This window comes from Muricomes intestini, from assembly GCF_004346165.1.
Lineage (GTDB): Bacteria > Bacillota > Clostridia > Lachnospirales > Lachnospiraceae > Muricomes > Muricomes intestini.
In genome coordinates this window covers 1-57,671 of record NZ_SLZZ01000017.1, presented here as the reverse complement: position 1 = coordinate 57,671, position 57,671 = coordinate 1, and the positions used below count along the sequence as shown (strand labels likewise).

Sequence of the window (57,671 nt, the reverse complement as noted above, 5' to 3'; positions counted from 1 at the left end):
GGATAAAAAGTACGCAAAGAGGAGGTCTTAATTTGAAATTTACAATGGTACCGTTTAATGCGGAAAAAATAAAAATCAGTCAGATTTTTAAGAACAGGGCATGTGAAAGCTTTGCAGATACTCCGGTATTTTCCGAAAAGATAAAAAAAGTATATGGATATGATATTTCATTTCCGAAAGCTCCGGCAGACCGGCCTTATATTTTTTCCTCTTTTGTAACTTCAATCGATGGAAAGCTGGCATATGCAGATAAGCCAAGTGCTTTTTATGTGGCAGGGAAAAATCAGATGGCCGGGGAAGGGAAAAACACAGACTTCTGGATTCTCAACGCACTGCGCGGCATTTGTGACGCTGCGATTATTGGCGGGAATTCCATGGAGACAGATGCAGATTACGCAATGTACTGTATGGATGAAGATATTCAAAGAGACAGAAGAAAAGCAGGACTTTCCCCAATTCCGCTGAATATTATTATGACTTTAGATGCTTCTGATGTTCCGCTGGATCATAAGCTGCTTAAAAGCAGAGAAGTTCCCTCGATTCTATGTACATCCCCGGAAGGCTGTTCATTCTTAAGGGAGCACTATGAAGGAGAAATGATTGAGGTGTCCGGAAAGGAAGAACCCGGGCAGATCCATGAAGTGCTTTCAAAAGCAGGAAAGGGAGTTCTTCCGGTGCTTGTGACAGGAGAGGGGAAATTCCCGGATTCAAAGTTGATTATGAAAATTCTAAGAGGATTTGGAATTCGGCATCTGTTGATTGAATCACCGGGGTACGGGCATTATCTTGTCAAACAGGAGATGATGGATGAGTTTTTCCTCAATATGTCTGCTGTGTATATTGGAGGCGGAGATACGATGACACTGGGAAAGGCGGACAAGGGATTTTCGGCAGAGGCACACCCACATACGGAGATACTGTCGATTCATATGTTTAATGAATATTTTGTATATTTTAGGTATCGGTTTCACTATGAATTTATGTAAGGGATGAAAGAAATTCACTATTTGAAAACCAGGAGGGATAAAAAATATGAATGAAATAAAGATGCCTTGGTTTAAAAGGGGCGATGTAGATGCTACTATTGGCGTATTTTTTGATGGGTTTACAAAGATCATAGTAGGTGTCGGTGTTCTGACAGGAATCATGAAAATGTCAAATGAAATGGTCTTTGGAAAATTAGTCTCAGCTATCGGCATGACAGCTTTTCTGCTTCTGTTGTTTAACACTCTTTATGCAAGAAGGCTTGGAAAGAAGACAGGCAATGCGGAATTGACTGCCCTTCCCGGTGGAATCAGCGGGGGTACCTTTTTTGTATGGCTTTATGCGCTGCTGGTTCCTGTCTACAGCCAGACAGGAGATGCCATCTATGCGTGGAAGGTGGCAATCAATGTAAATATTATTTATTCGGTATTGATTATTATATGTGCCTTTATCATCAAATTTATCATTCAAAAGATACCCAGTGAAGCAATGCTCGGATCAGTTGTGGGAGGTTCAATGGCATATCTTCTGATGACATCGCTGGCGGATGGATTCAGTACCCCGATTGTTCAGATTCCTGCATTGTTTATGCTTATCTTCCTGCAATTTGGAAGGATTAAGTTAAAGAAATTTTCTCCGGCATTTATCGCGGTTGGATTGGGTACCATACTGGCTTGGGTAACAGGTGCCATGCATGTCAGTGACTTTACTGCATCATTTCAGAATATTGGGTTTTATCTGCCCCTTCCACAGCTGGGGTTGGTGGGGGGAAAGGCTTTCCAGGCTGCACTTTCCTATCTCCCGATTGCTTTTGCCTATGCGTTTGCAGATGTAACGGCACTTCTGCAGGGAGTAGAGCAGGCAGAGCAGAGCGGAGAAAAATATGATCCGAAAATTTGTCTTTTGGAAACCGGCTGTGTGAATTTGATAGGATCATTTATCGGAAATCCATTTCCGATGAACATCTATTGGGGACATCCGGCGTGGAAGAAAGCAAAAGCAGGAACCTCTTATCCGCTCTTTGTAGGAGCCCTATATCTGGTTCTGTGTATGACAGGATTGGTGGCGATTGCCACATCGGCAATTCCGTCCGCTGCAACGTTGATTATGCTGATATTTGTTGCAATTACAACGGGTACACAGTCTTACTCTGTGGTTAATAAAAAGTACTATCCGGCCATGATTATGGCGACAGCAATCCCGATTTTTGAGATGTTGTATGGGAAGGTGGAAAATGGAGTGTCTGCGGCATCCAACGCGATAGGAGCAGCAATTAACAGTGCCGGGATAGACTTTGACGTTTCCAGTGTTGCGGTAACACAGGCGGATCTTGCCGGCACAGGCGTATCGAAGGGATTCTTTGCATTGGGAAAAGGCTCTATGATGATAGCAATTTTGTTTGCCTGCATTATGATTTTTGTAATTGACAGGAAGTGGCTCCAAGCAGGAGTCAGTGCCCTTGTGGCTGCAGTTTGTGCATTTTTTGGTATCATTCACTCTGCAACAGTTACAGTCAATGCGGCACCAGTATTCATGTGGATATATATAGCAATTGCGGTCTTCTTCTTTATTATACATGTACTTAGCAAGTCAAGACCTGAATTGCAGCCGGAGTTGGAAGAGATTAAAGCGGAGGAAGAAACGAAAGAATGAAAACATTAGTCTTTTATGGCTCACCGCTTGAAAATAGTCATACCAAAGTGCTGCTTAATGCAATGTTGGAGGAACTAAAGGGTGAGATTAAGTTTGTGGATTGTTATCGGGCGAATATTGCACCATGTAAAGATTGTAAATACTGTTTTAAAAGACAGGGCTGTTCAATTAAGGACGACATGCAGGAAACTTATGCTTACATAAAAGAATGTGATGCAGTTATTATCGCGACACCCATGCACTTTGGAACAGTTTCGGGGCCGATGCTGAATGTTTTTACACGGCTTCAGTCTTTCTGGTCTTCCCGGCATATACGGCAGGAGGATGCGAAAGACAAGATTAAGGAAAAATATGGAGCACTCCTGGTGACGACGGGTGGAAATTGGGTAAATATGGAGCTCTTAATGGAGGGAACTGTAGATTTTGCCTTTGATCATATGGAAACAGAACAGATAGGTTCTGTATATGCGAAAGAAACAGATAATTACCCGGTAAAGGAAAATGAAAAAGCACTGAAAAAAGCAAGATATCTTGCGAAGAGGCTCAATGAGCTTTGTGGATAACAAAGTAGGAAAGAGACGTTACAAAAAACGTCTCTTTCTTATTCAAAAGCTGTTGGGAAATTATTATCACAGGGAGATTGAATGATGGAAAAATTTTTTAAATTAAAGGAATCTGGTACAACGGTTTCAACAGAAATTCTTGCTGGATTAACAACTTTTTTTGCAATGGTCCACATCCTATTTGTTAATCCTGCACTGCTCTCGCAGACAGGCATTCCCTATGGTGCAGTTTTTCTGGCTACCATATTTGCTTCCGTTATTGGTACGCTGGTAATGGCATTATTTGCGAATGTTCCATATGCACAGGCACCAGGAATGGGACTGAATGCATTTTTTACTTATACGGTCTGTTTTGGATTGGGGTTTACATGGCAGGAAGCATTGGCGATGGTATTCCTTTGCGGTATAATTAATATTATTATTACTGTAACAAAAATACGTAAATCGATTATTAAGGCAATACCGGAAAGCCTGCAAAATGCCATCAGCGGCGGTATTGGTGTTTTTGTAGCCTATGTCGGTATAAAAAACGCAAATCTTTTAAAGTTTACCTCTGACCTTGGCACCTATCAAGAGCTTGACAGTGGAACAGTTATCTCCAACTCTGGAATAGTACCTGCTTTGGCAGAGTTTAATAACCCAGGAGTGCTGCTGGCAATTATCTCACTGGCCATTACAGTAATTTTAGTCCTGAAAAAGGTTCCGGGTGCTGTTTTTATCGGTATTATTATTTCTACCTTGATTGGCATTCCCATGGGGGTTGTGGATATCAGCCAGATTGGCGTTGAGAATAATCTCTCGAAATCATTCTCTGAATTAGGGACAACCTTTGGTGCAGCCTTTAGCTCAAAAGGCATGGGTTCACTATTTAGTGATTCGTCCAGGCTCCCACTTGTAATAATGACAATATTTTCATTTAGTCTCTCTGATACATTTGATACACTGGGAACCTTTATTGGTACGGGACGAAGAACTGGCATTTTCAGTGAGGAAGACTTAAAAGCAATGGATAACTCCAACGGCTTTAAGTCTAAAATGGACCGTGCCTTGTTTGCTGATTCTATAGCGACCTCAATTGGTGCTGTTTTCGGAACATCTAATACAACAACATATGTGGAAAGTGCTGCGGGTATTGGTGCAGGCGGGCGCACCGGTCTGACTTCTCTTGTCGTTGCAATAATGTTTTTACTCAGTATGATCTTTGCACCGGTAATCAGTATAGTACCGAAGGAGGCGACAGCTTCGGCATTAATTCTGGTAGGTATTATGATGATGTCTTCTTTCTCCGAGATCAGGTGGACAGAAATAGAAGAAGCGTTACCTGCTTTTTTCGCAGGGATTTTTATGGGTATATGCTATAGTATTTCTTATGGTATTGCGACAGGGTTTATTTTCTATTGCTTCACGAAATGCCTGAAGAAAGAAGCAAAAGACATTCATCCGATACTTTGGGTGAGTACAGGTCTGTTTATCCTCAATTTTATTTTGCTAGCGATTATATAGAGGGAGATTAATTAAAAGATGTGTTTTTACCTGCAAAACTCAAGCTTTTCTTACATGGATATTCGTGTTATTCTTAATATGATACCAGGGTCAAAAGGCCATGCGTTTCATGCTTGCATGGAAAAGCATGACCTTGGGACCCATAAAACATGAGAAAGTAGCCCGAATAGGGCGAATTTCGAATGTTTTTAGGATTGCGGGAGCACAAAGTGCGTAGCAATCCGTAGGTATCAGGGGGCAAAATACCTTTTGCCCTATACATCATAGTATAAAAAACTTATAATCAGGCAGCAACCTTGACTTACGCTATGATTATATTGGGAGGGAAGATATGCAGGAATTAGATTTTGGTGAAATACCTTTATATTTGCAGATTCGCAGGACTATCTATGAGAAAATTATAAATGGAGAATATAAGCCGGGAGAGAAACTCCCTTCTGAAGATAAACTTGCGGAAGTATTTGGAGTGAGCAGGATCACAATAAATAAAGCACTTGCAGAATTAATGAATCAGGAATATCTGATTCGGGAGCAGGGGCGGGGAACTTTTGTGAGTAAAATGCGCAAAGAGAAGACAGGAAGAAAATCACTTGGATTCAGCCAGTCACTTGTGAGCAAAGGGTTTAAGGTGGATACCTTTGTGTACAAGAAGGAAAAGATGATTCCAAACAAAGAAATTGCACAGACTTTAAAGGTTCCTGTTACCAAGGAGGTTATCCACTTACAGAGACTTAGAAGTGTAAATAAAAATCCAGTAGTACTGCAGGAATCTTATGTTTTTACAGATAATTGTGACAGGCTGCTGGAGATAGACTTTGAAAAGGAATCCCTATATGAGGTGTTAAAAAATGAGTTTCATGAAGAAGTTGTTACAGCAAAGGATACCATAGAGGCAATTGGGGCTCAGGGAGAGATGTGTGAAAAATTGCAGGTAATCCCGGGATTTCCAATTCTCCGGGCAAAGAGGGTTGCTTCTACGCAGGAGGGGAAAAACGTTGAAATGACTACCAGTTTGTACAGGGGCGACCAGTATGTTCTGGAGGTGGAATATAAGTAAGAGTATAACACATATCATGATGTTGGGGCCAAAAGGTATTTTGCCCCCTGATACCTACGGATTGCTCCGCACTTTGTGCTCCCGCAATCCCAAAAACATTCGAAATCCGCCCTATTCGGGCTACTTTTTCATGTTTTACGGGCCCCAAGGTCATGCTTTTTCATGCAAGCATGAAACGCATGACCTTTTGACCCTGGTATCATATCATTGAACGCAGGAAAATCCTCATAAGCTGTATAAATAAAAGCTTGTGAGGATTTGTAAGATTTTCCCGTTTATAAAACCGCAGCTATCTTTTTATCCAGAGCTGCAGGTGTTTCAGTCGGGGCATAACGTGCCACAACGTTTCCGTTACGATCTATTAAAAATTTTGTGAAATTCCATTTTATCTTTCCGCCAAAGACACCATTTTTTTGCTTTTTCAAGTAGGTATATAGCGGTGATTCATTTGCTCCATTTACATCAATTTTGGCAAACTGGGGAAAAGTGGTTCCGTATTGCAATGTACAGAATGAATGGATTTCATCATTACTGCCGGGTGCCTGATTTGCAAACTGATTGCAAGGAAAGTCCAGAATCTCAAATCCCTGTTCTCTGTATTTTTTATATAGATTCTCCAGGCCCTCATACTGAGGTGTGAAACCGCAGCCTGTGGCAGTATTTACAATTAACAGAACTTTACCTTTGTACTCATTTAAAGATTTTTCCTGGCCTTCCATCATTTTAACATTATAATCATAAATGGACATGATACAACCTCCTACTTTCTGAAATATTTGTTTTATTAAGGGTATGTTTGTATTATAATCCATGAGAAAATACATGTCAATGATTTTACACAATTTAATTTGGCAAAATACAACAGTTCAGCCATGCGAATTTTCGGCAGAATCGAGCTGAAGGCTGAACTGTTACTACAAAACATAAAAAATGATGCCTGAATTTTTACTAAAAGATGAGATTGACAAAGATAGAAAAAAAGAGGTATATTTATCTTATATTGTAACCGGTTACATACCAAAAATATTAATGGACTGCAAAATCACCATTCTCAAATACGGCGGTTTTACAGTCATGTGAAAAGCATAACTGAGCAAGGAGGAAAAAAGTGAAGAAGATATCTCCATCAATGATGTGTGTAGAAATTGACAAATTGAAAGAATATCTGAAGATATTTGAAGACGAGGGCATAGAGTATCTGCATATTGATATAATGGACGGTGAATATGTCCCCAACTATACCCTGGGAACGGATTATGTAAAGCAGCTCCGCAAATTGACGGACATCCCCCTGGATGTGCATCTGATGATTAATAATCCGGAGAGAAAAATTGAGTGGTTTGATTTTCAGGAGGGAGAGTATGCAGCCGTCCATCCGGAGAGTACACAGCACCTGCAAAAGGCTTTGCAGACAATAAAGGCTGCCGGCGCCAAAGCTATGGTTGCCATTAACCCGGCTACAAGAGTGGAAAGTCTCAGGTATGTTTTAGATGATATGGATGGTCTGCTGGTGATGACTGTGAATCCGGGATTCGCCGGACAAAGAGCAATTCCCCAGGCAATTCGGAAGATAGAGGACTGCCGTAATTATCTGAATGCAGAAGGCTATTCCAACATTGAGATTGAGGTGGATGGCAATGTAAGCTATGAGCTGGCTGGAGAAATGTCAAAGAGACACGCAGATATCTTTGTGGCGGGAACATCAAGTTTCCTGTGTGGTTTGGAGCAAGTACAGCCGGGAATCCGCAAAATGAGAAGTATTATAGGATAAGGAGAAAGATCCATGCCTAAAGAATTTACGATTAATGACATTGCAAGAGAAGCAGGTGTTTCGAAAGCTACAGTGTCGCGTGTGTTGAATGAATCAGCTTCCGTCAAGCCGGAAACTAAGGAACGAATTTTGAATATTATGGAAGAACGAAATTTTTCTCCTTCGGCGGCGGCCCGGGATTTGTCTAGGCGGCAGTCCAATACGATCGGCGTAATCGTGCCGGAGGTTGATAATCCTTTTTTCGGTGATATATTAAGAGGAATTACAGAAATTGCGGATCAGAGTAACTATATGATGATCTGCTGCAATTCAGATGACAGTGCAAAAAAGGATAAAAAAGCACTGCTGATGTTGAAAGAGCATAGGGTGAGAGGACTTCTTTATACTCCGGCGGTCGATTACACCACAAAGGAGCAGCAGGTATCAATTAATAAGCTTTTAAAGGATTTGAATGCGCCTATTGTGATTATGGACCGGCAGATGGACAGTATGGAAGAATATGACGGTGTGTTTTTCGATGACGAGAAGGCTATGTATGAGGCAACTAAGGAACTGATACATGCGGGGCACACAGAGATAGGCCTTTTGAATGCTGCTATGGATAGAGTACTGGCGAGGGGGCGTTACAGGGGATATGAGAGGGCAATGAATGAAGCAGGCCTTTCTGTGAACAAAGGATATGTATTTGAAGGTGATTACCACATGGCAAAGGCATATAACTTATCAAAGGAACTTCTGGCTATGGAAAACAGACCGACGGCAGTATTGACCTGCAATAATAGGACAAGCCTGGGATTTTTGAAGGCATTGTACGAGAGAGGAGAACGTTTATCAAAAGATATTGCCTGCATAGGTCTGGACAGAATAGAAGTCTTTGATATTATCAATAATAATTTTAATTACATTGAACGGGACGGTAATCAAATGGGGCATTGTGCAATGGATTTATTAAATGATAGAATAGTATGTCCACAGAAACCACTGAAACAGATTATTCTGACACCGGTTCTTAGGATTCATGATTTATAGAGCACAGTCCGTCGATACAATGTTTTTCAAAAAGATTTGGACAGGGAGGATATTTATGGAAAAACCCAGGATATTAGTAGTAGGAAGTATGAATATGGACCTTTTTATGGAAGGCGCGAACATAATTCCAAAATTTGGAGAGTCCGTTTTATGCGGAAATTATGGCTATGCTACAGGTGGAAAGGGCTCGAATCAGGCTATTGCGTCAGCCCTGCAGGGAGCAGATGTAACAATGGTGGGGCGCTTAGGCAGTGATATAAATGGAGAGTCACTTAGAAAAGAGCTGCAAAGAGCCGGGGTGCACACGGATTGTATCGTGACAGATCCTGACAGGCAGACGGGACTTGCCCTGATGCTGCTTCATGAGGACGGACGTTACGTTTCCTATGTTGCTATGGGGGCAAACGGCGCTATTTGCGAGGAGGATGTCAGAGCGGCAATGGATGCGCGCCAGTTTGATATGGTAATCATGCAGCTGGAAATGCCGCTGGAAACAGTGTATCGGACCTATGAACTGGCAAAGGAAAGAGGAATCCCAGTGTTTTTGGATGCGGGCCCGGCTATGAGCATTCCTCTGAAAAGGCTGGAGGGACTCTTTATTTTGTCCCCAAATGAGGCAGAGACAGAGGCTCTTACCGGTATCAATCCGGAGACGAAGGATAAAGCGGTAGAGGCTGCGAAGGTATTGTACGAAGAGGCGAACCCGAAGCATGTGATTTTGAAACTTGGCTCCCGGGGAGCTTTGCTGTACGATGGGAAAACTGCAGAGCTAATTCCGTGTTTTAAGGTGAGAGCAGTGGATTCCACCGCAGCCGGAGATACTTTTGGAGCCGCCCTTGCAATCCGTCTCTGCAAGGGGGATGAAATGCGGCAGGCAATCCGTTTTGCCCATGCGGCGGCAGGAATTTGTGTATCTAGAATGGGAGCACAGGTGTCGATTCCTAAGGCGGAGGAGGTAGAAGAGTTTCTCAGGAGGGAACAGTAGAATTTTTAAAGAAGGAGAAGGATATGAAATTACAACTGGCATTGGATGATTTAGCATTGGATGATGCACTTAAATTGACAGAAAAGGTGCAGGATTATATTGATATTATTGAGATTGGCACGCCCTTTGTTTACCAGGAGGGGATGCGGGCGGTGAAGACGTTTAAGGAGCGTTTTCCCGAGAAAGAGATATTGGCGGATATGAAGATCATGGATGCAGGTTATTACGAGTCAGAGGAAGCTCTGAAAGTAGGTGCCGATTATGTGACGGTACTGGGAGTTACAGATAACCTGACAATCAAGGGCTGCATTGATGCAGCAGAGAAGTATGGAAAAGAAATTGTTGTGGATATGATTTGTGCTCCGGATTTGCCCAGACGTATTAGAGAGCTGGAGAATCTTGGAGCCCACAGTCTGGCAGTCCATGTGGGCACAGATCAGCAGGCGGCAGGACGCAAACCTATAGATGATCTGCGGGTGATGGCTGAGCATTGCAAAGCCGCTAAGATATCGGTTGCAGGAGGCATCAGTGCAGACACAACGCCGGAATATGCAGCTCTGAAACCAGAAGTGCTGATTGTGGGAAGCGGCATAACCCATGCCAAAAATCCTGTAAAGGCTGCAAAAGAGATAAAGAAAAGCATGGAGGAGTGCAAATAAGATGGCAGAAGCGGTAATTTTAAAAAAGATATTAGAAGAACTGATGGAAAATGCAAAACAGATCCATCAGGAGGAACTGGAAAAGTTTTCGGATCAAATCCAGATGGCCAAACGTGTCTTTGCGGCGGGAGCCGGGCGGTCCGGATTTGTGGCAAGAGCATTTTCCAACAGGCTGATGCATTTGGGGCTTACGGTTTACTTTGTGGGGGAACCCACCACACCTTCTATTCAGGAGGGAGATTTGCTGATTATTGCTTCAGGCTCCGGAGAGACCGGCAGCTTGAAGGTTATGGCGGCAAAAGCGAAAGAGCAGGGGGCTTCGGTAGCTACGATTACCATTTTCCCGGAAGCGGCAATTGGGAGTATGGCAGATGCGGTGATACACGTCCCGGGTGTAACCCCGAAGAGTGAACTGGAGAGCAAAGTCACATCCCTGCAGCCGATGGGAAATGCCTTCGAGCAGATGACCTGGCTTATATGCGATAATGTGATCATGATACTCATGGACAGGCTGGGAAAGACAGAAGAAGAAATGTTTAAGCTGCATGCAAATCTTGAATAACGCATCATAAAATATCTAACTAAAATCATAAAATATCCAACCAATCCAAAAATATTTAAAATATTTCATAGATAAATCCAACATCTCACTGAAAAATCCAATTGTTGTATTGGTTATATGGCTGTAAAATAGTAGGCAGAGTATGGGAATTGGAGGGAGCTTATGATAAAGGTTTTTCTCGTGGAGGATGAGATTGTAATAAGAAGTGCGATTAAAAGCAGCATTGACTGGGAGAAGGAGGGCTATGAGTTTGTCGGGGAGGCCAGTGACGGAGAACTGGCGTACCCTATGATTGTGTCGGAAAAACCGGACATTTTAATTACGGACATCCGGATGCCTTTTATGGACGGACTGGAGCTAAGCCGCCTGGTCCGGGAGGTACTGCCGGATATTAAGATATTGATTCTGAGTGGATATAATGAATTTGATTATGCAAAGAAGGCCATCCACTTGGGAGTGGCGGAATATCTGCTGAAGCCGGTATCCTCTGCTAAGCTTTTGGAAACCCTGGGAAATATTAGGGCTGAAGTGGAGCGGGAGTGGGAAGAACAGGCTCTGAAGGAACAGTATCAAAAAGATAATCAGGAAAATGTGGAAAATGAAAAGGTGAAATTGTTCACCTCCCTGGCAGCAGGAAATATTTCTATGGGAGATGCTGTAGAGTGGGCAAAAGAGCTTGGTATGGATTTAAGTGCACGGGTTTATAATGTGATGCTTTTTAAGGTATCAGTAAAAATAGATGATTACGAAACTTCGAAGCAGGCTATGCAGGCATACGCAGAAGTGGAAGAGGCACAGAATATGGTCCGGGGAGTGTACTGCTTCCGAAAAGGAGTGGAGGGCTGGGCTTTTCTGATAATGGCGGAGTCCCGGGCCGATCTTCAGGAATCCATACAAAGGCTGGGAGAATATTTGACAGAGACTATGGAGAAATATCCGGGTGTAGAATATTTTGGCGGCATTGGAAGTCCGGTGTCCCGCATCCGGGAGCTGGGGGATTCCTATGAAGAGGCGGGGAGAGTGTTTGCCACCCGTTTTGTCAATGATTCCAGGCAAATATTAACGAGTAATGATATTAAGCTTCTCCACGCAAAGGAAACACTGAATGTGCAGAATCTGGATGTGATGGAAAGAAACCGGACGTTGATGGAGAAATTTCTGAAAAAAGGAACGCTGGAAGAGGTGGAGAGCTTCGTTGCGGCGTATTTTGAGGAAATACCGAAAGAAAATCTGCAGTCTTCTCTGATGCGTCAGTATATTACTATGGACATATACATTGTAGCCAGCTCTTTCTGTGGAAAACTGGGCATACCAAGCTCAGAACGTACGCAGGAGGCCAAAGATCTGGAGGTGACTCTGCAGCGGGTAACTACAGCAGATGGAGTGAAAGAATATGTGGAAGATCTGTTGAAGAATACCATTGAGCGGCGGGATACAGTGAGCGGAAGCAGGTATTTAGATGTGATTAGAACTGCGAAAGCATATATTGAAGCCAATTATATGTCAGATGATGTATCTTTGAATACAGCCGCCGCGGCTGTAAATATGAGCCCCAGTTATTTCAGCTCTGTGTTCGGCAGAGAAGTGGGCAGGACTTTTGTGGAATATCTGACGGATGTCCGTATGGATAAGGCAAAAGAACTTTTGATGTGCTCTGCACTGAAAACGTCGGAAATAGGATATGAGGTAGGATACAAGGATCCTCATTATTTCAGCTACATATTTAAAAAGACACAGGACTGTTCACCGAAGGAGTACCGGTATCGGGGAAAGAGGGAGCGGGAATGAAGAAGGGAAGAATATCTTTATCATTAAATAAAAGAATTGCACTGATTCCCGGCGCAGTATTTATTCCAATGCTTTTTGTAGTTATTTACCTTGTGATGACTCTTCTGAGATCGGCGGGTGCATATAGCGCTATCACAGAGAGTGCTACTTATGCAAACTTTTATTCCAAGGAATTTAAAGAGCGGGTTGATTACAGCATGTATCTGGCGGTAATCGGAAATAAAACCACAGAAGAACTGGGGGACGGGGAGACTACAATCAATGGAATCGTGACGGTAAACCCCTATGAATACAGTGATGAATTATCAAAGGTGTGCGATGAATTGTCCCAGATGGCTACGGCCCCTATCAATGAACGGAAAATTATTCTTGTGAAGAACAGTTTGAAATCCTTGAAGAACAGCGTGGCAGAGCTGGAGAAAATGATAGCAGAGGAAAAACCCTATGATGAGAAGATTGAATATCTGGATTTGAATATCCGGGGAAGCAGCGGCCTCACTACGGTGATTCAAGGTGCACTGCAGGATTACGTTTACAATGAAACAAGGAATTTTGACGGGGCAAAAGCGGATCTGGAAAAGCAAACCAGAAATGCAATAGAATTCAGTGTGTGGGCTCTGTGTGTGACGATAGTAATATCCATCGGTCTGTCCATGCTGACAGTACAAAGTGTCACCCGGCCCATAAAAAAACTCTGCGCGCAGGCAAGAAAGGTTGCAAAAGGGGATTTTACAGCGAAGACGAAGATTGAGACTGTGGATGAAATTGCGGTGCTCACGGATAGTTTTAACGATATGACGGCTGAGATAGGTGTGCTGGTCGAGAACATAAAAAGGCAGGAGAAAAACTTAAGAATCACAGAATCAAAACTTATGCAGGCCCAGATTAATCCCCACTTTCTCTACAACACGCTGGATACGATTATGTGGCTTGCGGAGGCAAAGAAGACAGAGGAGGTAGTTTCCATGGTGGGCTCGCTGTCGGAATTCTTCCGCACCACCTTGAGTAAAGGGAAAGATTATATTACGGTGAAAGAGGAAAAGTCTCACATAGAAAGCTACCTGGAAATACAGCAGTTTCGCTATCAGGACATTATGGATTATGAGATAGAAATTGGGGAGGAACTTTATCAGTACAGTATTCCAAAACTTACCTTGCAGCCCCTGGTGGAAAATGCACTTTATCATGGCATTAAGAATAGAAGAGGACGCGGCATGATCCGGATTACCGGATGGAAAGAAGAACAAAAGATTTATTTTAAGGTGGAGGATAATGGTATCGGCATGAGCAGGGATAATCTCAAGCAGCTTCAAAAAAGCATCTGCGGGACGGACGGTGAAGTGGACAACAGCGGTTTCGGACTGGCAAACGTGAATCAGCGGCTCCAATATTATTATGGGGAGGAATATGGCGTGTTTTTTGACAGCGAAGAAAATGAGGGAACAGTGGCTACAGTTATAATAGGAGTCAAAAAATAATAAACTCTTTTCATAAAAAAACACTTTCACATAAACCTGGGCCTGAAAAACCATAAAAAAGTGTAAAAACTTAAAATGATAGTCTGTTTCTTATCTGGCAGTTATCCATTAATATATGTATAAGATGATTGAATCGCAAAGTAAAAAAATACGAGGAGGATTATGGAATGAAAAGGAAAGCTTTGGCAGCAACACTTTGTATGGCCATGACGGCAGCTCTGCTGGCAGGATGCGGCGGAAAGGGAGACAGTAAGAGTACGGCTTCCGGTGACACAAAAAATAGTGAAAACGGCAGCGATGTACTGACAGTAGGTTTTTCACAGGTGGGTGCGGAATCGGACTGGCGTACTGCAAATTCTGAGTCAATGAAGGATACCTTCAGCAGTGAAAATGGTTATGAGCTGATTTTTGATGATGCGCAGCAGAAACAGGAGAATCAGATCACGGCAATCCGCAACTTCATTCAGCAGGAAGTGGATTACATACTGCTGGCTCCGGTAACAGAGACAGGGTGGGATACAGTACTCCAGGAAGCAAAGGATGCGGATATCCCGGTTATCATTGTCGACCGTATGGTTGATGTGTCAGACGATGATCTTTATACTACATGGATTGGAACAGACTCCCTGCAGGAAGGAAGAAAAGCGGCTGACTGGCTAAATCAATATGCGGAGGCGAAAGAAGTTAAGCCGGAAGAGCTGAACATTGTTAATATACAAGGAACTATCGGCTCCACAGCGCAGATCGGGCGAACCAAAGGCCTTGAAGAAGGTGTGGAGAAATACGGCTGGAATCTGCTGGCACAGCAGACTGGTGAATTTACACAGGCGAAGGGACAGGAAGTTATGGAGTCCATGCTGAAACAATATGATAATATCAATGTAGTTTACTGCGAAAATGACAATGAAGCATTTGGCGCTATCGATGCAATTGAGGCAGCAGGCAAGACTGTAGGCGGCGATATTAAGAACGGCGAAATTGCTGTAATCTCTTTCGACACAACGAATGCAGGTCTTACAGACACACTCTCAGGCAAAATTGCATGTGATGTTGAGTGTAATCCATTACATGGCCCCCGCGCAGAAGAGCTGATTAAGAAATTGGAAGCAGGGGAAGAAGTAGAAAAGCTGAACTATGTAGCGGAAGAAATATTTACTCATGGCAATGACGTTGCCAAGGTTAAAGCAGTAAACAGTCTGGGCGATGAGGAAGAATTTGAGGTGACTCAGATTACACAGGAAATCCTCAACGGACGTGCATACTAATCCGTACGTATCATGGGGGCAAAAAGCTTTTGCCCCCAACATCATAAAATGACTGGCGTGGCAGGCAACAGGAGGCATACATACCTGATATGCTGCCACGCTATTTTTACGCACTTGTAAAAAGGGGGCTGACCCCTTTGAGGATGTAATACAGGAAGTAAGAAAGAGGTGAGCCCCGAATGGAAAATAATATTGTATTGACAATGAAAGATATCTCTAAAACGTTTCCCGGAGTAAAAGCATTGCAGCATGTAGATTTTACACTGAGAAAAGGAGAGATACATGCACTGATGGGGGAAAACGGTGCTGGAAAATCTACATTGATTAAGGTGCTGACGGGGGTGTATGATTTTGAATCCGGCGAAATACACATGGAGGGAACCGCAGGTGCTTTTGTAAACCGTTCACCCCAGGAAGCCCAGAATATAGGCATAAGTACAGTTTATCAGGAGATTAATTTATGCCCGAACCTGACCGTAGCGGAGAATCTGTTTATTGGCAGAGAACCGAGAAAGGCAGGTATGATAGATTGGAAAACCATGAATAAAAAGTCTGCAGAGATATTGCAGGGTTTAAACATAGAGGTCCCTGAGACCCAGAACCTGGAAGAGTGCTCCATTGCGAATCAGCAGATGATTGCTATTGCCCGCGCAGTGGACATGAAATGTAAAGTGCTGATACTGGATGAACCTACATCATCTCTGGATGACGAGGAGGTAGAAAAGCTATTCGTGCTTATGAGAAAGCTGAAAAATGAAGGTGTAGGTATTATATTTGTAACTCATTTTCTGGAGCAGGTATATGCAGTCTGCGATAGAATTACAGTGCTTCGAAACGGGGAGCTGGTAGGAGAATATGAGGTGAAGGAACTTCCCCGGATCATGCTTGTCGCAAAGATGATGGGAAAAGACTTTGACGACCTGGCAGATATAAAGAGCGCCCACGGTGAGAAGAATTATAAAAATGCTGAAACTATCGTAGAGGCAAAAGAGCTGGGGAGAAAAGGAACTATTAAACCTTTTAACCTGAAAGTGCGCAGGGGAGAAGTTATTGGGCTGTCCGGTCTGCTCGGCTCCGGCCGCTCAGAGCTTGTGAGGGCCATCTATGGTGCAGATAAGCCGGACACGGGAGCAGTGGAGATTAAGGGGAAACCGGCAAAGATCAACACCCCTCTGGATGCAATGAAGAGAGGAATGGCCTATCTTCCTGAGGACAGAAAAAGAGATGGGATTATTCAGGATTTGTCTGTGCGTGAAAATATTATTCTTGCGCTTCAGGCAAAACGGGGTATCTTTAAACCCATGAGCCGGAAAGAAATGGAAGAGGCTGCAGACAAATATATTGATCTTCTCCAGATTAAAACTGCCAGCTGTGAGACTCCGGTTAAAAGCCTATCAGGAGGAAATCAACAGAAAGTGATTATCGGCAGATGGCTTTTAACGAATCCGGAATATCTGATACTGGATGAACCTACCAGAGGAATTGATATTGGAACAAAGACGGAGATCCAGAAATTAGTGCTGGATCTGGCTGACCAGGGTATGGCAGTAACATTTATTTCTTCGGAAATTGAAGAAATGCTGCGCACCTGTTCCAGGATGGCAATTCTCCGGGATGGCAGGAAGGTAGGGGAACTGGAAGGCAATGAATTGTCTCAGGATGGAATTATGAAAGCAATTGCCGGAGGTGAAGAATAAAATGGAAAAGAAATGGAATGTAAAAAAAATAGCGGGCATGCGCCTGTTTATGCCTCTGGTATGTCTTCTGGTTGTACTTTTGGTCAACGTGATTACTACACCGGGATTCTTTAAGATCTCTGTAAATAACGGGGTACTGTACGGGTATATCATAGATGTTGTCAATCGTGCTTCCGAGCTTGTTGTCCTTGCGGTAGGTATGACCCTTGTGACGGCAGCATCCGGCGGACAGGACATTAGTGTGGGTGCAGTGATGACGGTTGCGGCAGCATTGTGCTGTCAGATACTTTCCGGTGGTGCAGCTTCTGCCACAGCATTTCAGAATTCCTTTGTTCTGGCAATTATTGTCGGCCTGCTGGGTGCAGCGGTGTGTGGTGCTTTTAATGGGTTTCTTGTTGCAAAACTAAACATACAGCCTATGGTTGCAACTCTCATTCTCTTTACGGCAGGCCGGGGAATTGCACAGTTAATTACAAAGGGACAGATTACCTATGTGAGGGTAGGCAGCTATAAAGTACTTGGAGGTTATATCGGAAAATGTCCGATTCCCACACCTATTTTTGCAGCAGTGCTTGTCATTCTTATAGTATATCTGATATTGAAAAAGACAACACTGGGATTGTACATAGAAAGCGTTGGAATTAATTCAACAGCCTCCCGGCTGGTAGGATTGAACTCCACAATGATAAAATTTCTGACTTATGTTATCTGTGGTTTACTGGCAGGGGCAGCAGGCCTGATTGCCTCAAGCCGTATCTATTCTGCAGATGCCAACAATATAGGACTGAACCTGGAAATGGACGCTATCCTTGCCGTGGCCCTGGGCGGCAATGTTCTCGGCGGCGGTAAGTTCAGTCTGATGGGCTCTGTAATTGGAGCATATACAATTCAGGCACTGACGACCACACTTTATGCGATGAACGTGTCCGCGGATCAGCTCCCGGTATATAAAGCAATAGTTGTTGTTATCATTGTTACATTGCAAAGTCCTGTATTCAAAAAGGCACTGGCTTCTTTAAAATCCGGGCATAAGGCAAGAAAAACAGCAGCGGAAGGGGGGAATCAATAATGAAGAAATTGACCAACAGAAGAAAAATAAACGGCAGCACTTACCTGCTGATGATTACGGTCCTCCTGTTTATAGTGATGTATGGAGCAGGCATGATTGTCTTTGCCTCCAAGGGGTTTGCAAAACCTCAGATGTTCCTGAATCTGTTTGTATCCAATGCAGGCCTTTTGGTTATTGCAATGGGGCAGACGATTGTTATGATTACAGCCGGAATTGATATTTCCGTAGGTTCCGTGACAGCTCTGGTATGCATGGTGGCGGCAAATCAGATGGAGAATCACGGGACCAGTGCCTACATGGCTGTTGTGATTGCTCTGGCCATCGGCCTTGCGTTTGGACTTGTGCAGGGAGTATTGGTAGCCTATCTGGATATCCAGCCATTTATTGTAACCCTGGCAGGCCTGTTTTTTGGAAGAGGGATGACATCCGTTGTGAGCACAGATATGATTTCCATTAAAAACGAGACCTTCCTGAAATGGGCAAATTATAAGATATATCTGCCTGTCGGATCCTACAGTAAACGGGGAAATTTCCTGCCGGCTTATATTTATCCTACCGTTGTAATAGCACTGCTTGTGCTTGTACTTATTATCATTATTATGAAATACACAAAATTTGGCCGTTCGGTATATGCAATCGGAGGAAATGAGCAGAGCGCTATGATGATGGGGCTGAATGTGAGGAAAACAAAACTGAAAGCCTATCTGCTGGATGGCTTTTTGGCCGGTCTCGGAGGATTCTTGTTCTGCCTCAATAGTACCGCCGGATTTGTTGAACAGGCAAAAGGACTTGAGATGGATGCCATTTCCTCAGCCGTTATCGGCGGAACTCTGCTGAGCGGCGGTGTGGGTACTCCCTTTGGAACCTTGTTCGGAGTTCTGATCAAGGGGACAATTTCCAGTCTGATTACAACCCAGGGTACATTGTCAAGCTGGTGGGTAAGAATCACATTGTCTGCCCTCTTATGTTTCTTTATTGTACTGCAGTCAATCTTTGCAAGCGTAAAGAAGAAAAAATAATGGTATATTGCCCCACAAGCCAAGAAAGTATAAAAGGGCAGAGAGTATCTGCTTCTTATCTTTCTTGGCTGTTTTACTTGGCCGCCCAGGCCTTGGCTGGGATAATCAGCATTAAATTCATCCAGCACCGGCTGCAGGGAGAGAATTATGAACTGGATTAGCAAGATAAGTAGACAAAAATTGGTTTTAGTTAATAGCAACAAGTTTACCCAGGTAACTTTGTGGAATATTACAGATTGCCAAATATAACTAATAAACCTATAATATACTTAGTTTAGGAAACAAAAACCGGTATATATGCATATAAAAAAATAATTTGAAAGCCTAGACGACATTTTTTTTTACGTTAAAGGTTATCCGAGTAACCAAACTGCTTAGATGACTTAGAAACTTGAAAATTTTAGTGAAAAGAAGGGTAAAGGAAGGTAATCACATATACTTATAAGGTTGGTTTGATTAACAGTGATTATGGCTTTTCAACTGCGGTAGGTCTGTTCAACTCTATAATTAGCCTGATATTGCTGGTCAGTGCCAATCGTATTAGTAAGAAAGCCGCAGGGTATAGCTTATGGTAGGGAAAGGGCTTGGTGCAAATATGCCGATTAAAACAAAGAGGGCACCTCAACATAAACGCAAACTTTCCGGTGCCGATAAACCGCGTGTACGATCAATTTGGCAAGCATAGAATCCCTCAACATAAACGCAAACTTTCCGGTGCCGATAAAGGGTTTCATATTTTCAATAAAATATTTATGGTCATAATATTTGTGATTTTTGCCTGGCCGCTGTGGTTCGTGCTGATAGCATCTTTTTCGGATCCGAACTTGGTCACCTCTGGAAAAGTATTGTTATTGCCAAAAGGCTTTTATTTAGGCGGTTATAAAATGATTTTGGAATACAAGGATATTCTCAGAGGCTATGCGAATTCGATTTTTTATACTGTTGTCGGAACCGTATTGAATATTGTAATGACGATATGTGCAGCATATCCGTTGTCGCGCAAAGATTTCGTGCCGCAAAAGTTTTTCACAATCATCTTCGTATTCACGATGTATTTTTCCGGAGGATTGGTGCCGCTGTTTTTACAGGTAAGAGCCTTAGGTCTGTATAATACACCGTTGGCAATGATTATTCCAGGTGCCGTTTCGATGTACAATGTGTTGATTTTACGGAGTTTTTTCATGACTGGTATTCCGAAAAGCCTGGAAGAGGCTGCGGAACTTGACGGTGCGAATACATTTCAGATGTTGACTAAGATTATTATCCCGTTAGCTAAACCAACTATAGCGGTGCTGGTACTGTTTTACGCTGTCGGGCATTGGAATGATTATTTTAGTGCATTGATTTATTTAAAAGATAAATCACTGATGCCGCTGCAGACAGTATTGCGTGATATTTTAATTATGGGAAAAATTGATATGACGTCTGGCAGTGTTGACATGGCGGCTGTCACAGCAAAATTAAAAGTTGCACAGACACTTCGTTATTCGGTTATCGTTGTGTCGACAGTACCATTGATGCTTGTTTATCCTTTCATTCAGAAGCATTTCGTAAAGGGTATTATGCTTGGGGCGGTCAAAGGATAAAGTTTAATACAGAAAGAGAGATATAGTAAAGATTATGAAACCTTATGCAATTAGAATTGAACACGGAAGAACAAAAACTGAAAATGTCTGCATAACCGAGGGAAAACAACCATTGTTTTCGTGGGCTGTAGCAACACAAGACGGCGAAATGCAGACTGCATATAGAGTAGTTATAAGATTAGATGAGAAAGAAATATGGGACAGCGGCTGGGTTAGCTCACCTGAGCAGTCTTGCTGTTATACAGGGACGCAATTAACATGCGGCGAAATATATACAGTTACTGTTTCGCTAAGGGATACAAATGGCCGGGAAAGTCAGTCCGTACAACAGAGGTTTTGTTCTGGTGCAATCAATCAGTGGGATGCAGAATGGCTTTGTGAACAAGAGCGCAAGGAAGATGCTGTCATTTCTTTTTTTAAAAATTTCGCCTGTGAAAAGGAAGTTGCATCAGCCTGTATCTTCGTCTGTGGCCTTGGATATCACAAGGTATACTTGAATGGAATGGATGTTTTTACGGAGCCTATGAATCCGGCTTGTTGTGAGTTTGATAAGCGGTGTTATTACAGCGTAATTCCCGGCATTGAAAAAAATTTACAAAAGGGGCAAAACCGTGTCGGAATACGAGTCGCCGGAGGCTGGCGTAATCCTGACAATGCTTGCTATCAACTGACGGGAAGGATACCCGAGTTTACCGGAAAAACACAAATGAGTGCTTTGCTGCGCATTCGCTTTAGCGATGGAGAAGTGCGGTGGCTAAGTACGTATAGAAGCTGGCAGTATTTTTATGGTGGTGTTGTTTCATCCAATATCTTCATGGGCGAACGATATGAGGCGTCACACGAAATAGAAGACTGGTGCCGGGCTCAAACAGAGATAAGCGTGGCGGTGCCGGCAGCTTTGGCACCCGCGCCTTGTGAGAAGATGACGCCGCAGACGTTGGAAAATATCTGTGAACAGGAAATATATACACCTAGAGTAATAAATCATGTTGCAGAGGGAGTGTGGGGCGTCGATTTTGGACAGAACATTGCCGGTATCTGCCGGATCCGTATTCCTCGTGATATTCCGGCCGGACAAGTGATTGAAATTAGACATATGGAATTTTTGGATGAGGATGGCAGGCTATTCCTGCAGCAGCTTAGAAACGCCGCTAGTATTGACACTTACGTAGCTGCCGGCGGGGGAAGAGACCCGGAGTACTGGCAGCCGGAATTCACTTATCATGGGTTTCGGTATGCCGAAGTAAAGGGCTATCCGGAAGCGTTATTGAAAGAAGATATTACTGCTGTGAGCCTTTATACCGATGTTGCGACTAATAGTAATTTTACATGTGGGAATACACTTGTCAATCAAATTTACAAAAATGCCATTCAGACGGAGAAAGCAAATATTCACAGTCTTTTAACCGATTGTCCGCAACGCGATGAACGAATGGGATGGATGAATGACGCGACAGTCCGGTTTGAGGCAATACCATATAATTTTGATGTTGGCCGTCTGTTTCCAAAAATTGTCAGGGATTGTATGGACGTCCAGGGAAGTGAAGGTGAAATTACCTGCACAGCGCCATTTGCGTTTGGCGCACGGCCCGCTGATCCAGTCTGCTCAAGTTATTTGATTGCTGGTTGGGAAGCATACCTGCATACTGGTAATATCGATATTCTACGTGAAGCTTATCCTGGCTTTAGTGCATGGAACGAGTTCCTTGCGCGGCAGACGAAGGGAAATATTGTTGATTACAGTTATTACGGTGATTGGGCAGCACCAGCATACGCTTGTCAAAGCGAAGAATTTGCCGTGTCAGCAGTTACGCCGGGAGAATTTATGTCGACAGGATATTTCTATTACAATGCCTGTCTGCTGGCAAAGATGGCCAGCGTAATTGGTCTGGATAAGGAGGCAGAACTGCAGAGGGCAAAAGCCAAAGAAATTCAGACGGCTTTTCTTGAAAAATGGTGGGACGAAAACAGCGGCCGGGTATCGACCGGCTCTCAAGGCTGCCAATCCTTTGCTTTATGGCTTGATATATTGCCGGAAAGTGGAGTCCAAAAGGCAGCTGATTACTTGCACTTTGACCTGGTTGAAAAGAACTATATGTTTACCACTGGGAACTTATGTACACGGTATATGATGGAGGTGCTGACACGTTTCGGATATCTGGAAGATGCCTGGAAACTGGCCATTAGGGAAGTATATCCATCCATCGGTTTCATGATTCAGAATGAAGCTACTACGGTATGGGAACGGTTCGAGCTGAAGCAGAATCCAACGATGAACTCCCACAATCACCCGATGTATGGAGCTGTCGTGTACTGGTATTATGGTTATCTAGCTGGAATCAAACCGCTGGATGCCGGATGGAAGAGATTTTCAATCCATCCATATTTGCCAGATGGACTTTTATCGGCTAGTGCAGTCGTTGTAACGCCTTACGGTGACGTGAGTGTCCGATGGATACGGCGCTATGGAGAAATACATATATATGCAGAAGTACCCTGTGGAACCGAAGCCGAAGTTAAATTGCCTTGGGGCGGTAAAGAATTGGCTGCCCCCGGGTTTCATCACTGGAAAAAAGAAAGAATCGAAGAGAATTAAATGAAAAATACTAATTCATGGAGGATATTGTTCAATGAAGACGATTCAGGAACATCTGGAAACGCCGGTTGCCGGCACATATGATGTGATTGTTGCAGGCGGCGGACCGGCCGGGGTCGGTGCAGCCCTTGCGGCTGCCCGGGCAGGCGTGAAAACACTGCTGGTAGAACAGTATGGGTTTCTTGGAGGCATGTGGACAGCCGGTATGGTCATTCCAATCTGGGACTGGGAAAACAAAGGCGGCATTATGCAGGAAATCATTGACCGGCTTACAGCTTGTGGGAATACCATTTATACGGGGCCGTTGTTAGGTTTCGATATTGAAGCAATGAAAGTATTATTGGATCAGATGATGCAGGAGAGTGGTGTGGACATATTATTTCATTCTTATTTTTCCGCACCGGTGTTGGATGGGAATAACTTAGAAGGAGTTATTGTTGAAAATAAATCTGGCCGTGAGGCATATTTGGCACATACGGTGATTGACTGTACCGGGGATGGTGATGTTGCGGCCCGCGCTGGAGCACCATTTAAAATAGGGCGGGATGAAGACGGGGCAATGCAGCCGATGACAATGATGTTTAAGCTTGGTGATATGGATTATGTGCAGGCAATGGATTATTTTCCGATCCCGATTGAAAAGACAGAACTGTTCTTTCATATGGAACATGCAGCCACAGCATCTGGCCTAGAAAACTATGAATTTAATTTCGAGCGGCCGTATATTCTGAGTCTGCCGGCATCTCATCAAGGCATAGCCGAAATGACTCATGTACGGAGTAAAAGCGGAATTGACGCCAGGGATTTGAGCAGGGCGGAAATGGAAGGGCGAAAACTTGTGCAGGAAGCGATGCACTTTTTTACGAGTTATATGCCGCAGTTTCGACATGCATATCTTGATCAAACGGCAGCTCATATTGGGGTTCGCGAGACACGGCGGATAATGGGAGAATATGAACTGACGATTGACGATTTGTTTGAATAACCCTGAATTGGATATTGTATTTTGTGACAATGACGATTAAACTATTTATAAGTGTAGAATAACTGAAAGGTAGTGCTGTAAATGGGAAGAAAAATGCGGGTTACACGGAAGGATGTAGCAAATAGAGCTGGAGTATCGACGGCGACAGTATCCTATGTGCTTAACAAATCGAAAAAAATCAGTGATGAAACAACTAGCAAAGTGATGCAGGCGATTGCCGAACTGGATTATCGCCCGGATATGATTGCCCGGAGCATGTCCGTGGAACAGACGATGCAGGTTGGAATTGTCCTTGAGGATATTACAAACCCATTTTCGGGGGGGTTAATACGTGGATTCGAAAAAGCGGCAAATGAGAAAAATTACTTTGTCAGTGTTTGTACGAGCTTCGACAAATTGGATGATTATTTTGATAATTTCATTGCCAGAAGAATCGACGGTATTTTTGTTGCAGCGCTTCCTTATAAATTTAATGTAAACAAATTATATGATTTGGTCGATCGTGATATTAAAGTAGTAGTCAGCGGCAATGCGATTGCAGACTATAAAAAAGTATCTTCTCTGGAAAATGATTATATTGACGCAATGGAGCAAGTGATGGAGTATTTATACGCTTTAGGCCACCGGAACATTGCGTATATAAGCGGATTAGGAAAAAATATGACTTATGATTTGCGATGCATTGGTTATCGGCAAATGATTACTAAGCTTGGGCTGACATGTGGTAACGAACTGTTAATTGATGGAAAGTCACCTTATTTTACGGGAGTTGAGGAAGGATATTCCGGAGCAAAGCGACTGATTGAGACCGGTAAGAAATTTACCGCTGTGATTTGCACAAATGATATTATGGCGTTTGGAGCGATGAAAGCAATTAGAGATCATGGTTTACGAATTCCTGAAGATGTGTCAGTAGTTGGATTTGATGGAATCAAACTTGGTGAATACTATGAATGTCCATTGACTTCAATGGCATTAGAACAAGAAGAATGTGGTCGAAAGGCCTTCGACTTGTTATATAATAATATGACACAAGGAACCGTGGGATACTATAAGAATATGCTTCATTTAGTCGAACGTGAATCCACTGGAAAATGTCGTGAAACAGAGAAAATATGAAGTGACATAGAGCGCCTCCTATAGATTGTCTCAATAGGAGGTGCTTTTTCATGGGAAATACCTATAGGACAACCAGTGGCCCAAATGTTATGATAATAACGGTATGAACAAAAGATTGGAGGAAAATAGAAATGAATGTAAAACAGGAAATCAGCCTTAAAAAGGTACAGGAAGATGCAGAGGAGAATTTTAGGGGAGGATATTTTTGCTGTGAGGCCTTGATGGCATCCATCCGGGACAATTTTGAGCTGGATGTCCCGAAAGAAGTGATTGCCATGGCTTCGGGCATGGCAGTCGGAGCAGGAAAGTCAGGGTGCATGTGCGGAGCCCTAAACGGTGGAATTCTCGCTCTGGGAATGTTTTTTGGGAGAACAGAACAGGGAGGCCCTCAGGATCCGAAGGTCGTAAAGTGCATGGAACTTACAAATGAACTACATAACTGGTTTAAAAAGGCTACCGAAAAGAACAGTGTCTGTTGTCGCGTACTGACAAAGGAATTTGATATGAGCAAAGGCGAGCATAAGGAACAATGCATACGTTATACTGGTCTTTGCGCATGGAAAGTTGCGGATATTATAGTGCGGGAATTGGGCTTGACTAACCTGGATGTGAAGACAGCATAGAATGGAGGCATGAGGAATGAGAGAAATAATAAAAAAGGTACCTGTACCTATCTGTGGTGTTATGCTCGGAATAGCAGCGCTTGGAAATTTGCTGCAGAGTTATTCGGAAGGAATCCGTAATGTATGCGGAATTGCGGCAGGTCTTCTTTTAATCCTGGCTCTTCTGAAGTTGATTATGTTTCCGGGAATGATAAAAGAGGATATGAAAAATCCTATTATGGCAAGTGTGGCGGGAACCTTTCCTATGGCATTGATGCTCCTCAGTGTATATGTGAAGCCATTTATCGGAAAGGGAGCATTTTTAATCTGGGTTCTGGCAATACTGCTCCATATTGCATTGATTATTTACTTCACTGTGAAATTTGTTTTCAGGCTGCAGATGCCGAAAGTATTCGCCAGCTACTACATCGTGTATGCAGGTATAGTTGTTGCGGCTGTCACGGCTCCCGCCTATGAAAAGCTTTCCATAGGAGCGGCAGCATTCTGGTTTGGATTTATAACATTGATTGTACTGCTCGTGCTGGTTACAATGCGTTATATCAAATATAAAGAAGTTCCGGAACCGGCAAAACCATTAATCTGCATTTATGCGGCCCCTATGAGCCTTTGCGTTGCAGGATATGTTCAGTCTGTGACTCCCAAGTCATATGGTCTTTTGGTGGGAATGTTTGTGGCGGCAAGTATTCTGTACATATTTGCCCTGATAAAGGCTGTAGGATATTTAAAATTACCTTTTTATCCCAGTTACTCTGCTTTTACTTTCCCGTTCGTAATCAGTGCCATTGCATCCAAGCAGACGGCGGCCTGTCTGGCAAATATGGGACGCCCTGTCCCGGCACTGCAGTATGTGGTGCTGGCTGAAACAATCATTGCAGTTATACTGGTAGTGTATACACTTGTGAGATTTCTAGAATTTATTTTTAAGAAAGCATAGAGATTAAAGGGGCTTACCGAATATGACCTGTAGGGTTATTGAGGTAGGCCTTTATAGCCTTTGTATATTCCTTTATATGGGTGCGTATTTGTTTGACGCTGGGCATAAAGTGTCATATAATGATGTAAATGATACTTCAAATTAGTCAATTGTTTTAGGCGAGGCTTCGGAAGAATAATGGCAAAATATATTGAATTGAGTGCAGACGATCCAGATGAATTATGCAAGGTGGCAAAGGCTTTATCTGCACCTCTTAGAATTGATATTATAAAACTTTTATATGAACAGAGTTGTAATGTAAAAGAAATTGCAGAAAAGCTGAATATCCCGGCATCCACTGCTGCTTTGCACGTAAAGGTTTTAGAAGAAACAGGACTTATAAACACAGAGAATCAGCCGGGAGAACGAGGAAGCGCCAAGGTTTGCAGCAGACGTGGAGATGTAGTTACTATAAGGCTCCATGGCTTAGAAAATAAGACGACAGATATTAGGACTTTTAGTATGCCGGTTGGCGCATATACAGATTGCAAAATCATGCCTACTTGTGGAATTGGATCGGACACCAGCATTATTGGAAATGAAGATAAACCAAGAGATTTCTATTTGCCGGGAAGAATGTGTGCACAGATTCTGTGGACATCAGCGGGATATGTAGAATATAGATTCCCTAACATCATACCGAAAGGAAAAAAAGCAAGGCGGATTACCGTGTCTGCCGAAATGTGCTCTGAGGCTCCTAATTATCGTGAAGATTGGAAGTCGGATATAACCCTATGGATTAATGGAATAGAATGTGGAACATGGACATGCCCCGGAGATTTTGGAAAACGAAGAGGCAGATTGACACCTGCCTGGATATTGGAAGGAAATACTCAGTATGGCCTACTGGTCAGTTGGAATGTAGAAATGGAGTTTAATTATGTAAATGGCACAAAAGTTGGGGTTGGAAATCTTGATGAAATGAATATTGAAAGCTTACCGTTTATTACGGTAAGGCTTGGTAATAGGCCTGATGCAAAGTATATAGGCGGATTTAATATCTTTGGTGAGAAAGCAGGAGATTACCCACAAGATATTTTGTTAACAGTTGAATATTAATGAAGAAGGTGGAGCGCTAGAAAGCGATTTTACCTTCTTTTATTTTTTGATTAAAAACAATAATTATGTTCTTAAATAAAATTAATGTGTAAAAGTGCACTAAAAATACAGAAATATAAATTGACATATGTGTATTATGATGATAATATAATTAATAGATACAAATATAATGTTTTAAATAATGAAAAGGAGAAAATTATGAAAAAGAGAATGGGGAAAATTGTATCAAGTCTGTTAACATGTACGATGGCTTTGGGTTTGATGGCTTGCGGCTCAAGCGACAAATCTGGAGATACTTCTGCTTCAACTTCTTCAAGCGGTGGTAAAAAAATTGAATTTTGGAATTTTTTTACTGGACCCGATGGCAATAATATGAAGAAGCTGATTGATGATTTCAATAAAACAAATCCAAAGTATAAAATTAACAATATTACAATGGCCGCTGGTGATATGTACCAAAAAATTCCTACTGTTGTTAATTCTGGAAAAGGAGTACCGGATTTATGCATTGTTGATGTTGCCAGGGTTCCGATGTTTCAAAGCCAGGGGATTTTGGAGCCGATGGATGAAATTCTTACCAGAGAACCAGAGATAAAGAGGGAAAACTATAGAGAAGCTGTTTGGAATACAGGAGCAATTGATGGAAAGCAATATTCTGTGCCATTGGATATGGGGGTTACAGGTTTACTGTATAATAAAAAGCTTGTTGAAAAATATGCTCCTAATGTACTGGATGATAATGTGGTAACAGTAGATGAAATCATGGATATTATACCCAAAGCAAAAGCTGATGATATTGTAACTTTGCCGGTTTCTTTTTTTACATACGAGATGGCCTTGTCCCTGGCAACACAAAAAGGTGGCTCTTTATTTAATGAAGATGGAATCACACCAAACCTGAATAGTGCAGAGCTAAAAGAGGCATACCAGACATTAAGGGATATTCAAGAAGCTGGTGGTGGAAGCGAGGATGGAGACGATAATTTGCAGCTGTTTATTAATAATATGTCTATATTTTGCCATACTGGTGTTTGGGACTATAATTCTCTGATGCAGGCGGAAGATTTGGATTGGGGAATGACAAATACAATAGCGTATTCTCCAGATAAAATTGTAAATGTTTCAAACTCTAATCAGTTTGTGTTGCTAAAGAGTGAAGCTAGAACAGAAGAAAAAGAAATTGTCATAGCTGATTTTCTAGACTTTATTAGAGAGAATACAATGGAATGGGCCAGAAGTGGTCAAGTGCCAGCCTCCAATAGTGCAGATGGAGAACAAGAATTTCAGCATATGCCGGGATATTTCTTTGTATCTTCACCAGAGGAACAAAATAGTATTGCTTTTAGAAGCTTTAAATATGGAGGGATTGTTGATGATGCAATTTTTGCATCTCAAAATGATGCAATATATGGGAGTATGAGCGTGGACGACTTCTTGAATCAGGCACAACAGCAAAGTGAAGACAATATTGCCCAGCAGGGAGAATAATTTCTGAATTAGTTGTTAAGAGAGAAAGTTGTGAATGTGATGAAACGAAAAAAGAAAAAAGTTAATTTAACTCATTTAGTGTTTATTGCCCCTCATATGATTATTTTTATTGTATTTATTGTAATACCGATTTTTTTTGGCATTTATGTGTCTTTTACGAAATGGGATTTGATAGGTACTCCGCAATGGGTGGGATTGGATAATTATAAAGAAATTTTGTTTAATACAAAATCGACTTTTAACAGACAGTTTTTTGATGGGCTAAAGAATACAGTGCTATTTGTCATTTTTAATGTTCCTTTGTGTATCGTTGTCCCATTAGCTTTTGCCTTGGTGCTGCACATCAGGCCTTTGGGCTCGAAGATTTATCAGTTGGTATTGTATTTACCAACATTATTTTCGATAACGTCAGTAGGCCTGATATGGATTCAACTTTTAAACCGGCGGTTTGGTCTGGCATCTGTCATGGGCGCAAAGGTACAATGGGCAATCACAATGCCTTATGCCTGGATTGCACTAATGATTATGACAGTTTGGTGGACGATGGGGAGCAACATGGTTATTTACCAGGCTGCACTTGGCTCTGTCCCAAAGGAAGAGTATGAGGCCGCAGAAATGGATGGTGCTGGCTGGTTTACAAAATTGGTGAAAATTACGATACCTTCCATACGGTTTCAATTGTTGTATACATTGGTAATTACAATTGCAGGAAGCTTTAATGTATATGGACAGCCAACGATTATGACCCGTGTTGATCTCGGAGCAGGGCCTAAAATAAATGTTTTGGTACAATATATACGTTCTATTGCGTTTGGATCCGGCCAGTCCGCAGCAGGAATTGCTTCTGCAATGGCGGTCATATTAGGCTTGTTTATAACAATTGTTTCAATAATACAGTTTAAGATGATTAGAAGTGAAGATTAAAAGCTGAAAGGATAAAAATATGAAGAAAGGATTCTTAAAACGACTTATAGCGCCGGCAATATTGGGGGTAATATGTCTGATCTGGATACTTCCGATTGCTTATGGGGTATTATCCAGTTTCAAAAGTGAGGTGGAAATTAAAGATACAAGATTTCACTTTATCCCTGAGACATGGACATTAGACAACTATAAATATATACTGGAAAATTCAGGAAACACACCAATTATTAAATGGTTTATGAATTCTTTTCTCATTGCCGTCATTACATCTGTTGGAGTAGCTTTGATTATATCACTGGCGGCATATGGGTATACTAGAATAAAGTGGGAATATAGAGATCAGGTATTTTATATTGTTTTGGCGTTATCTTTTTTTCCACAGATTATTAACATAATACCTTTGTATAAAATTGTAGACACACTGGGGTGGGTGAATAAAATGCCAGCAGCTATTGTTCCGGCTTTAGCTAGTGTAACAAACTTGTTCTTAGTAAGACAATTTATGCTGGGAATACCTATTGAATTTGATGAGGCGGCAAGAATAGATGGTGCAAATGATTTTATGATTTATTCCAGGGTTATTATGCCAATGCTGAAGCCTGTCATGACAGTTGTTATATTGTTTACTTTTACAGGGCAATGGAACGATTTGCTTTGGCCATCGATTGTATTCAACGATGTACAGAAAATGCCGCTTACACCAGGCTTGCAATTACTTATGGGAGCTTATGGGAACTTCAATACAGCACCTGTTATTACAGCAGCTATGATATCTATTGTACCTACGTTTATATTATATTTATTTACACAAAAATATTTTTTACAATCCTTGTCATTATCATCCGGTGTGAAGGGTTAAGTTGGGAGTAATAAAGAGATGAAGGAATACAGAAAAAAGAAAACAAAAGAAATATCATTTCCGTTAGGCGGAATAGGCAGCGGCTGCATAGGGCTGGCCGGAAATGGAATGCTGAAGGACTGGGAAATATATGGTCATCCTTATAAGAATACAGCAAATGCATTCTCACATATCATGGTTCGTGCAGAAAAAGAGGGAAAAGTGGTTGACAAAAGAGCACTTCACGGAGATTGGACGAATGCTGCAATTGGTGGTGAAACAAAGAATGTTTACCGGGGGAATGGCGGCTTTGGATATGGAATGGGCCCTTATCGGGGAACACTGGCAGGGGTTCCACATTTTGAAGATTGGGTGTTTAAAGGAGAATATCCATTCGCTGAGATAGATTTCACAGATGCAAATTTTCCGGGACAGGTGAAACTGAGAGCATTTAATCCTTTTATTCCACTTAATGATAAGGACTCTTCTTTGCCGGCAGCATTTTTTGAAATTGAGTTCATTAATAACTCAAAGGAGAAAATAGACTATACAGCTTTTTTTACTTTGAATAACCCCTTGCCTTATGGCACAACAAAAAATGAATTTCACACAGAAGACAAATTTTCCTACATTAGCTATGAATGTGAGGGCATGGATGAAAAGGCAACTATATGGGGAAACCTTTGTCTGGCTACGGATCATTCCGATATAAGCTGGCAGGAATATTGGTATCGGGGCCAGTGGTTTGATAGTTTAGGAGCTTTCTGGGATGATGTATCTGCCGGGGGAAAGCTACATAACAGAAGTTATCAAAGTATAGCTGGAAATGCTAAGAAACCATATATGCTAAATGGAGAAGAACCAGGAACCCTGGCAGCCCATTGTGAGCTAAATCCTGAAGATAGAAAAGCAGTACGCTTTATTATTTCCTGGTATTTTCCAAACTGTGTCAATGCATGGAACCCTGAAAAAGGGAAAAAGGAGCCAACTATATGGAAGAATTATTATACAAAGCTTATAAATAGTTCAAACGAATGTGCAAGATATTGTATTGAGAACTGGAAACGTTTGTACAATGATACTCAATTATTTAAAGATGCATTATTTCAAACGAGTTTGCCTTCAGAGTGTATGGAGGCTGTTTCTTCTAACCTGTCAATTCTTAAAACAGCCACATGTCTTCGTTTGGAAAATGGTGAATTTTATGGATTTGAAGGAAGCGGACTGGAAGAAGGAATTTGTGAAGGAAGCTGTTCTCATGTGTGGAATTACGCATATGCCTTACCCTATTTATTTCCCAAATTGGAAAGAAGTATGAGAGAATTGGATTTCAAATACAATCAGAGGGAAGATGGAGCAATGTCCTTTCGCCTGATGCTACCCCTTGGAAGAAAACGATTTGATTTCAGACCCTGTGTTGACGGACAAATGGGGGGAGTGATTAAGACATGGAGGGAATATTTACTGTGTGGCGATAGGACTTGGCTAGAGCAGCAGTGGAATGGCGTGAAAAAAAGTATTGAATATGCCTGGGCAGATACTAATGAGGACAAATGGGACGAGAACCAGGATGGAGTTATGGAGGGCAGACAGCATCATACTATGGATATGGAGTTGTTTGGGCCCAGTGGATGGCTGAATGGATTCTATTTGGCAGCCTTACTTTCTGGCAGTAAGATTGCCAGCGAATTGGGTTACAAAAGAGAGGAAAAAAAATATCTGGAGTTATTTAAAAAGGGGAAGAAATGGACAGATGAGAATTTATTTAATGGAGAATATTACATTCAGCAAATTGATTTAAAAGATAAGTCGTTATTGAGAAGATACGATAAGATTCTATCTATTGATGGATTTACAGCGGAAGATGCATACTGGAATGAGGAAAAAAGGGAGATAAAGTATCAAATAGAAAATGGCTGTGCAACGGATCAGGTGATTGCTCAATGGCATGCCAATCTTTGTGATCTAGGGGATATTTTTGACAAAGAAAAAGTGAGGTCGGCACTGCGCTCAATCTATAAGTATAATAGAGTAAAATGTGCAAGAAATTCATTCAATGCAGGAAGGGTATATGCATTAGATGACGAAAGCTATGTGAAAGTATGTGGATGGCCAGAAAATGCTAGAAGGCCTTCTGTTCCATTGACTTATGCTGATGAGGTTTTCTGTGGTTTGGAATATCAGGCTGCTGCACATATGATTCAGGAGGGCATGTTGGAAGAAGGGTTTGACATCGTGAAAAAAACCAGAGAGCGGTTTGACGGTGAAAAAAGAAATCCATGGAATGAGTTTGAATGTGGGAGTAACTATGCAAGGAGCATGGCGAGTTTTTCGCTGATACCCTCTATAAGTGGTTATAAGGTAAATATCTCTAGGGGCTATATTGGTTTTGACCCTTCTTCAAAGGAAGTACCTTTTACTGTCTTTTTTAGTATGGAAACAGGCTGGGGGCTGTATACATTAACAGAGAGTTTGCTATCACTTAAGTTACTTTATGGTAATCTCCAAATGTGTGAGTTTGGACTTCCCAAGGGAGTGACACCAAAAGAGGCAAAGGTTAGTGGAAAAGAAATGGAGTATCAATTGAAAAAAGATAGAATTTGCTTTTTTAGTATAGTCAAATTGGATGCTGAAAATGAACTTAAAGTCACTATTAACTAGGAGGATATGAAAAATATATGGAGATGCAGTGTTACATAAGAGATTATCCAAGACCACAGTTTGTTAGAAAAAATTGGGAGCTGCTGAATGGTGAATGGGATTTTGCTTTTGATGATAATAATATTGGCGAGAAGGAAGGATGGTTTAAACTATTTCCGGAAGCACAAAAAATAGAGGTGCCATTTACCTATGAGACGAAAGCAAGCGGAATTGCAGATGAATCCATCCATGAGAACATCTGGTATTCAAAAAAAATATATATAGGGGAAAAGTGTTCTGAAGAGAATTTGATTCTACATTTTGAAGGAAATGATTATAGAACAAAAGTATGGATAAATGGTATACATATAGGTGTCCATGAGGGCGGGCATACAAGATTTAGCCTAGATATTTCACAACATGTAATTAAGGGTATCAATAACATTGTGGTAAAGGTTGAAGATAGCCTGGATCCACAGCAGCCAAGGGGAAAGCAGCGCTGGCTGGAAAACAGCTTTGGATGCTGGTATGTGCAGACAACTGGAATATGGAAGTCTGTCTGGATGGAGCGTGTTCCTGTGATTAGTATTAAAGGTGTCAAAATGACACCTGTTGTAGAGCGGGGCAAGTTAGAATTAGAGTATGATATATTGAATACATTAAATGATAATACAACAGATATTGATGTAGAAGCAACAATTTCATTTAAAGGGAGAAAGGTCGCGAAAAGCAGAGTAATGGTTGATAAAAATGTAATTCGTGACACAATTGATTTACGAGGGGTGAATTATACAGGTACAGAATGGGGAATAGAAGTCTGGACTACTAAAACCCCCAATTTGTATGATATAGAATTTCATTTATATGTCAATGAAAAATTGGAAGATGTGGTGGAATCCTATTTTGGCATGAGGGAGATTCGAATTGATGGACCAAATATTCTACTGAATGGATGCCCAATTTATCAGAAGCTAATTCTGGATCAAGGCTATTGGGAGGAATCTCATTTAACGCCACCAAATGAGGAGGCTCTAATAGTGGACTTAGACAAGATAGTTGAACTTGGTTATAATGGGATTAGAAAACATCAAAAAATCGAAGATGAACGGTTTCTGTACTGGTGTGATGTGAAAGGAATTCTTGTTTGGAGTGAGGCACCGTCAAATTATGTATATTCTGATAGGTCTGTAACCATGTTTATCAAGGAGTGGATGGAAATGGTAAAACAAAATTACAACCATCCCTGCATAATTACGTGGGTCCCTCTCAATGAATCGTGGGGCTTTAAGAATGTGGAAACAGACCGGATGCAACAACATTTTTCAGAAGCCGTTTATCATCTCACGAAAAGCATAGATAAATATAGGCCTGTAGTTGTAAATGATGGTTGGGAACATACAGTTTCGGATATTATTACTTTACATGATTATGAAGAGTCTGGAGATGAATTTTTTGAACGGTATACGAAATTTAAGAATGAAATTCTTGATACATCTGTATACCATTGCAGAGGGAAGTCTGCTTTCGCAAATGGGTATCAATATAATGGTCAACCGATTATGATTAGTGAGTTTGGTGGGATTGCCTTTAGTGGAGATGAATCAGGATGGGGCTATGGTAATAAAGTTGAATCAGAAGAAGAATTTATTGACAGGTTTGATAAAATCACCTCAACAATTAAAAAAATCCCATATATCTGCGGTTACTGCTACACACAAGTTACAGACGTGCAACAAGAAACTAATGGTTTGCTGGACATACATAGAAAAGCTAAAATTGATCCTGAAATCATTCGCAAAATTAATGAAAAAATGAAATGAAACAGGTTCACCTTGACAATTTTCTCTTCCTGTTAGAAAATAAAGTTGTACTATTGAACGGTATTCTAAAAGGAGAGAAGCAAAATGAAAATTGGCATTGGAAATGATCACTCGGCCTTGGAAATGAAGGCCGAGATTATTTCGTTTTTGAAAGAAAGAGGACATGAAGTTGTCGATTACGGGACAAACTGCGGGGACAGCTGTGATTATCCCACCTATGGTGAGATTGTGGGGCGGGCTGTCGTCAATCATGAGGTGGATCAGGGTATATTGATCTGCGGAACAGGACTTGGAATTTCACTGGCTGCAAACAAGGTGAAAGGTGTGCGCGCCGCGGTATGCAGTGAACCTTTCACAGCACGCATGGCAAGGATGCATAACAATTGTAATATACTGGCATTTGGCTCCAGGGTAATTGGAGTGGAGCTTGCAAAGATGATTGTGGAAGTATGGCTGGACACTGATTTTGAGGAAGGCGGACGTCACCAGAGAAGAGTGAACATGATCACTGAAATAGAGGAACGCTGGGAGTAGGCATCTTATCCGTGTCAGGAGAGGGAGACCAATTTATGCCAAAAACAATTTTAGAATATAATACTGTTTCTTTGGATGAAAAAAACAGTGCGCTGGTAATCGTGGATCAGACACAGCTTCCCGGCAGGATTGAAATGCTTTCGCTGACGGAGGTGGAGGACATCTGGGAAGCTATTTACCTCTTGAAGGTCAGAGGGGCGCCGGCAATCGGTGTGGCTGCAGCCATAGGAGTATATGTGGCGGTAAAAAATGCTGAAGTTTCTGACATGCAAGTGTTCTATGAAAAGTTCCGGAAGGCAAAGGATTATCTGGCTACGTCCAGACCTACGGCGGTAAATCTTTTCTGGGCATTGGACAGAATGGACTCGGTGGTGAAGGAGCATATGGATTCCGAAATCGATGAGGTGAAAGAATTATTACGTCTGGAAGCTGTCAATATCCGCAGCGAAGATATCGAGGTGTGCCGCAGGATAGGGGAGAATGCTCTTACTCTTGTAAAGCCGGGGGATGGACTGCTCACACACTGCAACGCGGGACAGCTGGCAACGGTAAAATATGGAACAGCAACGGCCCCCATGTATCTGGGACAGGAAAAAGGCTACGGCTTCCACATTTATGTTGACGAGACAAGACCTTTGCTGCAGGGTGCCAGGCTCACGGCATTTGAGCTTCAGGAGGCAGGGCTGGATGTGACTCTTATCTGTGATAATATGTCAGGGGCAGTTATGAAAAAAGGGCTGATAGACGCAGTATTCGTGGGCTGTGACCGGGTTGCTGCCAACGGAGATACGGCAAATAAGATTGGCACCTCCGTAGTAGCGGCTGTTGCCCGGCACTATGGAGTTCCATTTTACGTATGTGCGCCCACATCCACGATTGACATATCCCTGTCTGGAGGGGACAAAATCCCTATAGAGGAGCGCCCGCCCGAGGAAATTACGGAAATGTGGTATGAAAAGAGAATGGCACCGAAAGGTGTCAAAGTATATAATCCGTGCTTTGATGTGACGGACCATGAATTAATTACAGGTATTGTGACAGAATATGGAGTCGTGCAGGCCCCCTATGAGGTGTCTATTAAAAATCTGGTTCAGCGGCCAGATCCTCAAGGACTTCCTCCACAGAATCCGTTACATAAGTAGAATAGTAAGCAATCCCCGGCGCCGCATTTGACATTGCATAGCTGGTGCCGGCAAGCTGAAGCATTTCCACATCATTGTACTGATCTCCAAAGGCCATGCATTCTTCCGGCTTTATATTGAAGAGACTCATCAGATCCTGAAGAGCAGTTCCTTTGTTAGAGCCCGGTGCAATGAAGTCAATCCAGAGATTTCCCGAAGTTACAACTTTTATCTCGTCCCCGAACATATCCTGGAGATATTTAAGATATTTATCTATGATATGGACACCGTCTTTCATATTACAGACAGCAATTTTCAAAATGGGGCCTTCTACCTTTGAAACATCCTCCACAATCTGTGTAGTATTTTTCATCACATTTACAATATGGTTGACAAATGCCAGGTCATGGTTCTCTATAAAGCAGGAATCTTCTCTGGACAGTACGATTTCAAAATGTGCCTGTCTTTTAATCTCCGCGATGATTCTTGCAGCCAGATCATCGGCAATTGTGGTCCGGGAGATGACCGTTCCCTGATGTACACAGATGGAGCCGTTCTCTGCTATATAAGAAATTTCATCTTTAATCTCATCAAAGAGTCTTCTCAGGTTGTCATACTGCCTTCCGCTGGCAGCCACAAAATGTATCCCTTTTTGTGTAAGCTCATGTATCAGTTCTACGGCACGTGGGGTAAGCTTCTGAGCACCCCCCTGAAGGAGTGTGCCATCCAAATCACTTGCCACTAACTTAATCATAATAAACCTCCTATTATTCAATTACAGTTGGGTGAGGCGGATTTAAGCCTGTAACTGTAAAGCAGTGAACCACATCCGTGCAGAAAGGTTGTACTTCTTATATATTACCCTAAAAGTGACAGATTGTATAGCCTTGTTCTCCGGGAAAATGTGTGATACTATCCTATAGTAGGAAAAATAGAAAGCAGAGGGATAACATGAATCAATATGATGTAGTGATAATAGGTGCCGGTCCGTCTGGTATTTTCTGTGCATATGAATTAAAGCGTCAGAATCCGGATATAAAGGTACTGATGATTGAGAAGGGACGTTCCATTGAGGAGAGAAATTGCCCTAAAAGGAAAACAAAGGTCTGTGTCGGCTGTCAGCCCTGCTCAATCACAACGGGATTTGCAGGGGCCGGTGCATTTTCGGACGGTAAATTGTCCCTGTCACCGGATGTCGGAGGAACCCTTCCGGAAATCCTGGGCTATGAAAAAGCAACGGAACTGATCAATGAGGCGGACAGCATTTATCTGCAGTTTGGTGCAGATAAGAAGGTGTACGGCATTGAGGACCAACAGGCGATTACAGATATCCGTACAAAAGCAATACGGGCGAACTTAAAGCTCATTGAATGTCCAATCCGCCATCTGGGAACAGAAGAGGGGTACAAGATATATACCCGCCTGCAGCACCATCTCCTGGATGCAGGTGTGGAGATTCTATTTAGAACTATGGTGACAGATATTATCATCGAGGACGGCGTTGCCAAGGGAGTTATAACGGATAAGAGTGAGACTTACTATGCACCGGAGATTGTTTCCGGAGTGGGCCGTGAGGGTTCAGAATGGTTCTCCCATGTGTGTAAGGGGCACAGTATTGAGACGAAGAACGGAACCGTGGACGTAGGTGTCCGCGTGGAAGTCCGGGACGAAATCATGAAAGAATTAAATGATAAACTGTATGAAGCCAAACTGGTATACTACACACCGACCTTTGATGACAAGGTGAGAGTGTTCTGTACAAATCCATCCGGAGAGGTAGCAACAGAGTATTATGAAAACGGACTGGCTGTTGTAAACGGTCATGCCTATAAGTCCCAGGACATGAAGACGAACAACACGAACTTTGCCCTTCTTGTGTCAAAGAATTTCACAGAACCCTTCAAATCCCCTATTGAATATGGTAAACAGATTGCCCAGTTGGGAAATATGCTCAGCGGAGGCTGTATTTTACTTCAGAGATATGGGGATTTCAGAAGAGGCAGACGGACTACGGAAGAGAGACTGATGCGCAACAATATTACACCGACCCTGAAGGATGCAGTGCCGGGGGATCTCTCTCTTGTATTTCCTCACCGTATTATGGTAGCTATTGATGAGATGATTAAGGCTTTGGACAATGTAACACCGGGAATTGCCAGTGATGAGACCCTTCTGTATGGTGTAGAGGTGAAATTCTATTCAAATAAAGTCCTTGTGAATGAGAAGTTTGAGACAAATGTTAAGGGGCTTCGGGCTATGGGAGACGGTGCCTCCGTGACCAGAGGACTGCAGCAGGCCTCAGCCAACGGGCTGTGTGTGGCAAGGGCAATTTTAGAAAAAGGTTGTATATCGCAGGAAAATTAAATATAATGATGTGGGGGTCAAAAGGCCATGCTTTTCCATGCAAGCATGAAACGCATGGCCTTTTGACCCCGGTATCATATAATGTTACTGTAACTATTCAGGAGGGCAGAAACATATGGGAAAATATTTTGGAACAGACGGTTTTAGAGGCGAAGCAAATGTGGTACTGACTGTAGAGCATGCTTTTTTGGCAGGGCGCTACCTGGGTTGGTATTTCGGGCGTGAGCATAAAGCGAGAATTGTGATTGGAAAGGATACGAGAAGGAGCAGTTATATGTTTGAATATGCGTTGGCATCCGGCCTTACAGCATCGGGGGCAGATGCTTACCTGCTCCATGTAACTACGACTCCCAGTGTGTCTTACGTAGTGCGGACAGAAGATTTTGACTGTGGAATTATGATTTCAGCAAGCCACAATCCGTTTTATGACAATGGCATTAAGATTATTAATGGACAGGGACACAAGATGGAGGCGGAGGTAGAAGAAAAAATTGAAGATTATATCGACGGGAAGATTGAAGAACTGCCTCTGGCGATAAAAGAGAACATAGGCCGCACAATCGATTACGCTGCCGGAAGAAACCGCTATATCGGACATTTGATTTCCCTTGCAACCCGCTCTTTTAAGGATATGAAGATTGGACTGGACTGCGCAAATGGAAGTGCTTTCAGTATTGCCAAGAGTGTTTACGATGCTTTAGGTGCCAAAACTTATGTTATAAACAATGACCCGGACGGGACAAATATTAACACAAACTGCGGTTCTACCCACATAAAAGTGCTGCAGCAGTTTGTGAAGGACAATAAGCTGGATGTAGGATTTGCGTTTGACGGCGATGCAGACAGATGTATCGCTGTAGATGAAAATGGAGATGTGGTAAATGGAGATTTAATTCTGTACATCTGTGGAAAATATCTTATGGAGCAGGGACGTCTTGCGGACAACACCATCGTCACTACCGTGATGTCAAACCTTGGACTTTATAAAGCCTGCGATAATATAGGAATGAGATACGAGCAGACTGCCGTGGGAGATAAATATGTATATGAAAATATGCTGCAGAACGGCTATGTGCTTGGCGGAGAGCAGTCCGGTCATATTATTTTCAGCAAATATGCAAAAACTGGCGATGGTATTCTGACTTCACTGATGCTCATGGAAGTCATTATGGAGAAGAAGCAGACCCTGGCTCACCTGTCTGAAGAAGTGAAGATTTATCCCCAGCTGCTACAGAATGTCCGGGTGACAGATAAGAAAACCGCAAGAGAAAATCCGGCAGTGATTAAGGCAATAGGAGAAGTGACAGAAGCGCTGGGAAGTGACGGAAGGATTCTTGTACGTGAGAGTGGAACAGAGCCGGTTCTCAGGGTTATGGTAGAAGCGCCTGCTGATGATATCTGTGAAAAATATGTAAAGCAGGTAGTAAAAGTCCTGGAAGCTGAGAAGCTGGTTGCTGAAGCATAAAGTGCGGAGGAAACCGCAGGTTTTCGAGCCTGATATCCTGCGATTGTGTGAAAAACTGAAAGCTAAATAAACATTGCCAAATCATTATATTTGAATTGACATAGACATGATAAAGCAATAATATGATGTAGGGGTTAAAAGGTATTTTGACCCCTACATCATATTAACAGTCCCTTGATTATATTTCACAGGTGTTTGTCTGTGCAAATTAACTTCTGCTCCACAATATCTGAATAGATTTCACCGCCATCGTCACCTAAATCTGCTACATGTATCACATCTGAATAAATCACTTCTTCCTTAGAGTTCTCCAAGAGATTTTCCAATACATTTTCTTTTGTAAGTATTTTATCTTCATTAAAATGAACCTTTGCATCTTTTTGAAATAGGGCCGCATAGAAGATATTGGATTCTACAATGTCCTGGAAAAAATGGCTTCCGTAGGATAATTCAGGCATCAGGCCCAGGCTGTCATAGGAAACCTCACATATGGCATCCATATTGCAGAGATCTGTAAAGCGGACGGGCACGCCCAAAGATGGTGTGGTAGTGCCCCAGCGCCCGGGGCCAACAAGGATGGCATGCTTATTTTTTAATATATGGTTTAACACTCCTATCTGATTGGCTATAGCATATTTCTGTGATTCATTTAACTCTAAATAGGGTTTGATTTTGACGAAAACAATGTATTGTACCGGGAGTCTTACATTTCCTCCCATAAAGTTTCCGGCAGAAGCAAAATAATAATGGGATTTGTCCAGTCTTTCGGGAAACTTAATGGTTTTTCCCAGTCCTCTGGTTTGGAGCGGACGGCATTGCAGCAGATTAATCCGGTAACGCTCCTTGTCTTTAAAATTGCAGGTAAACTCAATGTCCACAGGGTAGTCGTAAACTGCAGACAGTATAGTCAAAATATCTTCCATGACCTTCGCAAAATCTGTATGGCGCAGCAGGCGGGAGAAGTTGATGATATCGGGAATTTTCCGGCCTCTCTGCCCGGTTTCCCTGAACTGCCTGGCAAGTTCATGATCAGGCTCGAGAAAAAGACGGATATTTGTTTTCAAGGGCAGTTCTGCAGCTTCCTCCAGTGAAATAGTCTGAAACTTGTTTTCCTCCAGATTGATTACGTCCACATAATGTTGAGAAAACTTTCGCTCATCTCCATAGGCAAGCAGGGGAGGCCTCTCCGGTTTGTCAAGAGTGATAATCCGTGGATAATCGGTGTTCACCCTATCCACGGCTCTGGTGCCCATTCCAAATACGAGGCGGAGCATGCCTTTGGAGGAATCAGTATTTTTATCCCAGACAAACAGGTTTGATGAATTTCCAACGCCCGCACAGTGGGGAAAGAAGTAACTTCCGTGATAATCTCCTGAAACTCTCTGCACCAGAAGGGCCATCTGCTCGTCCTTTTGCGCCAGCCCTCTGTTTTGGCGGTACTCAAGTGCCTCCCGGTTCATAGTGCTGGCATATACTTTGCGGACGGCTTCCATGAAAGCACTGTAACGTTCTTCCGGGGTCCCCTGGTTGGGGCAGAAAACACTTTCATACTTTCCTGCGAAAGCATTTCCAAAATTGTCCTCCTGCAGAGAGCTGGAGCGGATAATGATAGGCGACTGTCCGAAATATTCCAGCATCAGCATAATCTGCTCTTTGATGGTAGTCGGAAAATTGCCTGCCATTAACCTTTCCTGAAGCTTGGGGGCAGCTGAAAAATATTTATCCTTCTTTTTCTGTTCCATGCGGAGATGCCAGCAGCCATTCTGTACGATGTAAGTGTAGAAGACATCGGAGCCTATATAGTAAGAGTCGTGCATTTCCAGATAACCTTTGCATATGTGAGGCGTCCTTGTCTCCAGGATTTTCCGCGCAAGCAGCATACCTATTGACTTTCCGCCGATATATCCTGTTCCGATTTCCCTGGCTTCGATTTCTATTAGGTCCTTTAAAGTAAAATATTCCCGGCACAGAGAAGTAATACGGGATTCCTTTCCGACCAGGAGATTAAGGAGAGTATCTTTTGTAGGAGCCTGCTCTGACAAGGGGGCGTCCAGGTAAGGCTTTGCTTCCTCAAAAAGAATATCCCAGTAATCCAGTTTCTTTGTCTGAATCTGCAGCGTAGAAAAGAGTTCAGCAGTGCTGGCACTATCGGTAATACACTCTGCCGTGGACTCTGTCAGCAGGTGGGGGAGAAACATAACCGGGGAATAGCGCTCCCACACTTTTAAAGGGTGGAGATAGTATTGGCGGTCGATGGTATAGAGGTTCAGAAGAACCTGGGTGACCTCCCTGATACGCGCAACAGTATCCTGTGCATGTGCATTCCTGTAAAGGGCGAAATACGCGACAGTATCCAACTCAAACAGGTAGGGACAGGTGACCTGGAAAAAGTTCCCCGTCATCAGGTCAGAACACCAGTATTTTTGAAGCTCGCTAAGGCAGTCAAATACATAAAAAGCCTGCCGTCCTTCGAAGGTAATAATGCGGTAAACTGCACTGGTGAAGGACTCAAAGCCTACTCCTGCATTAAGGGTATATATCTGGAAATCAGCCCCTGCCCCGCGGAGGGCAGACTCGTCCACCAACCGCGGATGATCCCCGAAATGTATGTAAATAAGGCGTCTGTTATCGTTTACAGCCTGGCACACAAATCTATTTGCGACAAAGGCGTAGGCTTCTAAAGAATCCACCTGCCAGACCACATTGTCGCCAAGACGGAGGAAATCAATTACGGTATCCGCCCCCTGAAGACCTGTACTAATACGATTTATACTATTCATAGGTACCCCCCATTTCGCTAAAGAACTTTAGTTACCATCAGTGTACCATAAATGAAAGAAAGGTTCTAAATAAATATTTAGGAAAGCAAAAATATTGTAACAGTTCAGCCTGCCCATGTAAGCTTGCATGCAAAGGACAGGCTGTGAATATTTCCATCCGGCATTTAGCCGCAGTGAGACACAAGACCCCAGAATCACTGACTGACAATGACTGTGGGATATCCTGCTCTTTTTAGACGCTGTTCCATTGCCGTTGCGTCTTCCAGTGTATTAAAGCGCCCTACCCGTACCCGCATAAGACCGTTGGAAGCATCAATGTAAGCGGGGAAGTCCTGTTCAAGCAGCTCGTTTAAAAAACGATTTGCATAGGTCGGATTGCGAAAAGCTGCAGTCTGAACACTATATTCTGTAGAAACAGTAGTACTGCTTGTATTCAGGGTTTCAGCGATTCCGTCGGCGATTGCCTGGGCAATCTCGTCAAAGTGCTCGTCGAACAGCTGGTTGTCTGTATTGGAGTTGATAAAGCCGACCTCTACCAGAACTGCCGGCATCCTGGTGCGGCGCAGAACAACAAGGTTTGGCCGGGCAGTGATTCCCAGATTTTCGAATCCTATATCTTCCAGCCGTGCATTGATATTTTGTGCCATCTGGAATTTGATTCCCTCTTCATTGTAAACGAGAGATTCTACCCCAGATACTACATTGTCGGTAGGAAATGAATTGCGGTGAATAGAAACAAAATAATCTACTCCTGCATTGTTGGCCTGCATAGCTTTTTCATAAGGTGATTCATAGACATCGGTTGTTCTTGTGTAATCCACGTCGAAACCACGGTTCTCCAGGATCGGACCCAGGGCCAGCACAAGTCGCAGTGTATCGTCCTTTTCCTGACGGCCGTTGTATACAGCTCCCGGGTCACGGCCGCCGTGTCCGGCATCTAACATGATTGAAGGCATAATCAAAAGTCCTTTCATAATTGTTCTATTTTATGTTATGTAGAAATATAAAAGAAGTTCCTTTATTTTTGTGATATCTCTGTTTTGTTGTGATAATATAAGTGTAATGATCCAGGAGAAAATATATATGAAGGGAGTTTGTGAAATGAAACTAATCGTGGTAGGCCCGGGAGGGAAAATGGGGAGTCTGATTACGCAGATTGCCGCCGGAAAGGATAATATAGAGTTGATTGCGGGTGTAGGTCCCGTAGGGCGTGACTATATCGGCAGAGACCTTGGACAGGTCGCAATGACCGGGACTAATCTTGGAGTTCCGGTGGTAGATAATCTTCAATCTGTTATTGATGACTGCGATGTTATTATTGATTTTTCGACAAGAGAAATGGGGCTGGAAGTTCTAAAGCTATGTATTGCTCACAAGAAAGGTCTTGTGTGTGGGACGACGGGTTTTTCTTCAGACGAAATACAATGTTTTCAAGATGCAGGGAATGAAATTCCTGTGCTCTATGCGGCTAATACTTCCAAGCTTGTAAATGTAATGAATAAGCTTCTGGAAATTACGGCAAAGACAATCGGCCGGGAAGCTGATATTGAAATCCTGGAAATGCATGACCAGTGGAAGAAAGACGCTCCGAGCGGAACTTCAAAAGAGATGGGAGAAATCATGGCTCATGTCATGGGAAAAGAGCTGGAGGATATTGCGGTCTACGGGAGGCACGGTATGGCTCCCAGAGAAAAGGGAACCATTGGTTATCATTCCCTTCGGGCAGGCAACATACCCAGCAGCCATACAGTATATTTTGGATTTATGGGAGAACGGCTGGAAATTACCCACCATTCTTATAACTGGGAATGCTTTGCAAGAGGCGCATGTGACTGTGCTGTATACCTGGACGGAAAAGAGCCGGGGTTTTATACCATTCAGGATGTGCTTCAGATATAGATATTGTAATTATTCAGGAAGGCAGCGCCCAACTGGTCTGCCCTCCTGAAAATGGTGTGTTCTTTAGTTTTCTTCATTCTGAATATTCACCGCAGTCCTGTCTTCCGGCAGATATACATGGACACTTTCAATACGGTTCTTATCGAGACATTCCACAACCAGCCGGATTCCATTTTCTGTTATGACCTCATCTCCGACTTCGGGAAGCCTGTCCAGATATTCGATGATGAGTCCTCCCAGAGAATCATAATCTTCAGATTCCAATTCAAGATCCGATTCCAGATCTAACCGTTCATTAACATCATCAAGACTCATAGAACCTTCTACGATGTACTCATTTTCACCAAGCTGTCTTACAAACTCCTCCTCATGGGCGTCATATTCATCACGAATCTCTCCTACGATTTCTTCAAGTATATCTTCCAGGGTAATCAGTCCGGCAGTCTCGCCATATTCATCAAGGACGATGGCAATGTTAAAAGAAGCACTTCTCATCTCTACCAGGAGTTCGGAGACATTTTTATACTCGTAAGTGAAATATGCCTCACGCAATATGTCCCGTACACAAAAACTTTCCTTACTTTCGAATAACAGCAAATCTTTCATATTAATAATACCAATGATATTATCTGTGGTCTCTTCATATATGGGGAGCCGTGTGTGCTTATCTTCTTTGAAAATAGCAATCAGTTCTTCATAAGTACTGTTTATATCTGCAAATGTTACATGAATACGCGGAACCATGACATCTTTGGCATAGACATCTCCCAGATCGAACACATTGTAGATCATCTCTTTTTCTTCAGATTCAATAACTCCGTCCTCATGTCCCTCATCCACTATGGTACGCAGTTCTGCCTCTGTTATAGTACTGTTTTTTGTATCCGGGTCAATCCTAAATAAGAACAATATCCCCCGTGAGAGAATATTGATAATAAAAATAAAAGGTGTCATTAATGTCATAAAAACTTTTATTACACGTATGCAAGACAATGAACGTTTTTCTGAATTTGCGGCTGCTATATTCTTGGGGACAATTTTGCCAAATACAAGAATTGCAACAGTGATGATGGCAGTTGCAATGCCCACCATGTAACCGCCGAAATCATAAGCCAGTGTAGCTGACACAGCGGAGGCAGTTATGTTAACAACATTGTTGCCGATCAGGATTGCGCTTAATATCTTACGGGAATGGTTGTCCAGTATATCTAATACCATTTGAGCCCGCTTATTTCCCTCCTCTGCCAGAGAACGCATACGGATTTTGTTGACAGTAGTAAGTGCTGTCTCTGCAGATGAAAAAAAGGCAGACAACATTAGTAATAAAATTAATATGATAAATCGTATGGCATCATCCGAGTCCAATTAAATGTTCACTCCTTCATTAGATTTATTCCCGCGGGCAGCGAGCCAAGCGGAAATGCTTGCATTTCCATTTGGCGACTGCTGCGGGGTCTTTGACTCAAGCAGAACCAGCAGAACCGGGGCAGTTTACCTGATTTGGTGTCGCCTGCAAAGTAAAAATATATACATAAAATAAATATACATCATTTAATTTGCTTTTGCAAGCCTGCCACAGCGAAATGCAGCAGAGCCCAATGTTATAGTTCAGTTGAATTTCCTTGAGGTTTGTTGTATGATTGGAAAAAGAAGAGTTCAAAGGAAATGGAGAACATTTATGGTTTTATATGAAGAGCTGTGTAATATACTGGGAGAGGAGAAGGTACTTACAGATGAACCTATGAGCAGGCATACTACATTCCAGGTTGGCGGACCTGCTGATTATTTCGTTATACCTGGCAGCCCGAAGGAAATAAAGGAACTAATTGTTTCCTTAAAGCACAAGAATATCCCGTATTATATCCTTGGAAATGGAAGCAATTTGCTGGTAGGGGATAAAGGATACAGAGGAGTTATCATATATTTGTATAAGAACCTGAACAGGATCAGGACAGAAGGAAGTCATATTCATGCACAGGCCGGCGCCTTGCTTTCTAAGATTGCTGCGGAGGCGCTGGACAAAAGCCTGACAGGTTTTGAATTTGCCTCCGGTATTCCGGGAACTATGGGCGGGGCTGTCATGATGAATGCGGGGGCATACGGCGGTGAGATGAGCCATGTTCTGGAGAGCACCACAATTTTGACACAGGAAGGGGAGATAAAGACTTTGTCAGTGGACGAATTGGAACTGGGGTACAGAACTAGTATTATTGCAAAAAACGATTACGTAGTTCTTGAGGCGGTAGTTGGTCTGACACCGGGAAATGCCGATGAAATCCGTGCTCTTATGGAAGAACTGAAGCAAAGACGTGTGACGAAGCAGCCTTTGGAGTATCCAAGTGCAGGAAGTACATTTAAACGCCCTGAGGGGTATTTTGCAGGAAAGTTGATTGATGACGCAGGCTTAAGAGGCTTCCGTGTTGGGAATGCACAGGTTTCGACGAAGCATTGCGGATTCGTGATAAACTTAGGGGGGGCAACGGCGAAAGAGATTGTTGATTTAATGAATCACGTTATAGACCAGGTAGAGGCTGATTCAGGCGTGAGACTGAACCCTGAAGTGAAACGGATAGGAGAATTTTGACATGAGATTTGTAATTGTTACCGGCATGTCAGGAGCGGGGAAATCCACAGCCTTAAAGGTTCTGGAGGATAAAGGATATTTTTGCGTGGATAATCTTCCCATACCTTTGATGACTAAATTTGCAGAAATGTTTTCCGCTGGGGATACTGAGATCGACAAGGTCGCATTGGGTATAGATATCAGGGGCGGCCAGGCTTTTAAAGGACTGGAAAGAGAGCTCGGTCAAATTGACAAAATGGGAATACATTATGAGATTCTTTTTCTGGATGCGGCAGATGATGTTCTTGTAAAAAGGTACAAAGAAACAAGGCGTCAGCATCCTCTGGGAGGTATGGGACACATCGATGTGGGGATTGCAAAAGAAAGAGAGAAGATTGCGTTCTTAAAAATGCAGGCTGCGTATATACTTGATACAAGTAAGATGTTGACAAGGGAGCTGAGGCTGGAGCTTGAAAAAATCTTTGTAGAAGGAAAAGATTTCAAAAATCTTTATATAACAGTGATGTCCTTTGGGTTTAAATACGGAATTCCCAGGGATGCCGATCTGGTATTTGATGTCCGGTTTTTGCCTAATCCGTATTATATTGAAGAGCTGCGTCCGAAAACCGGAAATGACCCTGAGGTTCAAAATTATGTTATGGACAATGATAAGGCCAGGGAATTTATGGATAAACTGACAGAAATGATTGACTTTCTTATCCCCAATTATATCCTGGAGGGAAAAAATCAGCTTGTAGTTGCTGTGGGATGCACTGGCGGCAAGCATCGTTCGGTAACTCTATCAAATGCCTTATACCAATATCTGGAGCCGAAGGGAAGTTATGGAGTACGTATCGAACACCGGGACATTGGGAAGGATGTAATAACAAAGGAGAAATAGGGAGAGCAAGATGTCATTTTCAGGAAAGGTGAAAGAAGAACTTTCAAGACAGTGGAATACAGCAAGGCATTGTCAGATTGCAGAATTGGCAGCGTTAATTAGTCTGTGCGGCTCCATATTTACCGACAGTTATGGCCGTTATAGCATAAAGGTTCATTCGGAAAATCTGGCTGTTGCAAGAAAGTGCTTTACATTAATAGAAAAAACATTTAATATAGAAGCTGATATCTCTACTCGAAGAAATATATTAAAGCAAAGTGTTTCTTATGCTGTGATTGTAAGGCGGCATGAAGATGCGCTTCGCATCCTTCAGGCAGCAAAGCTGACAGACGAGCATCAGTCGGGAACTGAAAAAGCTTACAGTGTAAATCCGCTGGTGATACAGCAGACTTGCTGCAGACGCTCCTTTATCAGAGGCACTTTTCTTGCCGCAGGCTCGATGAGTGATCCAAACAAATCATATCATTTTGAGATTGTCTGTGCTTCTGAGGGACTGGCACATCAGATTCAGGAAATCATATGCGGGTTCTCTATGGACGCAAAGATTATCCGGAGAAAAAAGTCATATGTTGTGTATTTGAAGGAAGGTTCTCAGATAGTAGATATACTGAACATCATGGAAGCGCATATTTCTCTGATGGAATTAGAAAATGTCAGGATTCTGAAGGAGATGCGCAACACTGTAAATCGTAAGGTAAATTGTGAAACTGCCAATATCAACAAAACAGTATCAGCCTCTGTTAAACAGGTGGAGGATATTACATATCTGAGAGATACGATAGGTTTTGGAAAATTGTCGGAGGGACTTGAGGAAGTGGCGCTTGCCCGCCTTACTCATCCTGACGCGACCCTGAAAGAGCTGGGGAAACTTTTATCACCGCCCGTTGGAAAGTCTGGCGTGAACCACAGACTTCGCAAGCTGAGCGAAATGGCAGAACAGGCAAGGCAAAAGCAAGGAGGATTATTATGATTGAAACACCGGTTGTTGTAAAACATGAAGAGGCACTTGACGGAAGACCAATCGCATTGTTAGTACAGGAGGCAAGCCAGTACGCAAGTAAAATATTTATCCAGGTGAATGGAAAGAAAATCAATGCAAAGAGTATTATGGGGATGATGAGTTTAAGCCTTACAGACGGCGAGAAGCTTACGGTTGTAACAGAAGGGGAAGATGAGCAGAAAGCTGCAGAAGGGATCAAAACATTCCTGTGTAAGCAGTAGCAGCTAATTGTGTTGCTGGCTGATTGCTACTTTGAAAATAGAATAAAGAATGAAAAGAGGTTGTACTTTTGTGCAGCCTCTTTTATAATGGTGTCATATAAGCAAGAAGAACGGTGGGCCGCGCATCCCTTCGGGGAATTCGCAGTATCCATTTTGGTATAGTGGAGGACTTAGAATATATGAAGAAAATGCTGTTTATTTACAACCTAAATGCAGGCTTAAGCCTGCTGAAACCTAAATTATCCGAGGTGCTGGACATTTTTGTTAAAGGGGGATACGAGGTGACTGTATACCCTACCCAGCGTTATCATGATGCGCTTACCAAAACATTTTCCTATGAGGAAGACTATGATATGGTGGTTTGCAGCGGCGGTGATGGGACTCTGGATGAGGTAGTGACCGGAATGCTCAAAAGGGAGAAACAGGTTCCTATAGGTTATATTCCAGCAGGAACAACGAATGACTTCGCAAATAGCCTTCATATCTCAAAGAATTTGCTGGAGGCAGCAGATACCGCGGCAAACGGTGTCCCTTTTTCTTGTGATGTGGGTGTTTTTAATGATGACTTTTTTGTCTATATCGCAGCTTTCGGACTGTTTACAGATGTATCATATGAGACAAAGCAGAGCATGAAGAACGTGCTGGGGCATTTGGCTTATGTCCTGGAGGGTACAAAGCGGATTTTTAACATTCCCTCCTATCACATTAAGGTAACTCATGATGGAGAGACGATAGAGGATGAATTTGTGTATGGAATGGTGACCAATTCACGGTCTGTCGGCGGTTTTAAAGGCATTATCGGCAAAGATGTGGTGTTTGATGACGGACAGTTTGAAGTCACATTGATTAAAGCGCCAAAGAATCCAATAGAACTGAATGAAACGATTGGTGCACTTGTACTGAAACAAATTGATTCCAAGCATATGTATTCTTTCCGCTCCGGTGATATCTGCTTTGAGTCTGTGGAAGAGATTCCATGGACATTGGATGGCGAGTTTGGCGGTGAGCATGATGAGGTAGTAATAAAGAATAAGAAGCAGGGGTTGAAGATTATGGTGGCGGAGAAGAACCTTAAAAGGCTGGTTGGGGGCAAAAAAGCTTTGACAGAGAAAAACAATTTATCTGATTTTGAATGATATTTAAATAAACACTACAAAAGTACGGCAGACCCGATATTTTTACATTTACCCTTTTATATTGAATCAGTATGATAAATTATATAAAATATAAAAGGAGGCTTTTTATGTGGTATGAAGGAGCAAAGACAAAGGAAATTTCTTTTCCCTTAGGCGGCATAGGTACTGGATGTATTGGTCTGGGAGGTAATGGAGGACTTGTAGATTTTGAAATAAAAAATAGGTCGAACAAAAATACAACGGCTGAATTTACTCATTTTGCTGTAAAAGTGGAGAATGAGGAACATGTTATTGACTGTAGAGTTCTGCAGGGAGACCTAAACAAGAATTATATCGGATGTACAGAACGTCCTCTATATACAGGCTATGGTTTCGGACCAGACAGGGGAACCATGGCTGGATTCCCTCATTTTGAAAAGGTAGATTTTTATGGTGAATATCCAATCGCAGAGGTGAACTTTTTCCACGAAAAATTTCCGGGAGCTATTAAAATGACTGCATTTAGTCCGCTGATTCCCACAAATGAAGATGACAGCTCAATTCCGGCAGCATTTTTTGAAATAGAGATAGAAAATACAACATCAAGCAAACTGAAATATACGGTTGCCTTGTCTTGTAATAATTTTTACAGTCAAACAAAAACAGCACATCTCTATGAAAAACAGGATAAGATTTCTTATATTTTTCTCGGAAATAATGAAACAAAGAATACAACAGAGTATGGAGATTTGACTATTGCCACAGACTGTACGGAGGTAAGCTATCAGGAATATTGGTTCAGAGGAAGATGGTTCGACAATTCTTCAGTATTTTGGAATGAATTTTCACAATATGGTAAGCTGAAAAACAGGACTTATAAAGAAAGCCGAAAGAATCCGGGTTCTGATGGGTCATCGGATACAGCGACGCTCGCTGCGCATATAAACCTGAATTCCGGAGAAAGAAGAAGGGTGAGGTTTATACTGTCCTGGTCAAATCCTTATATGCATAACTTTTGGGAGATTACGCATATAGGCTTAACAAAAGAAGAGATTGCGCAAAGGCGTGCAAAGAAATGGAAAAATTATTATGCTGTGTTGTTTCCAACGTCTAGGGACAGTGCAATATATGGCATGAAGAACTTTAGCCAATTATATAAGAACACAGACCTTTATCGAAAAGCTATGTTCAGCTGTACACTTCCTGAGGAAGTACTGGATGCAGTAACTGCAAATATAGCGGCTTTGAAATCTCCTTCCTGCCTGCGCCTGGAGGACGGTTCTTTCTATGGATTTGAGGGTGTACATGCACATGTGGGCTCATGTGAAGGGACGTGTACTCATGTGTGGTCTTACGCTTATGCTCCGGCTTTTTTGTTTCCGGCATTAGAGAGAAGTGCAAGAACAAATGAATATACATATTCTATGCAAAAGGCTGGAGGGCTGGCATTCCGGGTTCAGCTCCCTCTGGGTGAACCTCCCAGTAATCATCGCCCGGCAGTAGATGGTCAATATGGAAGTGTGCTGAGAGTATATAGGGAATTTCTTATTTCAGGAGATATAAATTGGCTGAAAGGTATTTGGCCTGAGGTAAAAAGAAGTGTTGAGTATGCCTGGGACAAGGAAAACATTGATCAGTGGGATATGAACCGGGATGGGATTATGGAAGGAAGGCAGCACCATACACTTGATATGGAGTTATTCGGTCCAAATGCATGGCTGAGTGGCATGTATTTAAGTGGATTGCTGGCAGCAGCAAAAATGGCACAAGTTTTGGGGGATCAAGAGGCGCAGTCTGTATATATGTCAATCTTCCATTCAGGAAAAGAAAGATTGAATCATATGCTGTTCAATGGAGAATATTTTTATCAAAAGGTAAATCTCAAGGACAAAGCTATGTTGGAAAAGTTCCATGAAGGATTTAGTATGCATGATCCAGATGCTGTGGCTAGTTATTGGAATACCGAGGCAGAAGAAATGAAATATCAGGCAGGAGAAGGATGTATGATTGATCAGGTACTGGGCCAATGGCATGCAGATATGTTAAACTTGGGAGAGGTGTTTGAAGAAGAGAAGACCAGGCTGGCGCTTCATTCTATTTATAAATATAACTTTATTGGCAATATGAGAGAGTTTGTGAATCCCTGCAGAATCTACAGTATGAATGATGAACGAGGGACTGTGATATGCTCATATCCAGAGAATAGAAAAATGCCTTTTATTCCGGTGCCATATGCGGGAGAAACAATGACAGGATTTGAATATCAGGCGGCCAGCCATATGATTAGGAAGGGGCTGATTGCGGAAGGGAGAGAGTGTGTAAAAGCAGTAAGAGACAGATATGATGGAGAAAAAAGAAATCCTTGGAATGAAATAGAATGTGGCAGTAACTATGTAAGATCTATGTCCAGCTATGCATTGCTTTTAGCGTACAGCGGGTTTAGCTATGATATGTATCGCGGTGAGATTGGATTTCACCCGATAGAAAAAGGCGACTATAAATATTTCTGGTCCTTAGATACCGGATTTGGCACGGCAGGTTTAAAAAATGATATTTTCACTCTTCAGGTATGTTATGGACACTTAAAAATCAATTCTATAGATATCGAAACAGATGAGATAAGCAAAATCATATATGAAGGTAAGAAACTAGGGTATATAATACAGGATAAACAAGCTTTCACTTTGAAAATTATGTAAAAGTGTTTCAAGCATTTCCATTCGCACAGGTGATTTTCAACAGTATTAAAATTGCGGTAATTGTGGTAATTGCGAACTTATTTATTTCTACTATGGCAGGTTTTGCTTTTGCCAGAATCAAGTTTAAAGGGAAGAATGTTGTATTTTTGATTATTCTTGCGGGAATGATGATTCCAAGTCAGGCAAAACTGATTCCGACCTATCTTGTAATGTCAAAGATGGGACTTGTAGGAACACATTGGTCATTAATTTTACCTGCGATTATTAACCCTATAAATATTTTTTTTGTCCGGCAGTATATGATGACCATCCCAGGGAGCTATGAGGAAGCGGCATATATAGATGGGGCAGGACGTTTTACGATTTATTTACGGATCTTTCTTCCTATGTCAAAATCCGTAATTATTATGACTTCCATGCTGACATTTCTGGCTTCATGGAATGATTTCCTAAATCCTTTGATTTTCCTTTCTAAATATGACAAAATGACGCTTCCGCTAGGACTGAAAACATTAAGCGGTGCTATGGCAACAGGAAGCACATCTGTGATTCTGGCAGGAGTTGCGATTTCATTAATAATTCCCACCTTATTGTATATATTCGGGCAGAAGTATATTTTGCAGAGTGTGGTGATGTCGGGACTAAAGAGTTAAAGAAGGGGGAATGTTATTATGAGCAAATATTTGAATAAGGAACAAATTGAAAAAAACACAAAAAGATATACCAATAAGGAACAGGCTTTCCGGGCTCTTCTGGGAGGAATTGGAACAGGAAATATCTCCATAGATGGGTCTGCGAGATTATGTGATTTTGAGATTCACAATCATCCTGATAAGAAACTGAAAATACCGTATACATTTTTTTCTCTATGGAGCCATATAGGCGATGAGATAAAAGCGATGGTACTGGAGGCTGCTCCTGAGGGTATTAGTGATAAAGCACTTGGGCATCCTACCGGGGAGCTAATAGGGCTTCCCCGATTTGACAGATGCAGTATCTCAACACAGTATCCCTTTTATCAATTTTCTTTGGAGAGAGACGGATATCCCCTGAAGGTTAGCTTAACAGCATATACGCCATTTATCCCTTTGAACAGCCAGGATTCAGGAATACCGGGGTTTCAGATGAAATATCAAGTTGAAAATACTGCAAAACAACCGGCGGAAGTATCAATATGTGGAACAATGTACAATGATATCGGATTTACAGCTTATGATGGATTTGATAAACTATTGCAAAAGGGGAAACCGGTTAATACTGAAAAGGCATGGGCTGGACTGAAGGGAATTTTGTTTGACAGTGAAGAACTTGCGCGAGAAGATCCTACATATGGGACTATGATGCTTGCTTCAGTAAATCAGAATGTTACAGTGAAACCGCAATGGCAGCTGGGAGGCTGGTGGGATGGAGCAGAAGAATTCTGGCAGGATTTCAGAACGGATGGGGAACTGAGTACAGATGTGGAAACCACGGCAGCGGGCTCTAATATTCAGGCTACAGATATTCCTCGTCTGGTTGGTTCTGTTGCAGCAAAAGAAATTATCCCCCCGGGAGAAACAAAAGATTTTGTTTTCTATTTTACATGGAATTTCCCCAATCGTTATGGTTGGTGGCCGGATGGGCATGCAGATGTTTCAGATACATCACATATGAAAATATGGAAGAATTACTATAGTACCGTGTGGAAAGATGCGGCGGATGTGATGCATTACCTCACTGTGCAGGAAAAAAGACTGTACAGGGAAAGCAGAATGTTTGCCGATGCTTTGTACAGCACTACCCTGGATGAGGACATAATAGAATCACTGGTTTCGGCAATTACGGCACTCAGATCTAATACTTGTTTTCGGATTGGAGATGGTAGATTTTTTGCTTGGGAGGGATGCTTCGATCATGCGGGCAGCTGCGCAGGAACATGTACACATGTTTGGAATTATGCACAGGCTTTGGCGTTTTTGTTTCCTGAATTAGAAATTAGTGCAAGGGAAACAGAATTTCTGGAGGAAACTGACAAGGAAGGGAGTATGGCTTTTCGTGCGAAGAGACTTTTGGACGGCAGGAAATGGGATATGCTCCCCGCAACCGATGGTCAGCTTGGAGCTATTGTAAGGGTATATCGGGAGTGGATGTTAACAGGAAATGACAATTTTCTGAGGAAGGTATGGGAGAAAGTCGTTCTGGTACTGGAATTTTCTTTAAAATACTGGGACAAAGACGGGGATGGTGTGCTGGACAGCCAGCAGCACAACACATATGACATTGAATTTTATGGTATAAATTCTCTAACGAACTCCATGTTGTATGCTGCATTGGAAGCTGGAGCTCGAATGGCGGACTACATGGGCGAAAAGAAGCTGGCAAGGAAATGGCGGAAAACGGCTCAAAAGGGAAACAGTAAAATGGATGATGAGCTCTGGAATGGGGAATATTACCAGCAAAAGATAAAAGATGTGGATTTCTATAAATATCAGTATGGGGCGGGATGTCTGTCAGATCAGCTATTTGGGCAGGAGTTGGCTCACATATGTGGTTTAGGATACATTCTACCGAAGGAACACGTAAAAAAAGCAGTGGAATCGATTTTTCGGTATAATTTCCGGGAAAGTTTAAGGGATCATGAAAGTGTACAACGCGCTTATGCTTATCAGGACGAGGGCGGACTTATATTGTGCAGTTGGCATAACGGTGGCAGGCCTAAACAGCCATTTGTATACAGCGATGAAATATGGACAGGAATTGAGTATCAGGTGGCTGTTCACTTAATTTATGAAGGGTTGATACCTGAAGCAATGAAAATTGTAAAAACAATTCGAAAAAGGTATGATGGAAAACGCAGAAGCCCATATGATGAACTAGAATGCGGTCACCATTATGCCCGTTCTATGGCTGCGTGGGGACTGTTAGTTGCATTATCCGGATATAAATTTGATATACCGAATCAGAAGATTTCATTTGCACCGAAAGTGAATGAAGATAATTTTACTTGCTTTTATTCTAATGGGGAAAGCTGGGGAGTCTATCATCAGGAAAGGCAGGATGCTGGGGAGATAATCTCAGAGATAGTTCCATTAGGTGGACCTAATATCCGATTCTGGTAACAGTTCAGCCATGCGAATTTTCGACAGCGTAGGCAGGAGAAAGCTTGTTTTCGTATGCATATGCTGCTGAAAATTCATATGGTGCTCTGCCACAGCGAGATGAAGCGCAGCACATGTCCTTGGTTAGCAACCGTAGTGTGGTTGTTTAACAAGGACGGTACCCTTGGGGTGGAATCGA

47 protein-coding genes (1 of these 47 running past the window's edge) are annotated in these 57,671 nt (G+C 42.4%); 42 read left to right on the top strand and 5 right to left on the bottom strand.

Annotated elements, in window-relative coordinates:
- The 6 genes from EDD59_RS12090 to EDD59_RS12065 all read left to right on the top strand — a co-directional run.
- On the top strand, window positions 1-31 hold the 3' end of the coding sequence (locus EDD59_RS12090; RefSeq protein WP_132382203.1) for an FGGY family carbohydrate kinase. It extends 1,415 nt beyond the left edge of the window; the window shows 31 of its 1,446 coding nt (coding positions 1,416-1,446); the start codon falls outside the window, past its left edge; its stop codon occupies window positions 29-31.
- Between the two features lies 1 nt (window position 32).
- On the top strand, window positions 33-986 hold the full coding sequence (locus tag EDD59_RS12085; protein WP_132382201.1) for a dihydrofolate reductase family protein: 954 nt from the start codon (window positions 33-35) through the stop codon (window positions 984-986).
- 46 nt (window positions 987-1,032) lie between these two features.
- Window positions 1,033-2,637 (top strand): hypothetical protein, encoded by a 1,605-nt coding sequence (locus EDD59_RS12080; protein ID WP_132382199.1) that lies wholly within the window; start codon window positions 1,033-1,035, stop codon window positions 2,635-2,637.
- On the top strand, window positions 2,634-3,200 hold the full coding sequence (locus EDD59_RS12075; protein ID WP_132382197.1) for a flavodoxin family protein: 567 nt from the start codon (window positions 2,634-2,636) through the stop codon (window positions 3,198-3,200). The genes EDD59_RS12080 and EDD59_RS12075 overlap by 4 nt, the downstream gene beginning before the upstream one ends.
- Window positions 3,201-3,281: 81 nt before the next feature.
- On the top strand, window positions 3,282-4,703 hold the full coding sequence (locus tag EDD59_RS12070) for an NCS2 family permease (RefSeq protein ID WP_330572091.1): 1,422 nt from the start codon (window positions 3,282-3,284) through the stop codon (window positions 4,701-4,703).
- 331 nt (window positions 4,704-5,034) lie between these two features.
- The gene (locus EDD59_RS12065; RefSeq protein ID WP_132382195.1) at window positions 5,035-5,760 is read left to right on the top strand and encodes a GntR family transcriptional regulator; all 726 of its coding nucleotides are present in this window, start codon (window positions 5,035-5,037) and stop codon (window positions 5,758-5,760) included.
- 275 nt (window positions 5,761-6,035) lie between these two features.
- Here EDD59_RS12065 and EDD59_RS12060 read toward each other — a convergent pair whose 3' ends face one another.
- Window positions 6,036-6,509, bottom strand: coding sequence for a glutathione peroxidase (locus EDD59_RS12060; RefSeq protein WP_132382193.1), 474 nt, complete (start codon window positions 6,507-6,509; stop codon window positions 6,036-6,038).
- Between the two features lie 359 nt (window positions 6,510-6,868).
- Between EDD59_RS12060 and EDD59_RS12055 the strand changes: the two genes are divergently transcribed.
- The 25 genes from EDD59_RS12055 to mtnA all read left to right on the top strand — a co-directional run bounded on the left by EDD59_RS12055 (window position 6,869) and on the right by mtnA (window position 37,409).
- Entirely contained in the window at window positions 6,869-7,531 is a 663-nt protein-coding gene (locus EDD59_RS12055; RefSeq protein WP_132382191.1) for a ribulose-phosphate 3-epimerase, read from the top strand.
- A gap of 12 nt (window positions 7,532-7,543) precedes the next feature.
- Entirely contained in the window at window positions 7,544-8,560 is a 1,017-nt protein-coding gene (locus EDD59_RS12050) for a LacI family DNA-binding transcriptional regulator (RefSeq protein ID WP_132382189.1), read from the top strand.
- Window positions 8,561-8,615: 55 nt separating this feature from the next.
- The gene (locus tag EDD59_RS12045) at window positions 8,616-9,545 is read left to right on the top strand and encodes a ribokinase (protein WP_132382187.1); all 930 of its coding nucleotides are present in this window, start codon (window positions 8,616-8,618) and stop codon (window positions 9,543-9,545) included.
- 23 nt (window positions 9,546-9,568) lie between these two features.
- Entirely contained in the window at window positions 9,569-10,204 is a 636-nt protein-coding gene (gene hxlA / locus EDD59_RS12040) for a 3-hexulose-6-phosphate synthase (protein ID WP_132382185.1), read from the top strand.
- 1 nt (window position 10,205) lies between these two features.
- Window positions 10,206-10,766 carry a 6-phospho-3-hexuloisomerase gene (hxlB, locus tag EDD59_RS12035; protein ID WP_132382183.1) on the top strand — a complete coding sequence of 187 codons (561 nt, stop codon included), beginning with the start codon at window positions 10,206-10,208 and terminating at the stop codon, window positions 10,764-10,766.
- 162 nt (window positions 10,767-10,928) lie between these two features.
- Complete coding sequence (locus EDD59_RS12030; protein ID WP_132382181.1) at window positions 10,929-12,554, top strand: response regulator; 1,626 nt, start codon at window positions 10,929-10,931, stop codon at window positions 12,552-12,554.
- Window positions 12,551-14,032, top strand: a complete 1,482-nt coding sequence (locus tag EDD59_RS12025; RefSeq protein ID WP_132382179.1) for a sensor histidine kinase — start codon at window positions 12,551-12,553, stop codon at window positions 14,030-14,032. The genes EDD59_RS12030 and EDD59_RS12025 overlap by 4 nt, the downstream gene beginning before the upstream one ends.
- Window positions 14,033-14,199: 167 nt before the next feature.
- On the top strand, window positions 14,200-15,297 hold the full coding sequence (locus tag EDD59_RS12020; protein WP_207670404.1) for an ABC transporter substrate-binding protein: 1,098 nt from the start codon (window positions 14,200-14,202) through the stop codon (window positions 15,295-15,297).
- 179 nt (window positions 15,298-15,476) lie between these two features.
- Entirely contained in the window at window positions 15,477-16,994 is a 1,518-nt protein-coding gene (locus tag EDD59_RS12015; RefSeq protein WP_132382177.1) for a sugar ABC transporter ATP-binding protein, read from the top strand.
- A gap of 1 nt (window position 16,995) precedes the next feature.
- A complete protein-coding gene (locus tag EDD59_RS12010; protein ID WP_132382175.1) occupies window positions 16,996-18,063 on the top strand; it encodes an ABC transporter permease in 1,068 nt (355 codons plus the stop codon).
- Window positions 18,063-19,082, top strand: coding sequence for an ABC transporter permease subunit (locus EDD59_RS12005; protein WP_207670403.1), 1,020 nt, complete (start codon window positions 18,063-18,065; stop codon window positions 19,080-19,082). Before EDD59_RS12010 ends, EDD59_RS12005 begins: the two co-directional genes overlap by 1 nt.
- 752 nt (window positions 19,083-19,834) lie before the next feature.
- Window positions 19,835-20,668, top strand: coding sequence for a carbohydrate ABC transporter permease (locus EDD59_RS12000; RefSeq protein WP_132382173.1), 834 nt, complete (start codon window positions 19,835-19,837; stop codon window positions 20,666-20,668).
- 34 nt (window positions 20,669-20,702) lie between these two features.
- Complete coding sequence (locus EDD59_RS11995) at window positions 20,703-23,264, top strand: alpha-L-rhamnosidase (RefSeq protein WP_132382171.1); 2,562 nt, start codon at window positions 20,703-20,705, stop codon at window positions 23,262-23,264.
- Between the two features lie 34 nt (window positions 23,265-23,298).
- Window positions 23,299-24,249 carry an FAD-dependent oxidoreductase gene (locus EDD59_RS11990; protein ID WP_132382169.1) on the top strand — a complete coding sequence of 317 codons (951 nt, stop codon included), beginning with the start codon at window positions 23,299-23,301 and terminating at the stop codon, window positions 24,247-24,249.
- 93 nt (window positions 24,250-24,342) lie between these two features.
- Window positions 24,343-25,368 carry a LacI family DNA-binding transcriptional regulator gene (locus EDD59_RS11985; protein WP_165920931.1) on the top strand — a complete coding sequence of 342 codons (1,026 nt, stop codon included), beginning with the start codon at window positions 24,343-24,345 and terminating at the stop codon, window positions 25,366-25,368.
- Between the two features lie 131 nt (window positions 25,369-25,499).
- A complete protein-coding gene (locus EDD59_RS11980) occupies window positions 25,500-25,991 on the top strand; it encodes a C-GCAxxG-C-C family protein (RefSeq protein WP_132382165.1) in 492 nt (163 codons plus the stop codon).
- A gap of 16 nt (window positions 25,992-26,007) precedes the next feature.
- Window positions 26,008-26,925: a TDT family transporter gene (locus EDD59_RS11975; RefSeq protein ID WP_132382163.1), complete on the top strand. Its 918-nt coding sequence runs from the start codon at window positions 26,008-26,010 to the stop codon at window positions 26,923-26,925.
- Between the two features lie 177 nt (window positions 26,926-27,102).
- Window positions 27,103-28,023, top strand: coding sequence for an ArsR/SmtB family transcription factor (locus tag EDD59_RS11970; protein WP_132382161.1), 921 nt, complete (start codon window positions 27,103-27,105; stop codon window positions 28,021-28,023).
- A gap of 198 nt (window positions 28,024-28,221) precedes the next feature.
- Window positions 28,222-29,511, top strand: a complete 1,290-nt coding sequence (locus EDD59_RS11965) for an extracellular solute-binding protein (RefSeq protein WP_165920930.1) — start codon at window positions 28,222-28,224, stop codon at window positions 29,509-29,511.
- 12 nt (window positions 29,512-29,523) lie between these two features.
- Window positions 29,524-30,435: a carbohydrate ABC transporter permease gene (locus tag EDD59_RS11960; RefSeq protein WP_207670402.1), complete on the top strand. Its 912-nt coding sequence runs from the start codon at window positions 29,524-29,526 to the stop codon at window positions 30,433-30,435.
- A 19-nt stretch (window positions 30,436-30,454) separates the two neighbouring features.
- Window positions 30,455-31,294 carry a carbohydrate ABC transporter permease gene (locus EDD59_RS11955; RefSeq protein WP_132382155.1) on the top strand — a complete coding sequence of 280 codons (840 nt, stop codon included), beginning with the start codon at window positions 30,455-30,457 and terminating at the stop codon, window positions 31,292-31,294.
- Between the two features lie 18 nt (window positions 31,295-31,312).
- Entirely contained in the window at window positions 31,313-33,934 is a 2,622-nt protein-coding gene (locus tag EDD59_RS11950) for a GH116 family glycosyl-hydrolase (RefSeq protein ID WP_132382153.1), read from the top strand.
- Window positions 33,935-33,951: 17 nt separating this feature from the next.
- Complete coding sequence (locus EDD59_RS11945) at window positions 33,952-35,733, top strand: glycoside hydrolase family 2 protein (RefSeq protein ID WP_243117415.1); 1,782 nt, start codon at window positions 33,952-33,954, stop codon at window positions 35,731-35,733.
- An 84-nt stretch (window positions 35,734-35,817) separates the two neighbouring features.
- A complete protein-coding gene (rpiB, locus tag EDD59_RS11940) occupies window positions 35,818-36,267 on the top strand; it encodes a ribose 5-phosphate isomerase B (RefSeq protein WP_132382151.1) in 450 nt (149 codons plus the stop codon).
- A 35-nt stretch (window positions 36,268-36,302) separates the two neighbouring features.
- The gene (mtnA, locus tag EDD59_RS11935; protein ID WP_132382149.1) at window positions 36,303-37,409 is read left to right on the top strand and encodes an S-methyl-5-thioribose-1-phosphate isomerase; all 1,107 of its coding nucleotides are present in this window, start codon (window positions 36,303-36,305) and stop codon (window positions 37,407-37,409) included.
- Here mtnA and EDD59_RS11930 read toward each other — a convergent pair.
- Complete coding sequence (locus EDD59_RS11930; RefSeq protein ID WP_132382147.1) at window positions 37,345-38,142, bottom strand: HAD family hydrolase; 798 nt, start codon at window positions 38,140-38,142, stop codon at window positions 37,345-37,347. The two genes, mtnA and EDD59_RS11930, sit on opposite strands and share 65 nt — an antisense overlap.
- Before the next feature lie 155 nt (window positions 38,143-38,297).
- On the opposite strand from EDD59_RS11930, the gene EDD59_RS11925 reads away from it, so the two are divergent.
- Both EDD59_RS11925 and glmM read left to right on the top strand, forming a co-directional pair.
- Window positions 38,298-39,752, top strand: coding sequence for an NAD(P)/FAD-dependent oxidoreductase (locus EDD59_RS11925; RefSeq protein WP_279233361.1), 1,455 nt, complete (start codon window positions 38,298-38,300; stop codon window positions 39,750-39,752).
- 115 nt (window positions 39,753-39,867) lie between these two features.
- Window positions 39,868-41,217: a phosphoglucosamine mutase gene (gene glmM / locus EDD59_RS11920; protein WP_132382143.1), complete on the top strand. Its 1,350-nt coding sequence runs from the start codon at window positions 39,868-39,870 to the stop codon at window positions 41,215-41,217.
- 185 nt (window positions 41,218-41,402) lie between these two features.
- On the opposite strand, the gene EDD59_RS11915 is transcribed toward glmM, so the two are convergent.
- Together EDD59_RS11915 and EDD59_RS11910 are read right to left on the bottom strand one after the other, a co-directional pair.
- Window positions 41,403-43,997 carry a PEP/pyruvate-binding domain-containing protein gene (locus EDD59_RS11915; RefSeq protein ID WP_132382141.1) on the bottom strand — a complete coding sequence of 865 codons (2,595 nt, stop codon included), beginning with the start codon at window positions 43,995-43,997 and terminating at the stop codon, window positions 41,403-41,405.
- 194 nt (window positions 43,998-44,191) lie between these two features.
- Entirely contained in the window at window positions 44,192-44,953 is a 762-nt protein-coding gene (locus EDD59_RS11910) for an N-acetylmuramoyl-L-alanine amidase (protein WP_132382233.1), read from the bottom strand.
- Window positions 44,954-45,080: 127 nt separating this feature from the next.
- On the opposite strand from EDD59_RS11910, the gene dapB reads away from it, so the two are divergent.
- Window positions 45,081-45,896, top strand: a complete 816-nt coding sequence (dapB, locus tag EDD59_RS11905) for a 4-hydroxy-tetrahydrodipicolinate reductase (RefSeq protein WP_330572087.1) — start codon at window positions 45,081-45,083, stop codon at window positions 45,894-45,896.
- Window positions 45,897-45,959: 63 nt separating this feature from the next.
- Here the strand turns inward: dapB and EDD59_RS11900 are convergent, their stop codons facing one another.
- The gene (locus EDD59_RS11900) at window positions 45,960-47,261 is read right to left on the bottom strand and encodes an HlyC/CorC family transporter (protein WP_132382139.1); all 1,302 of its coding nucleotides are present in this window, start codon (window positions 47,259-47,261) and stop codon (window positions 45,960-45,962) included.
- 313 nt (window positions 47,262-47,574) lie between these two features.
- On the opposite strand from EDD59_RS11900, the gene murB reads away from it, so the two are divergent.
- The 8 genes from murB to EDD59_RS11860 all read left to right on the top strand — a co-directional run bounded on the left by murB (window position 47,575) and on the right by EDD59_RS11860 (window position 57,493).
- The gene (gene murB, locus EDD59_RS11895; RefSeq protein WP_132382137.1) at window positions 47,575-48,480 is read left to right on the top strand and encodes a UDP-N-acetylmuramate dehydrogenase; all 906 of its coding nucleotides are present in this window, start codon (window positions 47,575-47,577) and stop codon (window positions 48,478-48,480) included.
- A gap of 1 nt (window position 48,481) precedes the next feature.
- Window positions 48,482-49,360, top strand: a complete 879-nt coding sequence (gene rapZ / locus EDD59_RS11890) for an RNase adapter RapZ (protein WP_132382135.1) — start codon at window positions 48,482-48,484, stop codon at window positions 49,358-49,360.
- Window positions 49,361-49,370: 10 nt separating this feature from the next.
- Window positions 49,371-50,330, top strand: coding sequence for a DNA-binding protein WhiA (whiA, locus tag EDD59_RS11885; RefSeq protein ID WP_132382133.1), 960 nt, complete (start codon window positions 49,371-49,373; stop codon window positions 50,328-50,330).
- Window positions 50,327-50,581 carry an HPr family phosphocarrier protein gene (locus EDD59_RS11880; RefSeq protein ID WP_132382131.1) on the top strand — a complete coding sequence of 85 codons (255 nt, stop codon included), beginning with the start codon at window positions 50,327-50,329 and terminating at the stop codon, window positions 50,579-50,581. Before whiA ends, EDD59_RS11880 begins: the two co-directional genes overlap by 4 nt.
- Before the next feature lie 179 nt (window positions 50,582-50,760).
- Window positions 50,761-51,717: a diacylglycerol/lipid kinase family protein gene (locus EDD59_RS11875; RefSeq protein ID WP_132382129.1), complete on the top strand. Its 957-nt coding sequence runs from the start codon at window positions 50,761-50,763 to the stop codon at window positions 51,715-51,717.
- 107 nt (window positions 51,718-51,824) lie between these two features.
- On the top strand, window positions 51,825-54,395 hold the full coding sequence (locus EDD59_RS11870; protein ID WP_165920929.1) for a GH116 family glycosyl-hydrolase: 2,571 nt from the start codon (window positions 51,825-51,827) through the stop codon (window positions 54,393-54,395).
- A 2-nt stretch (window positions 54,396-54,397) separates the two neighbouring features.
- Window positions 54,398-55,048, top strand: a complete 651-nt coding sequence (locus EDD59_RS11865; protein WP_132382125.1) for a carbohydrate ABC transporter permease — start codon at window positions 54,398-54,400, stop codon at window positions 55,046-55,048.
- A gap of 18 nt (window positions 55,049-55,066) precedes the next feature.
- On the top strand, window positions 55,067-57,493 hold the full coding sequence (locus EDD59_RS11860; RefSeq protein WP_132382123.1) for a GH116 family glycosyl hydrolase: 2,427 nt from the start codon (window positions 55,067-55,069) through the stop codon (window positions 57,491-57,493).
- Window positions 57,494-57,671 lie beyond the last annotated feature (178 nt).

Excerpts from the sequence above, each read along its gene's own strand:
- EDD59_RS11870 (WP_165920929.1), top strand. The coding sequence starts at position 51,825 with ATGTGGTATGAAGGAGCAAAGACAAAGGAAATTTCTTTTCCCTTAGGC.
- EDD59_RS11910 (WP_132382233.1), bottom strand. The coding sequence starts at position 44,953 with ATGCCTTCAATCATGTTAGATGCCGGACACGGCGGCCGTGACCCGGGA.
- dapB (WP_330572087.1), top strand. The coding sequence starts at position 45,081 with ATGAAGGGAGTTTGTGAAATGAAACTAATCGTGGTAGGCCCGGGAGGG.
- EDD59_RS11980 (WP_132382165.1), top strand. The coding sequence starts at position 25,500 with ATGAATGTAAAACAGGAAATCAGCCTTAAAAAGGTACAGGAAGATGCA.
- rpiB (WP_132382151.1), top strand. The coding sequence starts at position 35,818 with ATGAAAATTGGCATTGGAAATGATCACTCGGCCTTGGAAATGAAGGCC.
- EDD59_RS12010 (WP_132382175.1), top strand. The coding sequence starts at position 16,996 with ATGGAAAAGAAATGGAATGTAAAAAAAATAGCGGGCATGCGCCTGTTT.
- EDD59_RS12015 (WP_132382177.1), top strand. The coding sequence starts at position 15,477 with ATGGAAAATAATATTGTATTGACAATGAAAGATATCTCTAAAACGTTT.
- hxlA (WP_132382185.1), top strand. The coding sequence starts at position 9,569 with ATGAAATTACAACTGGCATTGGATGATTTAGCATTGGATGATGCACTT.
- EDD59_RS12005 (WP_207670403.1), top strand. The coding sequence starts at position 18,063 with ATGAAGAAATTGACCAACAGAAGAAAAATAAACGGCAGCACTTACCTG.
- EDD59_RS12080 (WP_132382199.1), top strand. The coding sequence starts at position 1,033 with ATGAATGAAATAAAGATGCCTTGGTTTAAAAGGGGCGATGTAGATGCT.
- EDD59_RS11985 (WP_165920931.1), top strand. The coding sequence starts at position 24,343 with ATGCGGGTTACACGGAAGGATGTAGCAAATAGAGCTGGAGTATCGACG.
- EDD59_RS12030 (WP_132382181.1), top strand. The coding sequence starts at position 10,929 with ATGATAAAGGTTTTTCTCGTGGAGGATGAGATTGTAATAAGAAGTGCG.
- EDD59_RS12070 (WP_330572091.1), top strand. The coding sequence starts at position 3,282 with ATGATGGAAAAATTTTTTAAATTAAAGGAATCTGGTACAACGGTTTCA.
- EDD59_RS12045 (WP_132382187.1), top strand. The coding sequence starts at position 8,616 with ATGGAAAAACCCAGGATATTAGTAGTAGGAAGTATGAATATGGACCTT.
- whiA (WP_132382133.1), top strand. The coding sequence starts at position 49,371 with ATGTCATTTTCAGGAAAGGTGAAAGAAGAACTTTCAAGACAGTGGAAT.
- EDD59_RS11860 (WP_132382123.1), top strand. The coding sequence starts at position 55,067 with ATGAGCAAATATTTGAATAAGGAACAAATTGAAAAAAACACAAAAAGA.
- EDD59_RS12000 (WP_132382173.1), top strand. The coding sequence starts at position 19,835 with ATGGTCATAATATTTGTGATTTTTGCCTGGCCGCTGTGGTTCGTGCTG.
- EDD59_RS11930 (WP_132382147.1), bottom strand. The coding sequence starts at position 38,142 with ATGATTAAGTTAGTGGCAAGTGATTTGGATGGCACACTCCTTCAGGGG.
- EDD59_RS11995 (WP_132382171.1), top strand. The coding sequence starts at position 20,703 with ATGAAACCTTATGCAATTAGAATTGAACACGGAAGAACAAAAACTGAA.
- EDD59_RS11880 (WP_132382131.1), top strand. The coding sequence starts at position 50,327 with ATGATTGAAACACCGGTTGTTGTAAAACATGAAGAGGCACTTGACGGA.
- murB (WP_132382137.1), top strand. The coding sequence starts at position 47,575 with ATGGTTTTATATGAAGAGCTGTGTAATATACTGGGAGAGGAGAAGGTA.
- EDD59_RS12050 (WP_132382189.1), top strand. The coding sequence starts at position 7,544 with ATGCCTAAAGAATTTACGATTAATGACATTGCAAGAGAAGCAGGTGTT.
- EDD59_RS11955 (WP_132382155.1), top strand. The coding sequence starts at position 30,455 with ATGAAGAAAGGATTCTTAAAACGACTTATAGCGCCGGCAATATTGGGG.
- EDD59_RS11915 (WP_132382141.1), bottom strand. The coding sequence starts at position 43,997 with ATGAATAGTATAAATCGTATTAGTACAGGTCTTCAGGGGGCGGATACC.
- EDD59_RS12025 (WP_132382179.1), top strand. The coding sequence starts at position 12,551 with ATGAAGAAGGGAAGAATATCTTTATCATTAAATAAAAGAATTGCACTG.
- hxlB (WP_132382183.1), top strand. The coding sequence starts at position 10,206 with ATGGCAGAAGCGGTAATTTTAAAAAAGATATTAGAAGAACTGATGGAA.
- EDD59_RS11875 (WP_132382129.1), top strand. The coding sequence starts at position 50,761 with ATGAAGAAAATGCTGTTTATTTACAACCTAAATGCAGGCTTAAGCCTG.
- EDD59_RS11990 (WP_132382169.1), top strand. The coding sequence starts at position 23,299 with ATGAAGACGATTCAGGAACATCTGGAAACGCCGGTTGCCGGCACATAT.
- EDD59_RS12020 (WP_207670404.1), top strand. The coding sequence starts at position 14,200 with ATGAAAAGGAAAGCTTTGGCAGCAACACTTTGTATGGCCATGACGGCA.
- EDD59_RS12075 (WP_132382197.1), top strand. The coding sequence starts at position 2,634 with ATGAAAACATTAGTCTTTTATGGCTCACCGCTTGAAAATAGTCATACC.
- glmM (WP_132382143.1), top strand. The coding sequence starts at position 39,868 with ATGGGAAAATATTTTGGAACAGACGGTTTTAGAGGCGAAGCAAATGTG.
- EDD59_RS11975 (WP_132382163.1), top strand. The coding sequence starts at position 26,008 with ATGAGAGAAATAATAAAAAAGGTACCTGTACCTATCTGTGGTGTTATG.
- rapZ (WP_132382135.1), top strand. The coding sequence starts at position 48,482 with ATGAGATTTGTAATTGTTACCGGCATGTCAGGAGCGGGGAAATCCACA.
- EDD59_RS12060 (WP_132382193.1), bottom strand. The coding sequence starts at position 6,509 with ATGTCCATTTATGATTATAATGTTAAAATGATGGAAGGCCAGGAAAAA.
- EDD59_RS12065 (WP_132382195.1), top strand. The coding sequence starts at position 5,035 with ATGCAGGAATTAGATTTTGGTGAAATACCTTTATATTTGCAGATTCGC.
- EDD59_RS11965 (WP_165920930.1), top strand. The coding sequence starts at position 28,222 with ATGAAAAAGAGAATGGGGAAAATTGTATCAAGTCTGTTAACATGTACG.
- EDD59_RS11945 (WP_243117415.1), top strand. The coding sequence starts at position 33,952 with ATGGAGATGCAGTGTTACATAAGAGATTATCCAAGACCACAGTTTGTT.
- EDD59_RS11970 (WP_132382161.1), top strand. The coding sequence starts at position 27,103 with ATGGCAAAATATATTGAATTGAGTGCAGACGATCCAGATGAATTATGC.
- mtnA (WP_132382149.1), top strand. The coding sequence starts at position 36,303 with ATGCCAAAAACAATTTTAGAATATAATACTGTTTCTTTGGATGAAAAA.
- EDD59_RS11950 (WP_132382153.1), top strand. The coding sequence starts at position 31,313 with ATGAAGGAATACAGAAAAAAGAAAACAAAAGAAATATCATTTCCGTTA.